This is a genomic window from Methanomassiliicoccus luminyensis B10, from assembly GCF_000308215.1.
In the GTDB taxonomy this organism is placed as follows: Archaea; Thermoplasmatota; Thermoplasmata; order Methanomassiliicoccales; family Methanomassiliicoccaceae; genus Methanomassiliicoccus; species Methanomassiliicoccus luminyensis.
Genome location: NZ_CAJE01000003.1, coordinates 56,710 through 101,706 on the forward strand (window position 1 = coordinate 56,710; position 44,997 = coordinate 101,706).

At 58.3% G+C, this 44,997-nt stretch carries 38 protein-coding genes and 1 pseudogene (1 of these 39 only partly in view); 21 read left to right on the forward strand and 18 right to left on the reverse strand.

Going from position 1 to position 44,997, the window contains the following annotated elements:
* The 3 genes in view from WYS_RS13805 to WYS_RS00515 are tightly spaced (each overlapping or abutting the next) and all read left to right on the forward strand, a layout consistent with a single transcriptional unit that may run on beyond the window.
* Nucleotides 1-326, forward strand: the 3' portion of a protein-coding gene (locus tag WYS_RS13805) for a hydrogenase iron-sulfur subunit (RefSeq protein ID WP_019176201.1). The gene continues 73 nt to the left of window position 1, outside the view; only the last 326 of its 399 coding nucleotides appear in the window; the start codon falls outside the window, past its left edge; the stop codon is at nt 324-326.
* A complete protein-coding gene (locus tag WYS_RS00510; protein WP_019176202.1) occupies nt 323-1,027 on the forward strand; it encodes a methylenetetrahydrofolate reductase C-terminal domain-containing protein in 705 nt (234 codons plus the stop codon). The genes WYS_RS13805 and WYS_RS00510 overlap by 4 nt, the downstream gene beginning before the upstream one ends.
* Nucleotides 1,024-1,941, forward strand: a complete 918-nt coding sequence (locus tag WYS_RS00515; protein WP_019176203.1) for a methylenetetrahydrofolate reductase — start codon at nt 1,024-1,026, stop codon at nt 1,939-1,941. The genes WYS_RS00510 and WYS_RS00515 overlap by 4 nt, the downstream gene beginning before the upstream one ends.
* Nucleotides 1,942-2,871: 930 nt before the next feature.
* On the opposite strand, the gene WYS_RS00525 is transcribed toward WYS_RS00515, so the two are convergent.
* Together WYS_RS00525 and WYS_RS16195 are read right to left on the reverse strand one after the other, a co-directional pair.
* Entirely contained in the window at nt 2,872-4,881 is a 2,010-nt protein-coding gene (locus WYS_RS00525; RefSeq protein WP_019176205.1) for a hypothetical protein, read from the reverse strand.
* A gap of 236 nt (nt 4,882-5,117) precedes the next feature.
* Nucleotides 5,118-5,894, reverse strand: coding sequence for a dihydropteroate synthase (locus WYS_RS16195; RefSeq protein ID WP_019176206.1), 777 nt, complete (start codon nt 5,892-5,894; stop codon nt 5,118-5,120).
* Nucleotides 5,895-6,041: 147 nt separating this feature from the next.
* Between WYS_RS16195 and WYS_RS16200 the strand changes: the two genes are divergently transcribed.
* From WYS_RS16200 to purH, 4 genes are all read left to right on the forward strand, one after another.
* Nucleotides 6,042-6,377, forward strand: coding sequence for a hypothetical protein (locus tag WYS_RS16200; RefSeq protein WP_019176207.1), 336 nt, complete (start codon nt 6,042-6,044; stop codon nt 6,375-6,377).
* A 138-nt stretch (nt 6,378-6,515) separates the two neighbouring features.
* Complete coding sequence (locus WYS_RS15815; protein WP_155897720.1) at nt 6,516-6,692, forward strand: hypothetical protein; 177 nt, start codon at nt 6,516-6,518, stop codon at nt 6,690-6,692.
* A 95-nt stretch (nt 6,693-6,787) separates the two neighbouring features.
* Nucleotides 6,788-7,135 carry a hypothetical protein gene (locus WYS_RS00545; protein ID WP_019176209.1) on the forward strand — a complete coding sequence of 116 codons (348 nt, stop codon included), beginning with the start codon at nt 6,788-6,790 and terminating at the stop codon, nt 7,133-7,135.
* Nucleotides 7,136-7,230: 95 nt separating this feature from the next.
* Nucleotides 7,231-8,808: a bifunctional phosphoribosylaminoimidazolecarboxamide formyltransferase/IMP cyclohydrolase gene (gene purH / locus WYS_RS00550; protein ID WP_019176210.1), complete on the forward strand. Its 1,578-nt coding sequence runs from the start codon at nt 7,231-7,233 to the stop codon at nt 8,806-8,808.
* Between the two features lie 30 nt (nt 8,809-8,838).
* Here the strand turns inward: purH and WYS_RS00555 are convergent, their stop codons facing one another.
* Both WYS_RS00555 and WYS_RS00560 read right to left on the reverse strand, forming a co-directional pair.
* Nucleotides 8,839-9,336 (reverse strand): type II toxin-antitoxin system VapC family toxin, encoded by a 498-nt coding sequence (locus tag WYS_RS00555; RefSeq protein WP_081579748.1) that lies wholly within the window; start codon nt 9,334-9,336, stop codon nt 8,839-8,841.
* A complete protein-coding gene (locus WYS_RS00560; protein ID WP_147654542.1) occupies nt 9,308-9,592 on the reverse strand; it encodes a hypothetical protein in 285 nt (94 codons plus the stop codon). The genes WYS_RS00555 and WYS_RS00560 overlap by 29 nt, the downstream gene beginning before the upstream one ends.
* Before the next feature lie 131 nt (nt 9,593-9,723).
* Here WYS_RS00560 and ppcA point away from each other — a divergent pair, with 131 nt between their 5' ends.
* The gene (ppcA, locus tag WYS_RS00565) at nt 9,724-11,196 is read left to right on the forward strand and encodes a phosphoenolpyruvate carboxylase (RefSeq protein ID WP_019176213.1); all 1,473 of its coding nucleotides are present in this window, start codon (nt 9,724-9,726) and stop codon (nt 11,194-11,196) included.
* Nucleotides 11,197-11,234: 38 nt separating this feature from the next.
* Here ppcA and WYS_RS00570 read toward each other — a convergent pair whose 3' ends face one another.
* On the reverse strand, nt 11,235-12,092 hold the full coding sequence (locus tag WYS_RS00570) for a type IV pilin N-terminal domain-containing protein (RefSeq protein WP_019176214.1): 858 nt from the start codon (nt 12,090-12,092) through the stop codon (nt 11,235-11,237).
* Nucleotides 12,093-12,229: 137 nt separating this feature from the next.
* Between WYS_RS00570 and WYS_RS00575 the strand changes: the two genes are divergently transcribed.
* Both WYS_RS00575 and WYS_RS00580 read left to right on the forward strand, forming a co-directional pair.
* Complete coding sequence (locus WYS_RS00575; RefSeq protein ID WP_019176215.1) at nt 12,230-12,850, forward strand: hypothetical protein; 621 nt, start codon at nt 12,230-12,232, stop codon at nt 12,848-12,850.
* 14 nt (nt 12,851-12,864) lie between these two features.
* On the forward strand, nt 12,865-13,857 hold the full coding sequence (locus WYS_RS00580) for a hypothetical protein (RefSeq protein ID WP_019176216.1): 993 nt from the start codon (nt 12,865-12,867) through the stop codon (nt 13,855-13,857).
* Between the two features lie 97 nt (nt 13,858-13,954).
* On the opposite strand, the gene WYS_RS00585 is transcribed toward WYS_RS00580, so the two are convergent.
* Genes WYS_RS00585 through WYS_RS13810 form a run of 3 tightly spaced genes read right to left on the reverse strand, consistent with a single transcriptional unit; the run spans nt 13,955 to nt 18,035 of the window.
* Nucleotides 13,955-15,325 (reverse strand): type II secretion system F family protein, encoded by a 1,371-nt coding sequence (locus tag WYS_RS00585; RefSeq protein WP_162137666.1) that lies wholly within the window; start codon nt 15,323-15,325, stop codon nt 13,955-13,957.
* A 19-nt stretch (nt 15,326-15,344) separates the two neighbouring features.
* Nucleotides 15,345-16,277 (reverse strand): type II secretion system F family protein, encoded by a 933-nt coding sequence (locus tag WYS_RS00590; protein ID WP_019176218.1) that lies wholly within the window; start codon nt 16,275-16,277, stop codon nt 15,345-15,347.
* Between the two features lie 9 nt (nt 16,278-16,286).
* Nucleotides 16,287-18,035: a type II/IV secretion system ATPase subunit gene (locus WYS_RS13810; protein ID WP_019176219.1), complete on the reverse strand. Its 1,749-nt coding sequence runs from the start codon at nt 18,033-18,035 to the stop codon at nt 16,287-16,289.
* Between the two features lie 241 nt (nt 18,036-18,276).
* Here WYS_RS13810 and WYS_RS00600 point away from each other — a divergent pair, with 241 nt between their 5' ends.
* Nucleotides 18,277-19,344, forward strand: a complete 1,068-nt coding sequence (locus tag WYS_RS00600; protein ID WP_019176220.1) for a substrate-binding domain-containing protein — start codon at nt 18,277-18,279, stop codon at nt 19,342-19,344.
* Between the two features lie 389 nt (nt 19,345-19,733).
* The gene (pstC, locus tag WYS_RS00605) at nt 19,734-22,949 is read left to right on the forward strand and encodes a phosphate ABC transporter permease subunit PstC (protein ID WP_019176221.1); all 3,216 of its coding nucleotides are present in this window, start codon (nt 19,734-19,736) and stop codon (nt 22,947-22,949) included.
* A 163-nt stretch (nt 22,950-23,112) separates the two neighbouring features.
* Here the strand turns inward: pstC and WYS_RS00610 are convergent, their stop codons facing one another.
* From WYS_RS00610 to WYS_RS00620, 3 genes are all read right to left on the reverse strand, one after another.
* Nucleotides 23,113-24,153: a phosphate uptake regulator PhoU gene (locus tag WYS_RS00610; RefSeq protein ID WP_026068665.1), complete on the reverse strand. Its 1,041-nt coding sequence runs from the start codon at nt 24,151-24,153 to the stop codon at nt 23,113-23,115.
* A gap of 124 nt (nt 24,154-24,277) precedes the next feature.
* Nucleotides 24,278-25,075: a phosphate ABC transporter ATP-binding protein PstB gene (pstB, locus tag WYS_RS00615; RefSeq protein WP_019176223.1), complete on the reverse strand. Its 798-nt coding sequence runs from the start codon at nt 25,073-25,075 to the stop codon at nt 24,278-24,280.
* A 164-nt stretch (nt 25,076-25,239) separates the two neighbouring features.
* Complete coding sequence (locus tag WYS_RS00620) at nt 25,240-25,509, reverse strand: hypothetical protein (RefSeq protein ID WP_019176224.1); 270 nt, start codon at nt 25,507-25,509, stop codon at nt 25,240-25,242.
* 207 nt (nt 25,510-25,716) lie between these two features.
* On the opposite strand from WYS_RS00620, the gene WYS_RS00625 reads away from it, so the two are divergent.
* Complete coding sequence (locus tag WYS_RS00625) at nt 25,717-25,926, forward strand: hypothetical protein (protein WP_019176225.1); 210 nt, start codon at nt 25,717-25,719, stop codon at nt 25,924-25,926.
* Between the two features lie 397 nt (nt 25,927-26,323).
* On the opposite strand, the gene WYS_RS00635 is transcribed toward WYS_RS00625, so the two are convergent.
* On the reverse strand, nt 26,324-27,844 hold the full coding sequence (locus tag WYS_RS00635) for an ATP-binding protein (RefSeq protein WP_272898455.1): 1,521 nt from the start codon (nt 27,842-27,844) through the stop codon (nt 26,324-26,326).
* 951 nt (nt 27,845-28,795) lie between these two features.
* Between WYS_RS00635 and WYS_RS00645 the strand changes: the two genes are divergently transcribed.
* Nucleotides 28,796-30,664, forward strand: coding sequence for an ASKHA domain-containing protein (locus WYS_RS00645; RefSeq protein ID WP_019176229.1), 1,869 nt, complete (start codon nt 28,796-28,798; stop codon nt 30,662-30,664).
* A 203-nt stretch (nt 30,665-30,867) separates the two neighbouring features.
* A complete protein-coding gene (locus tag WYS_RS00650) occupies nt 30,868-31,080 on the forward strand; it encodes a hypothetical protein (protein ID WP_019176230.1) in 213 nt (70 codons plus the stop codon).
* Between the two features lie 61 nt (nt 31,081-31,141).
* Here WYS_RS00650 and WYS_RS00655 read toward each other — a convergent pair whose 3' ends face one another.
* Nucleotides 31,142-32,278, reverse strand: a complete 1,137-nt coding sequence (locus tag WYS_RS00655) for a Fic family protein (protein WP_019176231.1) — start codon at nt 32,276-32,278, stop codon at nt 31,142-31,144.
* Between the two features lie 168 nt (nt 32,279-32,446).
* On the opposite strand from WYS_RS00655, the gene WYS_RS00660 reads away from it, so the two are divergent.
* The 5 genes from WYS_RS00660 (at nt 32,447) to WYS_RS00680 (ending at nt 37,056) form a co-directional block, all read left to right on the forward strand.
* Nucleotides 32,447-33,469, forward strand: coding sequence for a hypothetical protein (locus WYS_RS00660; protein WP_019176232.1), 1,023 nt, complete (start codon nt 32,447-32,449; stop codon nt 33,467-33,469).
* Between the two features lie 2 nt (nt 33,470-33,471).
* On the forward strand, nt 33,472-34,221 hold the full coding sequence (locus WYS_RS00665) for an ATP-binding protein (RefSeq protein ID WP_026068668.1): 750 nt from the start codon (nt 33,472-33,474) through the stop codon (nt 34,219-34,221).
* 102 nt (nt 34,222-34,323) lie between these two features.
* The gene (locus WYS_RS00670; RefSeq protein WP_147654543.1) at nt 34,324-35,229 is read left to right on the forward strand and encodes a hypothetical protein; all 906 of its coding nucleotides are present in this window, start codon (nt 34,324-34,326) and stop codon (nt 35,227-35,229) included.
* Nucleotides 35,210-36,133 (forward strand): ABC transporter ATP-binding protein, encoded by a 924-nt coding sequence (locus tag WYS_RS00675; protein WP_019176235.1) that lies wholly within the window; start codon nt 35,210-35,212, stop codon nt 36,131-36,133. Before WYS_RS00670 ends, WYS_RS00675 begins: the two co-directional genes overlap by 20 nt.
* Nucleotides 36,130-37,056 (forward strand): ABC transporter permease, encoded by a 927-nt coding sequence (locus tag WYS_RS00680; protein WP_019176236.1) that lies wholly within the window; start codon nt 36,130-36,132, stop codon nt 37,054-37,056. The genes WYS_RS00675 and WYS_RS00680 overlap by 4 nt, the downstream gene beginning before the upstream one ends.
* 143 nt (nt 37,057-37,199) lie before the next feature.
* Here WYS_RS00680 and acsC read toward each other — a convergent pair whose 3' ends face one another.
* The 5 genes and pseudogenes from acsC to WYS_RS00705 form a co-directional block, all read right to left on the reverse strand.
* Nucleotides 37,200-38,522 carry an acetyl-CoA decarbonylase/synthase complex subunit gamma gene (gene acsC / locus WYS_RS00685; RefSeq protein ID WP_019176237.1) on the reverse strand — a complete coding sequence of 441 codons (1,323 nt, stop codon included), beginning with the start codon at nt 38,520-38,522 and terminating at the stop codon, nt 37,200-37,202.
* The gene (locus tag WYS_RS00690) at nt 38,523-39,473 is read right to left on the reverse strand and encodes an acetyl-CoA decarbonylase/synthase complex subunit delta (protein ID WP_019176238.1); all 951 of its coding nucleotides are present in this window, start codon (nt 39,471-39,473) and stop codon (nt 38,523-38,525) included.
* A gap of 13 nt (nt 39,474-39,486) precedes the next feature.
* A complete protein-coding gene (locus tag WYS_RS16510) occupies nt 39,487-39,942 on the reverse strand; it encodes a hypothetical protein (protein ID WP_336603352.1) in 456 nt (151 codons plus the stop codon).
* Nucleotides 39,943-40,045: 103 nt separating this feature from the next.
* Nucleotides 40,046-43,279: pseudogene (locus tag WYS_RS13815) on the reverse strand (LAGLIDADG family homing endonuclease); the annotation flags it as partial.
* Between the two features lie 108 nt (nt 43,280-43,387).
* Entirely contained in the window at nt 43,388-44,320 is a 933-nt protein-coding gene (locus WYS_RS00705; RefSeq protein WP_019176240.1) for a hypothetical protein, read from the reverse strand.
* Nucleotides 44,321-44,562: 242 nt separating this feature from the next.
* Between WYS_RS00705 and WYS_RS13820 the strand changes: the two genes are divergently transcribed.
* Nucleotides 44,563-44,976: a hypothetical protein gene (locus tag WYS_RS13820; RefSeq protein WP_147654545.1), complete on the forward strand. Its 414-nt coding sequence runs from the start codon at nt 44,563-44,565 to the stop codon at nt 44,974-44,976.
* Nucleotides 44,977-44,997 lie beyond the last annotated feature (21 nt).

Genomic DNA, 44,997 nt, shown 5'->3' on the forward strand with positions numbered 1-44,997 from the left:
CGCCGGAGGTCAAGGTCCTGGAGCTCCCCTGCTCCGGGCGCGTGGACGAGGTCACCATCGTCAGGGCGCTGCGGCTGGGAGCGTCGGCGGTGATGGTGGCGGGGTGCCTGGAGGGAAACTGCCAGCACCACTCCGGCAACTATCAGGCGAGGCGTCGGGTCGATGATGCCCGCTCCATCCTCGCGCAGATCGGGGTAGAGCCGGAGAGGGTGGAGATGCTTCATCTCGCGTCAAACCAGTCCGCCAAGGCCAGGGCGGCGGTGCAGGAGATGGTGGCAAGGGCGAGAAGGCTCGGCCCCATAACGCTCACGGAGGGAAAGCGATGATCATTGCGGAGCAGAAGGACCTGGAGACGATAGCCTCCATGCTCGAAGGGCACAGCGACATCCTGGTGGCGGGCTGCCGCTCCTGCGTGGCCATATGCCTTGCCGGAGGGGAGAGGGAGGTAGCCACTCTGTCGGAGGCGCTGCGGCTGAGGTCGGCGCTGCGGGGCAGCGGGTGGAACATCTCCGAGACCACCCTGGAGAGGGCGTGCGAGAAGGAATGGGCCGGGGACATCGTTCCCCTGGCGGAGGGTAAGGACGCCATCCTGTGCCTCGCCTGCGGCGTCGGCGCCCAGGTGCTGCAGGAGATGTATCCCCAGGTGAGGGTCGTTCCCGGTCTCGACACCTCCAACATGGGAGCTCCCGAGGAGCAGGGCATCTACCTCGAGAAGTGCGGGGGATGCGGCGACTGCGTCCTTCATCTTACCGGAGGGGTGTGCCCCGTGGCACGCTGTTCCAAATCGCTCATGAACGGGCCCTGCGGCGGCTCCCAGGACGGCCGCTGCGAGGTCGACAAGGACACCCCGTGCGGGTGGGACCAGATCTATCAGAGCCTCAAGCGGCTGGGCCGCCTCGACCTGATGGAAGTGAACATCCCGCCCAAGAACTGGCTCCCCTCCCGCTCCGGGGGGCCCAGGAAGATAGTGCGGAAGGCCGCGGTGCTGAGCGACGACGAGAAAGCGATCAAGGAGGGGAGGACATGAAGGCGGGCAGCAATCTTGAGAAGGTGCTCGAGTCCGGAAGGTTCGCCGTCACCGCCGAGATCGGACCACCGAGGTCGGCGAGCGCCGACGCGATAAGGAAGCGGGCGCAGTTGCTCCGCGGCACCGCCGACGCGTTCAACCTTACCGACAACCAGACCGCCATAGTGCGCCTGTCCAGCTTCGCCTCCTCAGTGGCGTGCCTGCAGGAAGGCATCGAGCCGGTGATGCAGATGACCTGCCGCGACCGGAACCGCATCGCCATGCAGTCCGACGCGCTGGGCGCGTCGGCCCTCGGCATACGGAACATCCTGTGCATCTCCGGGGACCACCAGACCTTCGGGAACCAGAGGGAGGCGAAGAACGTATACGACCTCGACTCCGTACAGGAGCTGATGGTCCTGCGGAACATGAGGGACCAGGGCAAGGTGTGGGGAGGCGACGCGCTGGAGGAGCCGCCCAGGCTGTACCTCGGCGCGGCGGCGAACCCCTTCGCCGATCCCTTCGAGTTCCGGGTGGCCCGTCTGGCCAAGAAGGTGGACGCCGGCGCCGACTTCGTGCAGACGCAGGCGGTGTTCGATCTTGACAGGTTCGAGAGCTTCATGGCGCAGGTGCGCGAGAGGGGCCTGGACAAGAAGGTCCACATCCTCGCCGGGGTGATCCCCCTCAAATCGGCGGGAGCGGCCAAGTTCATGAAGGCCAAGGTGTCGGGGATGAGCGTCCCCGACGCGATCATCGAACGCATGAGGTCCGCCTCCGACCCCAAGAAGGAGGGGGTCAGGATATGCGTGGAAACGATCGACCGGCTGAGGGAGATGGAGGGGGTGCACGGCGTTCACGTCATGGCCATCGCATGGGAGGAGATGGTCCCGGCGGTCGTGGAACAGGCCGGCCTGTTCCCCCGGCCGGGGGACTGAGCGATAAATGAAAAATGGAAAGAGCGGGCCGGTCGCGGCCCTTTGTTCCCGAGCCCCCTACCTTAGAAGGGGAATACGGGGAGCCATCCAGAGGCCGCTATGACGGTCCACGCTGCGAAGAATACGACCCCCGTGCTGTAGAAGAACGAATACGGCAATGCCACCATTTTCACCTCCTTTGCAATTCCCCCTCTCCTCCAGGGTATAGTATGAATTTGTACAATTGACTATTTATTATTATCTTAATAGATAAGGAACTCATTTTACATGGGGCCAGTGCGCGGCGCGGACGGTGCGATCGGATGGCCCTGTCCCGGGACGGCGGATATTCGCAGCAAGACAACGGACCGGTGAGGATTTGGATAAAAATGAGGGGGCCCACAAGGGGCCCGCTGGCGTTTGGCAGCGTTCGGTCAGATGGCCCATCCTTAGAAGAAGGGGAGCCATCCAGAGGCCGCAATGGTGGTCCAGGCGGCGAAGAACACCACACCAGTGCTGTAGAAGAACGAGTACGGCAGCGCGAACATTTTTTGTCACCTCCTATAGATTTTATCCCTTTCCTCCAGGGTCGGTTCTATTTCTGTAATGGGGGGTATTTAATACTATCTATAACGATAATATTAGATTTAATAATGTGGTCCATTTACAATTGTTATAAAACGGACGCGAACAAAGATCGCGGGGACAATGGCTTGCGAAAGCTCTCTGGCTGGGACGTTCTGTCCGGTCCGCGGACGCTCCCGCCTGCCGGTCCTCCCACCATGGATTATTTTCGATAGAGGACTATTTAGTTTTTTTGATGGACCCAGTCCCCCGGGCCGCCGCGGACCAAGCGGGGGTCGGCGGGAGGATCGGCAACCAGGGCGCGCAGCATCAAGGGTCGAAAAAGATGAAAAGGGGAAAAGGTTTAGTCGTTCGTTGCGTTCCTGCTCACTGCTCGATCGGCTCCTCGGCCGCCTCAGCGTCCCCCGTTGGTATGTTGGGCACGCCCATGGTCGCGACCACGCCGTAGAGCAGGGCCTGCACGTTGGAGACAGCGTAGCTGCCGTCCGCGTCGTAGAGCATGAACTGCTCAAAGTATGCAAGCTCGCTCGCCAGCTCAAGGTCCACCGAGTAGCACAGGGCGTGAACCGCCAGGGTCTCGGAGTCCTCGCTCATCGCGAGGTCGGACATGACCACGAACTTGTTGTTGCCGTTCATGACAGAGGTCTCGCAGTGGACGTAGTCGTTGTTCAGGATCCCGGTCTCGTCGCAGCAGCAGCAGTGGTACTCCACAATGGTCTGGGCGTGGACCTCGGTGTTCGAGGTGATCATGGTCTCACCGTCGCAGTGGGTGATGACGATGGTCTGCTCCATGCTCAGCTGGTTCGAGAACTTGATCCACGCGTCCTCACCGGCGGTCGGCAGGGGCATGAAGTCCTCGTTGACGAAGCAACCAGTGGTGGTCACGGTCAGCACATCCTGCTTGAGCGGGACGAACAGGGGCTGGACCAGCACTGTGTCGCAGCCGCAGTCATCATCGTTGTTGGAGATGCTGGCGTTGACCATGCCGGTCATGCCCGCGAAGTTGGCGTAGCCGAACGTTCCGCGGTCAGCGCCGCTGATGTACAGCTCCATGCAGAACGTGTAGGTCCAGGACTCGCAGGGCTCCAGCACGGGGTGCTCGGAGACATCGACCACGACGCAGCCGACCCTGACCCACTCGGTCCCGTTGAAGTAGTAGACGGAGTAGGTTAGCTCCAGGCCCTCGGTGGCATATGACCCGATATTGGTCAGGGTTATGGTGCCCTCGATGACGAAGCAGTTGTCGTCGACTATGAGGATGTTATCTATGCCGACCACGGGGGAAGAACCGTTCAGCGGGTCCCCGCCGGTGGTGTTGAGGACATTGACGACATCATCGGCGTCGATGACCATGGTGTAACCGACGTTCTCGACCCAGGAGACAATGTTCGCGGTGCTCGCAATGTCAAGGCAGGCCTCAAGGTCGCCGGTGTATACCTTCACCTGAGCGTTGGCTACGATCTCCTCACAGGTGTCGTTGAGACTGAGCTTGGCCATGTTGTCCAGGATGTAGACGGTGTCCCGGCAGGCGTTCTCGTTGCATACGATGTACTCAACGCAGAACGTGTAGGGGCCCTCGATCCCGTTAAGGAGCCAGGGGCCATCGTAGAGAGTAGCGGTGTAGCTGAATCCCTCAGGCACCACGAAGCAGTCGGCCAGCCAAGCCTCGTCGTTGAGGATGACGTAGCTGATCTCCTCGGGCAGGGTGAACTCGGCGCAGGCCTCGACACCGTAGACCTCGTCGACATGGTCAACGAAGTTGGTTATAGTGACGCACGCCATAGCGCGGTATGCCTCGCAGCCGCAGCCGTCGAAGGCAATGTCGTAGCCGTAGGCGAACTCCGCGCCGGCGGCCAGAACGGGCATGCCCGCGGTGTTGACAACAGCAGAGGCAATGTCCACCCACACGCCATCAGAAAGGCCCTGGATAACGACAGTGATCGCGAGGTCCTCGGTCGGGCAGCTGCCGGTGTTGGTCACAGCAACAGCACCCCTGGCGCCTTCCGTCTGTACGATGACAGGAGCGCACCTGTTCGCCGTTATGTCGAACTGGATCGTCGCGCACTCGCCGGGCTCTATCTCGATGCTCGGGATATCGCAATCGCATTCATCTTCCGGTGCAAGCTCTCCCCCAACGACCTTCTCCAATGTCCAGTCATAGGAGGTGATGTTTTCCCAGTAGCCGACAGCGGTCATAGATGCCGCAATGGTGGTCGGAGAGGCCACAACGGGGGTCTCCCCACCGTTGTCGACGGGGGGATCCTCGTTCTTGGCCTGACCCCCTGATACGGGGTTCTCCGTAGCGATCACCACGAAGGCGCTTATCACTACGACCAGCGCTATCGCTAGGGCTATCACTTTTCCTTTGTTCTTCATATTCGAACCACCCAAAAAAGGGTTTCGGGGTCCTACTTGGAAACCACCGGATTAAATATCTTTCTATAGAAAAGACATAATAATATCTAGTCGGATAACAATCCTAGATCAGAAAAATAAGAAGGTCCCGGCGCATCTGGACAGGGCGGACCTCTACCTGCCATGAAATATTATTTTAACCATATATTCATTGGTATGCCGTTGCACGCCCGGACCGGGCGGGGGCTCGGGAACGGTCAGGCCCGCAGGAAATCGTCGCAGTACAGCTTCTCGTTCATGAGCAGTTCCCCCGCCTTCAGCACGTCCATGAGGTCCTTGTCCTCGGGGTCGAGGATGGCGGCGGTGAGGCCGGAGCCCATGAGCATGGCCAGGAAGGTGCGGTTTATGAGGCTGCGCTGCTTGGTGCAGTTGGAAACGTTGCTGAGGCCGACCACGGTGCGGGGGGCGGGGTCGTTGAGCCCCTGGAACATCTGCACCGCCTGGATGATCTTCTTGGACTGGTCCTGGGCCGCGCCTACCGGGAGCACCAGGGGGTCGAGGTACAGCCGGTCGGGCATGATGTCGTACTCCATCGCCTTGGTCATCATGATCATTGCCATCTCGGCCCGGGCGTCGGCGGAGTTCGGAACGCCCTTCTCGTCCATGCACAGGCAGATTATCTCGGCGTCGTACTCCCTGCACAGGGGGAAGAACCTCTCCATCTTCTTCGCCTCGGCCGTCGTGGAGTTCATGATGACTCTGTTCTTCGCCGCCTTCAGCCCCGCCTCCATGGTCTTCGGCCCCGAGGTGTCCAGGGACAGCGGCACGTCCGCCACTTCCTGGAGCGTGCGAACGAGCCACTCCATGGCCGCGGGGCCGTCCTCGCGCCCCGGCCCGACGTTGACGTCAAGCGCCTGCGCGCCGCACTCGACCTGCTTCACCGCGAGCTCCTGGATGAACTTCGCGTCTCTCCCGTCGATGGCCTTGCCCACCGAGGTGAACAGCCCGTTGATCCTCTCGCTGATGACGTACATGGTCGTGCCTGGAAGTGGGAATCGATGATCGCTAGAAAATGTTTTCCCCATGGCCGGGGCGCCGGGACGCAGTATACGTGTCATGCGCAGCATCATCTCCCCTCGCCCGGATGGCTCGCCGCGGCATAGCGCGCAGGAAGAACGGATATGGCACAACAGCACAACGGCAGGCCTGCAGAGGAGGACGAGATGGACATCGAGTTCGACGATGACGATGTGGAGGACGACGGACCGGTAGTGGCGGTGGGCAACGCCATAGTGGAGGTGTGCTTCGGCGACCCCGAGGATGAGGGCGACGAGGTCGAACGCACCCTGTGCTGGGTGGAAAGCTTCGTCCCCGGGCTGCTCACCCGGCAGGTGGCGGACCTGTTCGTGCATCACGGCAATGTCTGCATGATCATGGATCGGATGACCGTGACCATCCCTCTCAAGACCGTCCGCCTCCTGGTGAGGCAGGCCGGCCTCATCGAGGGAGGGGGCTGAAGCCTTCCCTTTCATGTCCTGACAGGACGCTTTTTTCCTGTCACTACCAATTTTCTATATTCTCAGGATATACAGTTTAAAAAGCCGAATGCGGTTGATGTTAACGGAGCACCGCCTCAGCGCGCGCGGTATGTGCTCATGCAAGGCAACATGCAGTTCGTCAGGATGGTTTGCAGCTATTGCGGTGCCTCCGCCGAGGGCTTCAAGGGCGACCTGGAGATGATCGGCTGGTCCGCCGCGGAGGTCGCGGTCAAGGGCGGCCGCGTCAAGAGGACCGCCTGCCCCGCTCACCGGGATCTCCTGGAGCGGAGGTAGCGGACGCTACCGGGACGTGATGTATGTTCTGTCAGTGCTCCCCGGTGTCAACGGTTATATCCGCTCACTGCGGTGGGCGCGAAGGAAGTGCGATCATGGCGACCGACAAGAGAGACAAGGCGACAGAGGAAGAGCAGATCGAGGTCGAGCTCGAGGATGAGGGCTTCGACAGACCGGAAGGGGACCTGCCGGTGGCGGAGGACGCCATCGTGGAGGTCGCCTTCGGCGATCCCGACGACGAGGATGAGGACATCGACCGCACCCTGTGCTGGGTGGAAAGCTTCGCCCCCGGAGCTTTGAGGAGGGAGGTCGCGGACCTGCTCATGGTGGACGGAAACATACGCATAGTCCTGGACAAGGTGACCGTGGCGGTCCCGATGATGGAGCTGTTCCGCCTCCTGGAGAAGATCGACCTCTTCAAGTCAGAAGAGCAGGCTCCCTGACCTCCTTTCCGCCCTGCGGCGGCCCCCCCCGCCTCATAAGCTTGATATTTCTTGTAGTCATATAGCGATGGCAATCTGTTCTGACAGCTTGCCTCATGAAGATTGGAGGCACCAATTTGGTTAAGATCGAACGTGCGCTCATCAGCGTCTCTAACAAGGACGGCATCGTTGACTTCGCTCGTGGGTTAAAGGCCCACGGCGTCGAGATAATCTCCACTGGCGGCACCGCCGCTTTGCTGGACAAGAGCGGTATCAAGACGGTCAATATCTCCGACGTCACGGGGTTCCCGGAGATGCTGGACGGACGCGTGAAGACGCTGCACCCCAACATCCACGCCGGTCTGCTGGCGAGAAGGGACCTGCCGGAGCACATGGAACAGCTGGGGAAGATGGGCATCAAGAAGATCGATATGGTGGTAGTGAACCTGTATCCCTTCAGGCAGACGGTGCTCAAGCCCAACGTATCTCTGGAAGAGATCATCGAGAACATCGACATCGGCGGACCGTCCATGATCAGGGCGGCGTCCAAGAACTACGGATCGGTCGCGGTGGTCACCGACCCGGCCAGCTACAAGCCGGTACTGGACGAGATGAACGCTTCCGGAGGATCCGTGGGAGGGGAGACGCTGAAGCGCCTGATGCTGGAGGCGTTCCGCTCCACCGCGGCGTACGACAGCATGATCGCGCAGTACCTCGGGGGGGTGTTCCCCACCGAGCAGTTCCCTCACTACCTTACCCTTGGCATGGAGAAGGTGCAGGACCTGCGGTACGGGGAGAACCCCTCCCAGGCGGCGGCGTTCTACGCCGACCCGTTCACTGCCGGCGTGGCAGTGTCCAAGATGGACAAGCTGCATGGCAAGGAGATATCGTTCAACAACGTGCTGGACGTCGAATCCGCGCTCTCCCTGCTGCGCGAGTTCGAGGACCGCGCCTGCGCCGTGGTGATCAAGCACACCAACCCCTGCGGCATCGCCTGCGATGACAACATCTATGACGCCTTCATCACCGCGTACAACGTGGACCCGCTGGCGGCCTTCGGGTGCGTCATCGGGCTGAACCGGGAGTGCGACGTTCGGACCGCGGAAGAGATCTCCAAGCACTTCGTGGAGATGGTCATGGCGCCGTCCTTCGAGCCGGCCGCGCTGGACATCATGATGAAGAAGAAGAACATCCGCCTGCTGAGGACCAACCAGCCGATAACGCTGGCCGACGCTCCCAAGATCAAGATGAAGTACATCAAAGGCGGCATGCTGGTGCAGACGGCCGACAACTCCCAGGTCACCAGGGAGAACCTCAGGGTGGTGACCAAGAGACAGCCCACCGAGGAGGAGATCAAGGCCATGCTGTTCGCCAACCGCGTGGTCAAGCACATCTGGTCCAACACCGTCATCCTCGCCAAGGGCGAGAGGGTGGTGGGGATAGGCGCCGGTCAGATGTCCCGGGTGGACTCGTCGTTCATCGCCGGTCACAAGGCCGGGGAGAACGCCAAGGGCTCGGTGATGGCATCGGACGCCTTCTTCCCCTTCCGCGACGGGGTGGACGAGGCCGCCAAGGCAGGGGCGACGGCGATCATCCAGCCCGGCGGGTCCATACGTGACGAGGAGGTCATCCAGGCCGCCAACGAGCACGACATGGCCATGGTGTTCTCCGGGGCCCGGGTGTTCCGGCACTGAAACCGCTTCAGCGGGGCTTCGGCCCCTTTCTCACTTTTCTGTCTCTATGCCCACCAGCTCCCACGGCTTCATGGTCCGGACCCCCTTGATGCGGGAGAACTTGCTCTCGTTCGAGCATACTATCGACCCGGGGAGGCAGCGCCCCACCGCCAGCACGACGCAGTCCACCACCGAGAGGTTGTCGTCCCTCTTGCCGAGCTTGTCCCCCTGGCCCATATGGAAGTAGTTGGTGTCGCGGTAGATCTCCATGGCGGCCATGGCGTGCTCCTTGTCGATGCTCTGCGCGCGCATGTTCGCCGAGCCGAGGAGCGTGTCCATCACCTTCCTGGCCCGCTTGGGGTCCTTGGTGAGGTCCAGCACGACATAGTAGATCTCGATGAGCACCGGGGACGGGAGGATGCCCAGGAAGTCGCCTCGGTCAACGCCGCGGAGTATCGCCACCGAGCTGCGGCTCCGGACGTCCTTGGAGCGCAGGAAGGCGTCGATGATGACGTTGGTGTCAATGACCACGGTCTGACGAGCGGACATCCCTGACCCTCTTCCTCAGCTCCTCGGGGTCGTCACAGCAATCTTCCAGGCAGCCTACCAGCGATGAGCACTCAGTGCATGTGTCGTCGCGGCCCTCCTTGCCATGGGCTTCCTCTGGCCGCTCCAGCTTCCTCTCCAGCTCGTCCAGGCGCGTCTCTATCCTGCCCAGGCGCTCGGAGAGGTCCCTCAGGGCCGCTATGATCTCCTTGTCCGGTCCGTCCCGCATCGCTCCTACATGGACGTCATGCGCCATCAAGGCTTTGCCGTTCGCCCTCCCTTTCTGCCCCCCACGGCGCGCAGGAGCGGCTCTGTCGAAGAAATGGAACGAAAAACGGAGAAATATCCTGTTCGGCCATCGAAAGATATATCTCTGACTGCTCATTAGTGATGAACGTGAACCGGAAGATACCGCGGTGCATGAGCACCCAGCACCCCGACAATGTAAATCCGCCCTTCTTCGCCGAGTCCCCCGAGATGGGGGGCGAGGACGAGATCCAGGAGGCTTACTACGTGTTCTCCCACCTCGACTGCGAGGAGCAGATGTGGGACTTCGAGGGCAAGGAGGTCGACAGCTACGTCATCAAGAAGCTGCTGTCGAAGTACGAGTGGTATTTCCGGGAGAAGCAGCTGGGCAAGGACGTCTTCCTTACCTTGAGGGTCCCGAACCCCACGGTGGAGAAGGACGAAGCCAAGATATTGCTGGAGACGCTGGAGTCCATCCCCCGCTCCTATGACACCGCCCACCTGTTCTACAAGAACAACATCCCGCCGATCTTCGAGGTCATATTGCCGATGACCTCCTCGGCGAAGTCGCTGAACCGGGTGTACCACTACTACAAGGACTTCGTGGTGGGCAAGCAGCACGAGTCCTTCAGCCAGGGCGACATCACCCTGGCCGAGTGGATCGGCACCTTCGAGCCGGAGAAGGTGAACGTGATCCCCTTGTTCGAGGATCTCGAGCACATGCTGAACGCTCACAACATCACCAGGGAGTACCTCGCCGACAAGGACGTGGACTATCAGCGGGTGTTCCTGGCGCGCTCGGACCCTGCCATGAACTACGGGCAGGTCGGGGCCATCCTCATGAACAAAGTGGCGCTGTTCAACCTGCAGGAGCTGGAGCAGGAGCTGGGCATCCCCATCTATCCGATCATCGGCGTGGGCTCCGCCCCGTTCCGGGGAAACCTCAAGCCCGACAACGTGGAGAGCATGATGGAAGAGTACCCCTCGGTGCAGACCTTCACCACTCAATCCGCGTTCAAGTACGACTACTCCCACGATCTTGTGAGGGACGGCATACGAAAGCTCAACGAGGGCACCAGGAGCAAAGTGCCCCCCATCGATGAGGAGCGCTGCCGCGAGATCATCCGGAAGTGCGCCGGCTCGTACAAGGAGAGCCTTATGAAGATGGCGCCGCTCATCAATGATGTCTCCAACTTCATTCCCCGCCGGAGGAAGAGGAAGCTGCACATCGGGCTGTTCGGGTACTCCCGCAGCCTGGAAGGGGTGAAGCTGCCCCGCGCCATCGGCCTGTGCTGCTCCTTCTACTCCATTGGCATACCGCCGGAGGTCCTGGGGCTCGACACCCTCAGCGACAGGGACATCGACTACGTTCGGGACGTCTCGCCCCATTTCGACACCAACATGCGCGATGCCCTGCGGTTCCTGAACCCGGACTCGCTGAGGCTGCTGCCGGAGAAGGTGAAGAAGGCGGTGGACCGCCTAGGCCTCGACTACGAGATCGACGAATCGCACCGCCGTACCACCGCGTACATCCTGGAGAACGTGCACAACAGCACCGGCAAGGGTCTGGAGGAGAGCATCCTGCAAGCTGCCAATGCGCGTGGGTTCCTGGGGTGAGCGGACGGATTAGACCGCACCGGCGATGCCCGGTGCGGTCAGAGATAATACAGCGGGAAGTAGCCCTTCCCCACCATCCCGTAATTGTCCGTCACCGTAAGGTTCACCGCGTATGTCGCGTCCTTATTGAAGGGAAGGTAGAAGTTGCACACCGGGCCCGTCAGGTAAGTGACCACTGTTCTGGTGTTAGGGTCGGAATCGGTCAGGTTCGTGCTCGTCACGGTCCAGTTCCAGCTGACGATATAGGCTCCGCCGTAGGCGACGGAACTCCGGCCGTTCAGGACGATGTAATACTCTTGGTTCCCTGTTGATTTATTAAGCCAGTTTGACAGTGAGGGCGCCGTCAGCACCGCGGAGGGAGGAGCAAAGGTCTTGGAGAATCCGTTCGACCAGGCCGTGGTAATATCTATCTTGACATAACCGCTCGTCAGGAGCGAGACGCCGGGAATGTAGAAGGCCAGGGGATCCTCGACGTCGAGATGGATGATGATCTCATCCCGCGGCGCGAGGTTGAGCGTGCTTTGGGCTGAATGTTTCTCGTTCTCGAGCGATCCGGAGGATGGGTTCACTCGCAACACTTCGTAATTCCGTATCATGTGGTCATTGATGGATATGCGAGTTATCTCCGTTCGCTCGTTGTGAAGACTAGCTATGGTGAAGTTCAAAGATTTCCATTTTTTATCATCATAGTCGGTGCCGCTGATTGGCACTATGGATGTGACTTGGATATTCTCCTGTGACTTCTTCTGATCGTCCAGCTTCTGGGCCTGCGCGGACTGCTGGTATTGGCTAATGAATACCGCCAGGGAGCTGGCCGCTATCACCACGATCAGGACGAGCATCATCGCGCCTACAATCTCGGACACGCCCGAGCGGTCCTTCTTCAACAGCCGCATCCGGCGTTCTCAATATCGGGCCGGACATAAAAGAATGGAAGAGGAACCATTGTGCGGCCGTACTCACACATAGACAAATGATTTCTCAATAATCTATTTTCATTAAAGTTAAGAAAGGTGCCTATCTGGATATCACCGTGGGCGTTGCCGTAGAAGTACCTGGATTAAATCAATTCATCGATGAGGTCCCAGATGGGACCATCATCTCCATAGAGGGAGGGGTCGACCATCCCAAGGCCGTCCTTGCCTATATGATCATCAGGACCGCCCTCGGGCAGGGACGGGAGCTTATCTATGTCGGCCCCCCGGGGGTCGCCGGCCTCCTGGAGCAGCTGCCCGTGTGGGGCGACCTTTCTGGCAGGTTGGCCCATCGGTTCGAAGGGCTGGACCTTGCGCCGTTGTGCGCGTGCCTTCCCTCGAAACCGCTGGTGATCATCGATTCCCTTTCATATTTGGTTCATGAAAAGGACATCGCCGAGGTCAGGACCGTTCTGGAGAGCATCCGCCTGGGAGCACGATCCAGCGGGGCCATCATCGTACAGCTCCTGGAGAGCGAGCTCCTTTCCAAGGAGCTTCTGGCTTTGGTTGGATTTCACTCTGACGGCATCATTCAGTTCATCGTCCGGGACGTGCCGGATGGCGTCACCAGGTTCATGCGGATCGAGAAGTGGATGAGCGGCTCCTCCTTTGAACGCAACATCTACTACAACTACACGGAAGGGAACATCAATGTGGACCTCAGATACCGTGTGGTCTGACCGAGGGTGCGTCGATGGAAAAGAATGGCTATGAGAGGTATGGTCTCAGCGGGAACCCATTCCGTGACCTCTCCAGCGAGAACCTTGAGGACGTGGCCATATACCACGTGATGCAGGGCATCGATGCGGACCTGCGGACCATCGCTGACGAGACCATGGAAAAGGAGAACAAGGCCGTGGTCGCCTTAATGGGAGGACTGGGGGCCGGAAAGACCGAGCGCCTGCTCATGCTGAAAAAAGATGCACTATCCAAGAACGCGTTCTTTGCTATCGGGGGCGTCACTATGGAAACACAGCTGATGGTGCGCGGCGTCCTGGAATCCATGATGGAGAACGCCAAGCGGCAGGGCGGCTCCAAGCTCTTCGCGCCAAAGTGGTACAAGGCCCTTCAGAAGATAAACAAGAACATCCTGAAGGAATACGACCCTGAGAGCGCCGGCCACGCCATCGCCGAGGCCCTCAACGAGAACGCGCCCTCCTTCCTGCTCATCAACGATTTGCACCGCCTTCCCGAGACGGAGGACATGGACCGCTTTTTGCAGACTCTGTACGTCATCACCAATGAGATACGGCCGGGCGTGCTCATCGTGCTGAGCGGTGACGACAAGTACTTCCGCGGCGTGATGGCTTCACACCCCACCCTCAATGAGCGCATCAACAGGAAACTGACGATACCGCCCTTAAGCAACCAGGAGGCCAGCCTGATGCTGGCCAAGAGACTGTTGGCCAAGAGGCTGGTCGACGACCTCGACGTGCTGTATCCATTCACCTCGGAAGCCGTCGCCGTCATCAACGCCGCGGCGGGAGGGAACCCCCGGTTGCTGCTCAAGCTGGCCGACAACCTGCTGGACAATGCGGTCAAGGCCCGCGTCGTGCAGGTCGATGAGGATTCTGCGAAGCTCATTCTCGATTCCTCGGAGTTCGACGTGCGGCCTGATGAAGCGGAGTGCGAGGGCGCTCCGAGCGATGTGGTCCTTTCAACGAATTTACCAACCACGAAGGTATGATGGGCCCTGGGCTGCGAACGGCATTAGCTCGGACGGGCTCGGTCTTGCAGTGGATGCATTCCTGGACAGGCTTGCCGGGTCGATCCGTAACGAGCCATCAGATGACGAGCATCATGAAGAAGAGCATCGTAATCAGGGCCATCACCAGACCATGCATGAGCCCATATTGTACCTTGCCCGTGGTGAACAGGCCGATCAGGGCCCCGTTACCCAAGGATAGGATGAGAGTCAGGTCGAAGAACCGGTGCTTCATGGTCTCGATCGACATTTTGCTCACTGAGCCGCTGCTGTCGCCGATTCCGAAGCTCGTGTCCCCGAGCGCGGGGTACAGCCCTATGAGCTGATAGACGATTATCATCAGAACCCCGAACGCAATGTATATCGTAGTTGCTTGGCTCATCAGGCTCTGCGTCCGCTCAGTGCTGATTTTGATAAGGTCATCCATGTCTTTCGCGGCGCGGTGAACTACCAGCGAGATCTCGCCGCCCACCTTGGCCGATTCTCCCACTAATGAAGCATAGCGCTTGACGAGTTTGCTGTCGATCGGCTTGACCATTACCATGATCATCTCCTCGAACGGTCTCCCCATCTCGATCCCTTTGGCCGCGATCTTCAGGTGCTTGCTGAGTATGGAGGTGTCCGTCTTCGAAAGTTCGATGACCGCCTTAGACGGGTCTATACCGCCTCGCATGGAATCGGCAATCTCGAAAAGGAACTGGGAGAATGCCCGTTCATAGCGGGCGATGGTCCTCTTTTCGATCTGCGCGTAGATGGCGTACGGGAGCAGGCCGATGAAAAGGGCGGCGACCATCGTGTATTCGAGGGCGAACGAGGTCACATTTGGATCACTGAGAACGAACAAGCTCATGATGAGGACGAATAGGATTGCCGCGATGCCGGGAATGACCATCAAGAACAGTCTTTTTGGGATCGGGTGTTTGGCAAGGAATTTGCGGAACGTGAACTTCCTCGTCACCTTGAGATAGAGGATGACCAGAGCGAAGCCTAGCGTCCCGATCCCGAGCGCTCCCAGAATCCATACGGCGATCTCCTGGATCCCCGGCCCCGGCTCAACATATTCAGTATCTACCAGGAAGCTAAAGGTCTTTTCAATGTGGTTCCCTGCCTTATCGTAGAGGCTTATGCTTACATTGCTCTGCTTCTTGTCCTCCAATTCAAAGATCTCAGTTACCTGGTACGATATGCCATCACTTCTGACATCAGTGTAGTCGAAATCGGTGACATCAATCCCGTTCACGGTAAGGATGACACTTTTCGTGTCAATGCCACTTGGAGAATAGTAAGATATCTCGATCATCGGCGTTTGGTTGGTAATGGTAGTATTCTCCCCGGGACTTACGAACATCACCTCTATCGAAGAATCGTTGGTCTCATCACCCCTTGCCGGAGAAGGTATGGTGATGGCGGATACACCTACCAAGGCGAATGCGATGAGGACGGCCAGCACCTTTTTTACGTTCATGTTATCATTCCGTCCTCGAATAGGTCGCGGATACCAGGATACCAATCACAATTATAGCCATCGGCAACAGCCCGAAGGTCAGACCGAGCAACAGCATGTCCGATGTGAGTCCCATCACATTGATGCCCAAAGCATCTACCAGGAACGCGCCGACACCTATGAGCAGTATGCCTAGGAGAACCAACGTCACGTAAATCTCCGAGTATGTCGCCAGTTGCTCGATGTACGCCTTCTGCGAGAACCTCTTCGACTTCATGACGTCGTCCGCTTTGTTCCTAAGATAGCCGTCTAGGTCGCCGCCCTGATGTATCATGTTCGCAAGATCCCAGATCGTTTCTCGGAACACATTGGACGGAGAGTCCCTGGCAGTCTCGGAAAGGGCAGTGATTATGTCCTTGCCCTCGATATCGATCTTATATACGGCCCTCTTGAACTCCCCGGAGACCTCTACGCTCTCCTCCCGCTTTGCTATCTTCCTTACGATCTCTACTGGTGAGAGGCCGGTGGAAGCGAGGATGGACAGCTCGCTCAGCGTGAACGGGAGCTCCTGCTCTATCTTACTAGCTTTATTGGATATACGCGATGTCACGGCCAGTGGGAAGACCATGAGCGTCCCCGCCCCGCTGACAGCGGTAAGTGCGAGCGTGAAAACGAACCATGTCTCGGAATCGATCATCATGGCGAAGATGAAGAAGTATGGAAAGAAGGAAGCGGTCGCCACGATCAGGGCGGTTATATAGTTGCGGGCCAGGTACATGCCAGGGGTCAGGTTCATATCGGCCTGGCGCAGCCTGGCTGCCAGTTTGGCTGTTTTATCGTTGTCCGGCTCCAACCTCTTTCCTAATGTCCGGTAGCACAAGGCATTGTACTTGTCCGCGAAGCTCTTTTTATCCGTCTTGACAACCTTCTCCTTCTTTGTTCTCAAGGCGAGGGCCATAACATCGCCTCAAGCGCCGTCGAGCTCCATGATCGCGGCCGCGGGGTTCACATAGTAATCGTTGATGGCCTTGCTGACCTGCTCGTAGTTGCTAATCCCCTTTTTGTCCATCAGCTTCAAGTATTGCTCCTTCCGCTTCATGTCCTCCAGCAATGCGTCGGCAGTCTTGCCGCTCGCGCGTGCGATGGTCTCGAGAAGAAAACTGCGGCCGCTGAAGACCATCTTGTCCGACTTAGGGTCCCAGACAAAGACGTCATGGGTGAGGAGGTTCTTGGTGTCCTTTTCCACATCCAGGATTTCTACGATCGACTTTATCCGCCTCATGCGCCGGTTGCCGACCACGACCTGGCCTTGGAAGGCCACACAATCCAGGCTCTGGAACAGCACCCTGGGGATGTTCATCGGCTCGTTCTCCACACGGTGCAGCAGCTCGTCGATGGTGCCGGCATGGATGGTGCTCATGGAAGCATGGCCCACCGAAATGGCCTGGAAGAGCGTGAACGCCTCTTTGCCACGGACCTCGCCTACAATGACATATTCTGGCCTTTGCCTCAGTCCTGCTACTAGCAGGTCGAATAGGGTGACATCTCCCGGTCTGCCGCCACCGCCGCCGCCCACGCCTGAAACACTCGTTCCGGAAGCCCCGGCACCATACCCCTGGCGGGACACGGATTGGATCCAGTTGGGGTGGTCGATGTGGATTTCCGGGGTGTCCTCGATGGAGACGATCTTGTCCTCGGGGCGGATGAACATGCATATGGCGTTCAGCAGTGTGGTCTTTCCACTGGCGGTGCCCCCGGAGACCAGCAGGGACTTCTTGCTCTCAATAATCGTCCAGAAATATGCCATTTGCAGGTGCGACACCGAGGAGAAGCGGATGAGATCGATGGGCGAGATGGGGTCCTTGGAGAACTTTCGGATGGTGAAGGTGGAACCCTTCTTGGTGACCTCGGAGCCCAGGGTCAGGTTTATCCTGCTACCGTCCAGAAGAGTGGCGTCGAGGATTGGCGCGTAGATGGAAACATGCTTGCCCGAGATCTGGGCCAGCTTGATGACATACCTATTGAGCTCGACATCGCTCTCGTAGGCCACGTTGGTCTTCATGGAGCCGAAGATGCGGTGGAAGATATAGATGGGGATGTGCGGCCCGTTGCAGCTAATATCCTCGATGAAGGGGTCCTTCAGCACCGGATCGCTGCGACCCAGGCCTAGCAGTTCTCTTTCCAGGTAGTATAGCAGTACAGGCTTCCGTCTCTCTTCGATGTCCACGTCGTAGAGGTCGATGATGTCCTCGTACCTCGTCTTGAGGTACTCCCTCAGCACCTTCGACTCGGTGAAGATCTCACCCTCAATCACCGGGACCTCCTCGTTGTCCATGGTGGCCTCGAGCTTCGACCTCAGCAGAGCGATGGTCCCCTTCTCCCCGTCCTTGAGCCTGGGCTCCTTGACTATGTAATTGAACTCACCCTCGGCCTTATTGAAGATAATATTGACAAACGCGAAGGGAGGGGCGATAGGGTACGTAATGTTGATATCGTACTTCTTCTTGTCCCGCACCTTTCGCATGTATGCCATGACCTCTTGGATGAGATCGTTCTCCGAGAGCTCCGGCTTTTGCAGGTACCTCTCGTCAAGCTCAGAGGCCTTCTTTATTAGAAGCTCCCTATCCCTTACTTCTAGGGGCAGCCTCCCCTGCGAATCCTCGGATCTGCGTTTTGAACTTCTAGACTTAACGGCGATCGAAAGGTTCTCCAGCATAGCCTGTCGATTCGATGAGGGAGCATTATTAAAGGATTAGCTATAGAGAAAATAGATATCCATTACCCTATATATTATTTTAAAATGAAATTAAACACCAGCGCATAATTGTCCTATTTTTTTCATTTGAACAATGCCTAAGAGCGACCTATCTCCTCGATGCTTTTCGGGCTCGGATGGGGCCCTAATCCCCCGATGAGGTTCTCATCAGGGTCTTCACGGGAAGAAATGGAGTGAGAATATGATAAAGAACAAATCTATGAGGAAGATGAGGAGCGACCTGAAGGCCGTCTCCCCGGTCATCGCCACCATTCTGCTGGTGCTCGTGGCGGTCGCTTCCGCCGTCGCCTTCTGGGCGATCATGCAAAGCTGGCAGGACGATCAGTCCGAAAAGCTCGGGACCGTAGACATCGGTGACGACACCCTTACTGGAAAGATTAAGGTTGCCGGAAGCACCACTGTCTATCCGATGATGGATCTCGCGGCTAAGAACTTCATGAACATAAACCCGCAGGTTAAGATTACCGTTCAGGGCGGCGGGTCCGGCGCTGGCGTCACCGGTGTCACCACTGGGACTGCTGACATCGGCATGATTTCCAAGGCCTGGACCGACGGTGAAACCTATCCCTCTATCGTGGCCACCACCATCGCCCACGATGGCGTTGTCATCATCATCTCCGACAAGGCTGCGGAGAAGCACGGGATCACCGATGCGATGTTGGAGGCAATGGAGACCGCGGACATCATGGGAGTCTATGGTGTGGCTTATAAGACTTCCGACGACAAGACCCTCGTTGAGGCAACCACCACTTCGATTGACACCTGGGGTGAGCTCGTTGTTGCTCTTGGTGGCACCTACACTGGTGAGGATGCTGACGCCCCCATTAATACCTACCAGAGGTCTGAGGAGTCCGGCACCGAGGAAGGCTTCGTCCAGAAGGTTATGGGCGCTTCTGACAAGCAGCTCCCCAAATTCTGTGAGGCTGAGGGCAAGGACGGCAACCCAGGCATGATCCAGGCGGTCAGCGCTGACGAGGACGGTATAGGTTTCACCTCCTATGGGATGGCTGCTTCTAACAGTGGTCTGATGTCCTTCTGGCTCAACGGCGTGGAGTGCACCCCTGAGAGCGTGGAAGCGGAGCTTGCCGACAAGAATGATCCTGAGGGCTATGATGGCTCCAGGCCCCTGGTCGTCCTGACCAATGGTGCCCCCAGTGGCATCGTCAAGACCTTCATCGACTACATCCTCGATGAGACCAACAACGTGGCCATCTGTTCCGCCGAAGGCTACATCTCTCTGTACGCTTAAGCAGACAGAGAGGCAAGTTCCAAACCCTTTTCTCAATTTTTTTACATATATATCCCAATGAGGTCCCTGGGGCTTCCAAGTTGATTCTATTGCATTATGGTCTACATACTTCCTTTTAAATCCACGGCCTATGAGTAGTCCATGTAATAATAGCTAAATAGTCGAACAATCGGCAAACATCTCGTATCATCAGATGTATGATTGTGTGCTCGGCGTTGATGCCCTCTCTTAGCGTGGCGACCTCTGTAGAGCGCTCCATGTGCAATAGGGAACATAACCCCGCGTCGGGCAGAATGGGTGTCTCTTGATGGTTCCTGTAAATAATCTATTGACGTTATATATAAACAATTGGCAGGTATTAACTATCTTATGTTTGTGCGTAATCCTGAATGGCCATCTCGGAAAAAAAGATAATGGGGCTTATTCTCCCACTTCATCTCCTGACCATTATTCTTCTATCAATATATGTGAATTCCTTGGGCCTGGTGTTCATCCTGCCCGTGATTGTGGTCTGCGAGGCAATCATTCTCATCTATGCAAGGGACAACGCCAAATTGTTCTTATTCATGTGGCAACTGCCATTTTTCATAGTACTGCTCCTAGCCCTGCTGGTTGAACCCAACAGGCTTCTCAATATTGACAAGGTTCCTTCGCTGGCGCCCCTCCTCTTCATGGGGGCCCTGGCTCTCATGGAGGCAATAATGGCGGCAATCTGCTTCCTTGGGGAGAGGGCCATCAAGCCCATCCTCTTCGGGTCTACCGCGACCATGATAGCGGCCGTCTTTCTCATCGTCGCCCTCATAGGCAGCGAGGGGATGATGGGCATGATGGAGAACGATCCGATAGAGATGCTGACCTCCACCAGTTGGTCAGCTCACTATGACCCTGACACCGAAGGTCATCTCTACATCCCCATGGTGATCCTGCAATACGATTTCGACGTGAGCACGAACAACAGCGTCGTGCACGTCCAGCCTGGTGTAGATGCCATACTATCTCTTATCATAATTAACAAAGGCGCCCTAGGGGATCGGTACAGCATCAGCGTGGTCGCAGGCCCCGAGGTCGAATGCCGACTTTCCCAGGACATCGTAACGGTCAACGGCAGCAGCGCGTCGGAGGTCCCGCTGATCTTGTGCTCACACACGCAGGGTTCATTTGATGTCGAAGTACAAGTGGATGGCGATAACGGCGGGAAGAGGGGCGTAGATATTAGACTGGAAGCATCGAATGCAGGCATAGAACTTGATCATGAGGGCGAGAAGACCATCAAAACCGGCCCCGAAGGGTCAACGGGCTCTTTTCCGTTCAGCGTAACCAACACCGGCACTGAGGGATGCAACATCACCTTCGTAGTGACGGCGTCGGACCATTTCCGCCCATCCATAAGGGGTACATCTAGTTGGAATTACTCGCTGAGTGAAGGCTATTCCTACCTGGGGGCAGGGGAGGTTGGTAACTACTCCCTCATACCTCGCTTCCTGAAGTTGGAGGGTGGTATATATAATGTCAGGGTCGACATCACCATTAATGGTACGGATGTTCAAGAGATTTACAATCTGGTCTTCGACTATCAGTCAGTTAGGTATGCCTGGTCGCTGAACGATTGGACCCTGCCGCTCCACCCCGGCACGGTCATGGAATGGACTGTCGTGGTGGGAGCGGACAATCGTGCGCCCTACACCATGTTGACCTCCATTCCGGAAGGATGCTCTGTGACGGCGACCGTCAACGGGACCGAGATCCCGCTCACGACCGAGTGGAATCGGATAAAGCTTGACAACAATGGCACCGCCATGGTCACCCTGCTCGTGTCCGCGTCCGAGGAGTTAACAGGAGATTCGGAACTGACCATGGGGTTCAGAACGACCGGGAGCACGCAATCCTTCGGGATGGCGGGATTCCTGGCGGGAACGGCTATAACGGTTGCGTTCGCTCTTCTCTTCGCCGTGCCATTAGCCCTGGGAAGTGCGATCTTCTTGGTGGAGTACGCACCGGGTCGGCTTCGAAAAGTGATAAAACCGATTATGGAAATCCTGGCAGGTATCCCGTCGGTCGTCTACGGCCTATGGGGAGGATTGACACTAGGACCAATGTTATCGACCAACCTCTATCCGTTCGTCAGTTCGACCCTGGGTTCCGTCATTCCATTTTTTCATTCCGAAAGTTCGTACATGTCCCCATCGATATTCACCGCCTCGATCGTGTTGTCCATAATGATCTTCCCGATAATAATGACCCTTTCATACGATGCGATGTACGCAGTGCCATCGGACCTTAAGGACGCCTCGCTGGCGACCGGAGCGACTAAGTGGCAGACCATACGAAGGGTGGTGATGGTGAAGGCCAGATCGGGCGTGATCGCCTCGGTGGTGCTGGGCATGGGCAGAGCCATAGGGGAAACTATGGCCGTGCTCATGATAATGGGATGCACGTCCAGGATCCCGGGCAGCATCTTCGACAGCGTCGGCACCATGACCTCGGCGATTGCCTCGCAGTTCGGGGAGACATACGCATACGATACATCCAGGCATGGCCTCTTCGCTATCGCCCTGATACTCTTCCTTATTGTCTTCGTCCTCAATCTGGTGGTCCTCAGTGTCACTAGGGAGCACGGTAGCCGCCGGACGAACTTCCTGTTCAAGCGGTTCAAAGGGGTTAAAAAGGTCATCGCTGCAAAGTTGGCTAAAAGGGGAAGATATGTGGACATCAGAAGCATGTTCAAACCGAGTGAACGAAACGCTCGGTTCGACAAATATGCTAAATGGTGCCTGTACGCCTGTGCCGCCATCCTCATGGTGATTGTAGCGTACATCATGGGGGATGTGATCATCAGGGGAGGCAGCTCACTCAGGCTCTCGTACTTGTTGGAGGCGGAGTTTGGGTCGGGCACAGAGGGAGGAGGCTTCCTGAATGCCATCACCGGTTCTCTTGCCTTAGTGGCGATAGCCATAGGATTGTCAGCCCCAATAGCGGTACTCGCGGCCATTTACTCGAACGAGTATGCCAACAAGAACGGTCTCATCATTCGGATGACCTCCTTTGCCACGAGCACTCTTGCCAGTACACCCTCCATCATCTACGGAGGGTTCGGTTTCATGCTGTTCGTGCTGTACTTGGGCTTGGGGTTCTCCCTCATCGCAGGTGGACTTACGCTGGCGCTCATGGCCATGCCCCTCATATTCATGAGCGCTACCGAGGGCCTCAAATCGGTCCCGGGCACCTTCCGAGAGGCATCATATGCCCTGGGGGTCTCCAAGTGGGCCACGATAAAGAACGTTATACTGCCGGTCTCGTTCTCATCGATATCGAGCGGGGTGATTATCGCTATCGGCAGGACGATAGGCGAAACGGCAGCCATCATCCTCACTGCTGGCTATGCTGCGATGCTTACCGACAGCTTGTTCATGTCGGCGGCATCGCTGCCGAACATGATCTACAAATATTTCAATTACTCTTTCTTGCATCCAGAAGTCGGTGAAAAGCTCTACGCGGCGGCCTTCGTACTGATCATGATTATCATAGTACTGAATCTGGCGGCCAGGCTGATAGCCTCCAGGTCACAGAAGCATATGGGAATCGATCTCGGGAACAAATCGTGGTGATCTGCAGAACGATTGATGACAAAGAGATGGAGAAAGGCTACTGACGAGGCTCAGCCGATTGACCATGAACCGCTTTTATGAAAGACGAGGTTCGGCCCTGCGTTATAAGATATAAAGAAAGGAAGGTGGCCGCAAGCCCGTTGCAAAGGATTTGATGGAATGATCAAGCAGTCGGTGTGGCCGTCTTCGCCATCGTCGTGTTGTACTCCATCACGAAGTAGTGATTTATGGCCGCCTCGCCGATGTCGGACGCGTACGCCCTCGTCCGCTCGATGCTGTCCACGATGTATGCCAGGGGCACGATGTTCGTCGCCTCCCCCCTCATCGACAGCACTTCGCGGCTGAGGTTCTCGATGTTATGTGACAAAAGCTCGGCGCGGTTCACCACTTCATTGGCGGTGTCGAACTTGTTCTGGTAGAACGACGAGACCGCGTCGTCCATGAGCTTGATGACCTCCGAGTCCATGGCCATGATCTTGGGCGTGAGTTCCTCCTTCTCGTCGATCTTGGCCGCGTTCGCGGCGATGCGCCCGGCATGGTCGGCAACCCTCTCCAGCGTCCTGGCCACCAGCAGGTAGCCCTGCGCCTCGATGGTGGAAACGCCCATCTTGTCGGCGAAGAACACGTCCCTGATGATCTGGTTGTACTGCTTGGAGATCATCCAGTACAGCTTGTCGACCTCCTGATCGCGGGACTGCACGTCCTCGGCCATGTCCTTGTTCCTGGTGCTCAGGATGCCGATGGCGTCCTGGTGCATGTCCCGGGCGATCATGTACATGCGCTTGATGCCCTTGACCATGGAGAAGTCGCTCGAGTCGAGAAGGTCCCTAAGCACCATGATGTTGGACGACTCCTCGATCAGCTGGGGCCCGATGACGCTGTGCGTGAGGTCCCTTATGTCCTGGCGCACGTTCTTGGGCGAGTTGCCGTTGGTGCGGAACTCGATGAGGTTGTACCCGGCGAGGTAGGCGCCGATGAACTTCCTGAAAAGCTGCTCGTTGTCGTTGGAGTCGACCATGATCACCTTCTTGGTCTGCTCCCTCTCGCTCTTCTTGAGCTTGGGGTTGATGAGCATGGTGCCGTCCGGCAGGGGGACCAGGACCACACTGTCCCCGTTCCTCAATTGAACACTGGTCACCCATTTCTTGGGGAGGGAGACGACGTAGGTCGATTTCCCGGTCACCTGAACTTTCCTAGTTTCCACAAGGGACTCATTTAGGACTGCGGATATAAAGTGTGTCAAATTAGAGAATGGAGAACTATATGTCCTCCGCATTCTACATGCTCGACAATAGTTCAAGCATCCAGCATGAACGTGTTCGGCCTTGTTATCCGAAAGCCCCGGACACGTACTTCTCGGTGCTCTCGTTCTGGGGGTTCTCGAACACCTGCTTGGTCGGCCCGTACTCCATCAGTTTCCCCAGGTACATGTAGCCGGTCCGGTCCGACACCCTGGCGGCCTGCTGCATGTTGTGCGTCACGATAACGATGGTGTACTCCTCGCGGAGCTGCCTCAGGAGATCCTCGATCTTGAACGTGGCGATGGGGTCCAGGGCCGAGCACGGCTCGTCGAACAATATGACCTCCGGCCGCATCGCCAGCGCGCGGGCGATGCACAGCCTCTGCTGCTGCCCCCCGGAGAGGCTTGCGGCCGGCCCGTCCAGCCGGTCCTCCACCTCGCCCCACAGGGCGGCGCTCTTCAGGGACGATTCCACGATCTTGTCCAGCGTCGGCGGGTTCCTGATGCCCGCGCACCTGCACCCGTATGCCACGTTCTCGTAGATGGAGAAGGGGAAGGGATTAGGCCTCTGGAACACCATGCCCACCTTCCTGCGGAGGTCGATGAGGTCGGTGGAGGGGTCGTTGATGTTCTCCTCGTCAAGAAGTACGGTGCCCTTCACCCGGCAGCCCTGGATCTGGTCGTTCATGCGGTTAAGGCAGCGGAGGAGGGTGGACTTGCCGCATCCGGACGGGCCGATGAGCGCGGTAATGCTCTCCGGCGGGACGTCCATGGTCACCCCGTACAGCGCCTGCTTCTCCCCATACCAGAGGTCCAGGTCCTTGATGGATATGGCCGAGCCCGTGATGTCACCTTCCTCGGGCGTTCCCACACTTTCTCCGTTCATAACGGCTGGCGAAATAGAATATATTCCTGAAAGGAGACCACATAGTTCTACATGATGACCGGTGCATTTCCACTGGAGAGAAAGGCCGTTCGTAGAAATGACGCTGGTCGGCGGGCGCGTGGGGAGTTCGCCGCCCTTGCGGAGGTTTCGGAAAGGCTGTCGCCTCAATAAGTGGGCTGCAACTGGATGTCCATGTTCTTCAGCCGCAGCCGGATGGGGCGCAGGATCTCGTTCTTGGTGAGGTCGTGGGGCTTCAGCCGCACCTTTATGACGTCCTTGGACTCCACCACGATCAATTGGTGGCCCCAGTACCGGAGGAGATCCACCAAGTTCGACAGCTCTTCCCGCTTGGGGAGAGTGAACCCCTCAGTGGTTATGTGGAGGACGCCCAGATTCTCCCCGGTCTTGACGATATTGTATTCCGTGACGAACATCGTCAGGAATTATTTTAGCATCAACCTTATTAATCTTTTTTATATCGATAGTGGAGGATTGATGTCTCGTCTGGATGTCATCCAGCGCTCCGCTCTCTCATGGACATATTGCACATCCAGCAGTGTCCGTGGGGGCGTCGCGGTTCCATAGGAACGCCGGAGCGGCGGCGCATGCAATAGGGCCACATCGCTCTCAATTGTAATGGCATGAACCAACTTGAAGCCTCTGTAATAGAGAAAAAGCTCCTGTTAGATGGGGTCCGTTTCACTATGCGTGATGAATTGGCAGCAATAGCTGCCAAGATAGACAAGGATCTAACCACAAGCTTGTCTCAAAGGTTTTTCAGGGGAATGTTCTATGTCTCCAGTCCCGATGAGATAGCCACAGGGGTCCGTGACTACTCACTCATGAAATGATAGCGGAGGGGTTGCAGATGAGAGGCTCAGACCCCTGGTATTTCGCGCTGGACTTGTCGCTCAGTAGATGGGGCCTCGGAAAGATGCGTCGTTGGTCCACCTTTGGAGTATTCGCACCAGATCGATATCGGACGGATCGCATCCTACCTGTCGCATTACCCGGGATGTTCAAGGCCGTGGTAGATGAGTAGTTCATATGGCACTTTCTTGGATCAGGCATGTAGCACCTTGAATATGAAGAATATGCGCCTAGTGGAAAATCTACCCTAATTCAGTTCAGATATTTCATATTTTGAATGCGAGCCCAGTTAATAAAATAAAATAATAAAAAATAATTGTTGTTTTTATAAAACAAGAAGATTATAAAAAAGCATCGTGAGATTATCGGAAGATTTTTTCAAGTCCTTTTCGGATTCATTATGTATTTAACAGATCTTCCCTTGCCTTCCCGGATTAAAATTCCATGTCCCGCCAATCCTTTTAGGTCCCGATTAGCTGTATCATATGCAACATTGAATTTTTTAACTAACCATCCGCTTGCCACCGATCCTGAGGTCAATACCTCTTTTAAGGCAGCAAGTTGTCTCTCATTCAACGTCGCCTCTATTGCCGGGGTCACAAGAAGTCGGCTCTCAGGCACGCGTATCTGGTCGATGTTCTCTCCAGGGCCTCGAAGAGTAACTTGAAAATAACCATCCTCTATGCTTATCGCGGGGTTATTCAATCCATGTTGAAACATCAGTTCACGCATTCTCATGAAGCCACTGCCTCTTTCCTCAATCTTCTGGAAATGGGACAGGCACTGGGCAATAAGAGGATTCCGTGAGCATGGTCGATAATTGCCACTCCGTAGCTTTGCTAGTGTTATCGGCGATGGAGGAAGACCGGGGCTAGATATTACCACCCTATCTGAAAAAACCTCCAATATTATTTTCCTACCTCGATCTTCATATTGTCTGTGGGCTACTGCATTTACCAGAGCCTCTCTCAATGCCTCTTTCGGGTATTCGTCGATCCTCACTCGGTTCAGTCCCATAACCCTCATCGGATGTCGGGTATTGCGATCCACAAAAGACATTGCCTTTTCAATCATCTCTGGCAAAGGCCCCCATATATCCTCTTGATCTCTGGGCTCTCTGTCTTGGACCGTAGAGCGGTAAGCATCTGCCATTATTCGAACCTGAGGAAATGCCGTTGAGGGATTACGCGCCAACATCAGTACGCCGGTAGCAGTGGCATAGTGCCCGCCATCGCTAAAGTTGCGATAGATCAAGCCACGAACTATGGCCTCTTTGACAAGATCGTCGGCCTGTAGAGGTTCCCCACTCTCCTTTGTTGATTCAAACAATCTTCGTGCTATGCCGTGATCCAAGTCATCCCAGGAAAGGCTGGTCAGAGTTTGCGACTCAAACGTTGAGGTCGCTTCGATGGTTTGTTCCGCAATGATGTCCTCATCGCTCGTTGACAATATGTCATACTTTTCATCAAGTAGCCCGACGAGGGCAGCACGAACCTCTTTCTGGAGTTCAACGATGTTCCCAAAGCGCTTATATTTCAAACCGTCATCCGTAATTTCCTTTAGAAAAGCCTCTGTAGCTTCATCTCTTTTAAATCGGCTATCCCCTTTAATAAAAACGAGACAGGATGCTCCAGCATCCTTTGCATGACGATACTCAGCATGGGTCACGGAGATATCGCCAAGTTCTTTGATTTTATTCCCGTATTCACTTCCTACTATCAACAGGTAAATTGGACAACTGTGGATTGTTTTTAAGCATCCATCGATCGCTCTTTCCGGAGAGGCGGGTTGTAGCTCATACAGTACTGGCGATATTTGAGAAGCTAAGAATTGATCAGAGATTATGAGGTTGTTGATGATTAGGCGCTCATCCTCCAATTCCTTTTGAGCCGAACTCACGAACGCACGAAATTTCCCGCTAGTCAAATGGTATTCACATCCACGAAAACGTTCATATTATTTTTATTTGAGTGATATGAACTGGTTATGCATTCACATGAATAATAATTATCGGTCTGTGGGCTGGCCTACCAGGGCTTAACTCCGAGTCCGAAGAGTTGACAGAGGAACAGTCGTCGCAGGTCAACTGTTGGAGCGCTCCCGCCTGATGAACTGAGGATGGGCCGCGCCCCACCTGACGTCTTATCCGATGATGTTCAAGGCCGTGTTGGGAATGTATCTTGGTAGCCGTTTCTCGGATCTAGTGTGCTGGCTTCGAAGGTGAAGGACAAATATCCGATGAGGGAGGAGTTCTACCTTCACTCCTTGCTCAGTGAGATTCCAAGAACGAATGGTCACATAGTGAAGGATGAGTGGTTAAGAGGCGGCAGGCACATCATAAGGTGTAAAAAAAGAGAGCAGAGATGTGGTATGGCCAACATCAAGCTGACGTTGGACAAGGCGGCAGACTGTATGTCGGAAAGTTGCATAACTACGAGAACGAGCGAGCGCTCAAGGAATCCAGGTTCATGTCGCCGCCGTTCGGAAGCAAGGCCTTAATGGTGCGCCCCATCCGCAAGTGCGGTCGATTCAACAGGAAGTGTCGGACGTGGGCAGCTACCGCCCGGGGCAATCAACTGGGAGACGAAGCGATGAAACATGCAGAGATCGACTATCGCAGGCTCGCGATTCTGCGGCAGCGGCAGCCTAGTGCTCCCTCCGGCAAGCCGAGGCGAATATGATTATCGTCGGCCAAGGCTCCTCTGATGCTGAAGCGGACATCGCGGAGAAGACGTTTCACAGCATGTCATGATTGTAGCACTATGGGCCGGATTTGGACCTGGCGGAGAATGGGTGGGCGCGGCCGGGACCGGCGGAAGAAATATAGCTTGAATAGGGTCTTTTCTCCGCGTGAAGCGCAGGGTCTCGTTCTTCCCCGGCAGCACCTCCGTCGAGGTCGATGACGGAGCGACAGTGCTCGACGCCGCGGTGGCTGCGGGCGTGCCGGTGAACAGCGTGTGCGGGGGCAAGGGGACCTGCGGCAAGTGCGTGGTCATCGTGGACGGGCCCACCGCGATGACGGGAAAGGGGAACCTGTCCGATGAGGAGGTCGGGCTGGGCTACCGGCTGGCCTGCCTCACCGAGGTGAAGGGCGACCTGACGGTGTTCGTGCCGGAGGGCTCCCAGGTCCGTGAGCAGCAGATCATGACCACGTACCGGAAGGAAGAGGCCGGCAAGCTGTCCCCCCTCGCGGAGCGCAGGATGGCGGACATGCCGGCGCCGAGCCTCGACGACAGCACCGCCGACCTGGAGCGGTTCCTGAACGCCCTGGGGGTGCCGGACCTGGAGGTGCCCCTGCCCCTCCTCAAGCGGCTGCCCAGGACGCTCCGGGACAGCGGATGGCGCGTGAGCGCGCTCATCGGGCGCACTGACCGCGGCCGGAGGCTCATGGACGTTCGCAGCGCCGCTCAAAGTCCCAAGGAGTACGGCATCGCCGTGGACATCGGAACGACCACGGTCGTAGCCGAGCTGGTGGACCTTTCCACCGGGGACCCCGTCGCGCAGTCCTCCGATTACAACCGGCAGATCGTCGCGGGCGAGGACGTGCTGTCCCGCATAGCCTTCGCCGAGGAGAAGGGCGCCGGCCGCCTGACCGAGCTCGTCCTCGATACCATCAACGGCCTCGTCGGGCAGCTGTGCGAGGAAAGGGACGAGAAGCGTAGATATCACTCCGGCATCTGCGGCGACGACATCGTAGCCGTGAGCGTGGGCGGCAACACCGTCATGACGCACCTGTTCCTGGGCCTCGATCCCAAGAACATCCGGTACGAGCCGTACATCCCCACCGCCGGCATCCCACCGATCACGAGGGCGCAGGAGGTCGGGCTGAGGGTGCACCCCGAGGCCCCGGTGTATTGCGTTCCCGGCCGAGCCTCCTATGTCGGCGGGGACATCACCGCCGACGTGCTGCTGTCCGGTCTCCACGCCAAGGACGAGCTGGCAATGCTCATCGACGTCGGCACCAACGGGGAAGTGGTCTTGGGCGACCGGGATTGGATGGTGTGCTGCTCCACCTCCGCCGGACCGGCCTTCGAGGGCGGGGAGGTCTCCTGCGGCATGAGGGCCATGACCGGGGCGATCGACTCGGTGTCCATCAAGGATTACGACATCGACATCACCACTATCCGCAAGACCCCCCCGGCCGGCATATGCGGCTCCGGCCTCATCGACCTCATAGCGCAGATGTTCCTGGCCGGCTTCGTGGACAAGAAGGGCCGCATCGCCGCATCCGGTTCGGAGCGGGTACGCTCGTCCGGCCGGGGGATGGAGTTCGTGGTCCATCCCGGGCAGGGGGGGAAGAAGGACATCTTCGTCACCGACGACGATATCTCCAATGTCATCAGGACCAAGGCGGCCATCTACGCCGGCTGCTCGGTGCTGCTGCAGAGCGTGGGCAAGAGCTTTGACGACGTCGAGCGCCTGTATATCGCCGGCGGGTTCGGCAACTACATCAACGTCCCCAACGCCCAGGCCATCGGGCTGCTCCCGGACGTGCCGAAGGAGAAGTTCGAGTTCCTCGGCAACGCCTCGCTGGGCGGGGCGGAGCTGTGCCTGCTGTCCGAGGACAGGAGGGCGGAGGCCCGCTCCATCTATGATCGGATGACGTACCTGGACCTGTCCTCGTCATCGGCCTTCTTCGACCAGTACTCCTCCGCGCTGTTCCTGCCGCACACCGACCTGGAGCGGTTCCCCCGGGTCAGGGAGCGGATGAGGGCGTGAGGCATTGGCTGAGTTAATGTCGTTGTAGTCCGCACCGACTTAAGGTGACCCAGTCTCCAGTCCCCGGAGACAATGCCGAAGCTGTCGCAGGACACTTGCGAAGGAGGGTCAGAGGAACGTCGGCAGGCGGCGATTAAGAGGATTGGGGCCCGGGACGTGAAGGTCGTCGAGCTCATCGGGGTTGGGAAGATCCCCATAGGGTCTTGGAGAGCGTGGACGAGGGATTGGAGGAATCGTTCAAATGCGGTGCCCCTCTGCCGAAGAAAGTGGTGTTAGAAGTCGAGTACGGGCTGACGTTCCTTGACGTGATATGTGAGGCATCATCTGACGGGTCCCCCACCATACACGGAACTCACTACGCTGGCAACGAGGATGCCGGCCCTCTTCGTGCAGCGAGGGCCGAGGGGTCGAAGTGATCAAACACTCTTTTTATCAAGTGATGGGCCGGATCTTCAGAGCACGCAGCATACCGTCTTGTCATTGCATTTTCCTGCCCTTCAGCAACCCCTTGAACTCCGCTAGCGGGTCTTTGATGCGGTACCTCAAAGACCGGGTCTTGCCAAAGGATTCCAGGGCGCCCCGCTCTACCAGTTCGGAGAGGCGTTTGCGTATCGTCTGCTCACTTGTAGTGCCTATCCAATCCCTCGCTTGGGCCACGGAGAAGGTGTCCTTGTGCGCTCGCGCCTTGATCAATATCCTCCGGGATTGTTCATCGATGTCTGCTCCCAAGAGGTCCTTCTTGGACAGTGTCGAGTAAGCCTCCTCGTAGCCCTTAAGCACAGCGATGGAGACGAAGTCGTTCAGTTCTTTGTAGGAGCCGCTTTCATCCGCATAGCCCAGCAGATCGTAGTACAGCTCTTGGTCTTCGACCATCATTCTATCTATTTTGCACAGATGGGAGTTCTTTAGCGCTCTGTCTTGCAGATATAGATGGAAAAGGCATCGTCCGGTCCTTCCATTCCCATCTTCGAAGGGATGGATGCTCTCAAACTCATGGAACATGACCGTGGCCGCGGCGATCGGTTCGTACGCCAATGCTTTTTCCTTCGTCCATTCCAGGAGGGAGGACATTTCGGCCCGTATGTGCTCTGGAGGGGCAGGGATGAAATGCTCTTCCCCCGTCGTAGTGTCGCCTACGATGGCAAACTTATTGCGATAGGCCCCTATCTTCGAATTGTTCCCTGTGCCTTCTAAAAGGTATCTGTTCAGAGAACATATCGAATCATGGGTCCAAGGCAATCCATATGGCTCGGGATCGAACAGATGGACCAAGTAGTTGATGATCTCTTGAACGGGTCCGGGCGCACGCTCTTGGATATGGCCGGACAGAGTGGCCAAAGTTACTCTCCTGACCTCTCCTTCGGAAAGAGGGTTCCCTTCCAGTTTGGTAGACCAATGGATGTTCGATGCATAGGCACTGGTGACCAGGTCAAAATAATCATCCGCGCTAAGGAAGAACCGCTCGAACTCCTGGTCCATTTCCCTGATCTTCCGGACCCGTGAGATGAATTCGGGAGTGACCATGATCTCGGGATCGAAGGGATCTTTGTGCCTGTGCCTTACTGGATATCCCTTAGGCTTGAATGTTGCAAGATAGTGATATTCATTTATCATAATATTTCATCATATTTCAAGTCACTATATTAACTTTGTTGCTATTATGATATTTATTTATTGTAATCTTTGTCCACTTTGCCTGAGCACGGCCCCCATATGATCCGAGATGATGGCGGTGTCCGTAGAATCGGCAACCTTTATTACGACCGAGTCTCTTGAGCGCTCGTGGACTGGAACTGCGCACCCAGCTGCATCGGCTCGTTACCGCACACCGACCCCGTGAAGGCGGTCGACCTCGTCCTGGAAAAGCTCAAGACCATGCCTTTCTGGCCCCAGTTGCCCTGCCGGGGCTTCCGGGAGAACATGTACAACCAGTTCGCCTGCTACCTGCCTGGCACCAGGGTGGATGAGGAAAAGAAGAAGCTCACCGTGGACCTGGACAGCTACGACCCGGAGGACATATACACCCGGATAGTGACGGAGGACGTCGCTTCCTTCGCCCTCCCCAAGGAGAGCTTCGCCGGGTTCCACGAACTGATGTCCCGCGAGCTGCCGGCGACGACGAAGGCGCTGAAGGGGCAGGTCACCGGACCCATCTCCCTGGGCCTCCAGGTGGTCGACCGGAACGCCAAATCCATCATCTACGACGAGGCGTACTTCGAGATCGTGCGCAAGAACCTCAACCTCATGGCGAGGTGGCAGGAGGGAGAGCTGAGGAAGAAGTTCCCCCAGACCGCCATCTTCCTGGACGAGCCGTACCTCAGCCTCATCGGCACCCCCTTCGCCAGCGTGCCCCCCGCCGACGTGGTCAGCTACATCAACGACACGCTCTCCGGACTGGAAGGGGCCAAAGGCATCCACTGCTGCGCCAACACCGATTGGCCTTTGGTGATGAGCACCGACGCGGACCTGCTGTCCTTCGATGCCTATGACTACGGCCACACCATGGTCCTGTACCCCGAGGAGGTGGAGCGCTTCCTGAAGAGGGGGGGCTGCCTGTCCTGGGGCGCCATCCCGAACAACGAGGAGACCGTGGCCGGAGAGACCGTCCCCTCGCTCGTGGAGAGGCTGGAGAAGCTGTTCCGCTCCCTCGGGGACAAGGGTGTCGACCGTGAGCTGATATTGAAGAACTCCATCCTGACGCCGCAGTGCGGCCTGGGCGGTCTGGACGAGGCGACCAGCGGCAAGGTCATGGACCTGCTGAACGGCGTGTCCGAGGCGCTGAGGTCCAAGTACTCCCTGGAGTGAGCATGGCGTTCGTGGCGGCGGTGGCCGGCAAGGGAGGCGTGGGCAAATCCACCATCTCCGCCATATTGGTCCGCGCTTTGGCGGAGAGGTCCGGGAAAGTGGTCCTGGCCGTCGACGCCGATCCTAACTCCAATCTCGGCGAGAAGCTGGGCGTGAAGGCGGAGAGGACCATCGGCGATCTGCGCGAGGACCTGCTGAAGAGGGCCGAGGAGATCTCCGCCGGCGGATCGAAGCAGGACGCCGTGCTGTACCAGCTCCGCCTGGCCATGGTGGAGGGGAAGGACTTCGACCTGGTGACCATGGGGAGGCAGGAAGGAAGGGGCTGCTACTGCTACATCAACAACCTGCTGCGGACCTTCCTCGACGACGTCATGGATCGATATCCGTACGTCATCATCGACAACGAGGCGGGGATGGAGCACCTGTCCAGGCGCACCTGCCAGAAGATGGACGTTCTCATCGTGGTCTCCGACGCCACTGCCGTGGGGCTGAGAACGGCGGAGCGCATCCTCGATCTCGCCAGGGCCATGGAGATCGACGTGAGGTCGTCAGTTCTTCTCATCAACCGATCGTCCGGGGAGCTGCCGGAGCCATCGAAGGAGCTGGTACCGTCCGGCTTCGACAGGACGGTGGTGCTGCCGTTCGACCGAGCCATCGAGGAGCTCGCCATCTCCGGCGCGCCCCTGGCCTCGCTGCCCCAGGACAGCGCGCTGTTCATCGCGGTGAGGGAGTTCGCCGACGGCCTCCGCTGATCTCCGGTTTGTGGTATTTCTTCGATTCTCTGTATTGAAAGCAAATTATAAATGGTCACACTCCCTCGATGGTCCGGGAAGTAGAGGCCTGGTGGGAAGTTCGTGAAGTTAAAAAAGAAATATCTGGCAGCCCTGGTGGCGTTGCTGCTGGTCATGACCGCGGTGGTGTCGTCGATCATCGTCAGCTCCGTGCAGGGCTCCCGCATAGCCTATGTGGCGGTGAGCGCGGACAAGGAGAGCTATTCCCTGGGGGAGAACGTCACGTTCAAGCTCCGCCCCCTCAGCCAGGGAGTGGACTTCACCATCGGCGGCGGTGCTGGCGACCCCAACTACGGCTCTTACTTTGGCGAGGTGGTGTCCATCGTCCGCATCCCCGATGACATGGACCCCTACTCCATCATCGACGACCCCGACGTGCTGAACGACATGTACTCTTGGAGGAACCACAACAGCGTCAACCTCCCCATACCTCAGTTCAGCTCGTCGGGGGAATCCCTTTCGATGTCGTGGAACGGGACCGTCTGGGCATATGACAGCAACTATGCGGGCCATGTCTGGGGGCAGGCCACCGCCGGCTATTACCTGCTGTACCCGGGCAATAATTACTACTATTCGTACGATCGGACCGTCAAGTTCTTCCTCGACCACAGCTCCCTCTTCTACTATGGTGGGCTGGACGTGGACTATAATTTCACGACCGAGGGGCAGCGCACCAACCTCATCATGAACCTGACTCTGCCCAGCAGCTCCTCTCCCGTGGAGGGCTATCTCTCTGCTTTCATGCCAACCGGCGGCCCCGTGAACGCGTCGTCATTTTTCAACCAAACCCTGGACCTGCGCCCCGGCGAGACCACTACGATCAGTATCGCCCTCCCCTCGGCGTACCGCAGCTCCCTCACTCTGGACGCGATCCTGACGACCGGTTCTGGTAGGTTCATCTTCGGATTCTACACTTCGCTATATCATGATGGCCAGGGGGAGGTGACATATGTCCTCCACCAGTACTGAGACCGTGCTCTCCGGCCGGGAGCTGTCCAAGACCTATGGCAACATGTTCACCCGAGGGAACATCCACGCTCTTGACAAAGCGTCCTTCGAGGTCCGCCGGGGAGAGATCTGCGGCCTGGTGGGGCCGAACGGGGCGGGCAAGAGCACCATGCTCAAGCTCATCATGGGCATCGAACCCAAGTCGGGCGGCTCCATTGACATGAACGGCCTGGACCCGCGGACCGCCCTCGGGTACGTGCCGGAAAGGCCCACCTTCCTGGAGGACCTCTCGGCCTACTACAATGTCCTATACATCGCCCGGCTCAACAACGTCCCCGATCCGGAAGGGACCAGCAGGAAGCTCATCGACGAGTTCGGGCTGAAGGGCCGCGGCGATGATCCCGTGTCCTCGTACTCCAAGGGGATGAAGCAGCGCCTGGCCATCGCGCGGGCGGTGGTGCACCAGCCCACCGTGCTGCTCATGGACGAACCCTTCTCCGGCCTGGATCCGGGGATGATGATCGAGCTCCGCGGACTGCTGAAGGGCCTGAAGTCGAAGGGCATGGCCATGCTGCTGTCCTCCCACGAGCTCAACGAGATCAACCAGCTGTGCGATTCCATACTGTTCATCAAATCAGGCAGGATCCTCAAGAAGGAAGGCTTCGGTCCCTCGGAGGAGCGGATGACCATGCAGCTCGTATTGGCCTCCCCGAACGCCGGAGTGGTGGACGCCCTGGCGCGGTGGGGGCAGGGGACGGTATCCCCGGACGGAATGATAATTACCAAGGAAGTGGCGAGGGACGAGGTCCCCGACATCGTGGCCGCGGCGGTGAACGCCGGCGGCCGCGTCATGGAGTACCGCACCGCCCAGAGGAAGGCGGAGGACATGTACGCCGAGATCTATCTGCAGGAGGCCAAGGCATGAGCGAGTTCAGCACCCATCTGCGCAAGGACGCGAAGCTGCTGACCACCGACTCGCTGTTCGTGGTCCTCCTGGTACTGCTGGCCATAATATCGTTCATCATCGCCCTCACCACCTCGACCTCCTATGTTTGGAGCCAGACTCGCGGGAGCAGCGTGATCACGCAGGCGATAATGGAGGAGAACCAGAAGACGGCGCTGATAAGCTACTGGATCTCCATCGGCACCATACTCATGGCATTGTTCTCGGCCGTCGCTGCCATGGCCATGAGCGTGGAGAAGGACAGCGGGATGAGCAAGTACATCCTGACGTTCAAGGTGCGCAAGCCCCTGTTCTATCTGAGCAAGCTCCTGGTGCTGACGGTGCTGGTGCTGGCGGCCATGGGCATATCCCTGGCTGCCTACCTCATCGTGTTCTCGTTCATGGACGTGCCCATGCTGGACATCGGCAGCCTGGCCGCTTCGATGCTGTTCCCCATGCTGGGCATGCTGGTCTTCGCCTCCCTGGGGCTGGCGCTCTCGACCCTTACCAGCAAGAAGGGGGCCGTGATCGCCCTGGCGGTGGTGCTGTTCCTGGCCATGACCTCCATATCCTCGGTCTCCATGTCCCTGGGCGTCAACGCCGCGCTGGACGTCAATCCGGAGGCGGGGCCGAACAATTACACCGCATACATGCCATGGGGGTACAAGCTGCTCATCTACGGCAACCCGGTGATACTGGCGCAGGGGACCAGCTATGCGTTGGGCGTCGATACGGGCTCCTCGTACTCCCTCATATTGTTCGATACCGCGGGAGGGGTGGCGCTGGGCCTCGGCTTCTTCGTCGCCTTCGTCGTCCTGGGCATGCTGTCGTTCTCCCGGGAGCGCACCGAGCGCGGGTTGATCTACAGCATGCGGGACAGGTTCTCGAGGCTCAAAAGGACCTGAGGGGGCCGAGCAAGTCGGAGACGCCTGTTCGTCGCAGCAAATCCAGCAGACCTATGCATTGCGTTCGGCACCATGGAAGCTGAGCGGTCCGGCAGGGCCTGTTCACGTCAGGTCCGCTGCGGCCCCCGAACGACGGTCCCGCATCACAGGGACTTGAGCAGCTTGGGGATGCCGGAGGATTCCTTCGGCCCCACTACCACCTTCATTCCGGTGGCCTCCCCCAGCTTCCCGGACATGCGGGACACCATCCCCGGGATGATCAGGATGCCCCTCTTGTTCCGGTCCCTCGCCCCGGTCTCCGCGAGCGCCTCCGCCACAGTATCGGTGGTGAGCTTGCCGGCCGAGAACGCCGTCAGCACCGACAGCCCCTCGGTATCCACCACCAGCAGCCACGCGGGCACCTTGCTCTTCTCGATGTCCGCGGCCACGGTGAAGTAGGTCAGGGAGAAGTTGGTGGTGAATATTATCGGCGCGTTCTCCCTGGGATCGCCGATGGGATAGAGCCCCGCCTTGACCTGGATGGGCACCTGCGGATCGGTGTAGATGTTCTGCCGCAGCACGAACAGGGGGATGGCGTGCGCCGGGTCGAGGTCGTCCAGCAGCACCACGCCGCCGTACTTCATCGTGGACACCAGCGCCCTGAGCAGCGCTTTCCGGTCGCCGGTGGCATTGGTGACTATCGGATATCCGAGCCCGCGGAAGGTCTTCTTCACCGCGTTCTTGCGCACGATGGTGTTCTTCTCCAGAAGCTGCTGCAGGCTTTCCGGCTCCAGGTCGAGCATCATGTCCTCGACCCCGGCGGCCTTGGCCTTCTCCACCAGGGAAGCGAGCATATTCAGGTCCTTGTCCCTGATCGCCAGGGGGCACTTCGCCTCCTTGGCCACGGAGGCCATGGCGTCGAGGCTCGATGACGAGGCAGCATACAGCAGCGGCTTCCTCTCCTTCACCGCGGCAACGGCGGCCTTCATGGCGTCCGGCGAATCGGACATCAGCACCAGCGGCAGGTCGGTGGAGGACGCGACCCCCTTCACGGCGGAAGCGAACTTGAAAGCATCCCCGGAATCGTTCCTCACCCCCACCATGTCCATGCGGAGCACCTGCCCGACCCTCTCGAACTTCAGCGCGGCCACGCGCCCGAGCTTCTTGGCGATCTCTTCCCCGGACGCCGCGTCGGATATGACCACGGCGTAGCGGGTGGGGTGGAAGAACTTCTTCTCGTGGCGGTACAGCTCGGTCTCCTCGCCCAGCTCGACCTTGTTCTCTCCTGCCCCGATGGTGATGAGCCGGATGGGCGGCGCGGAGGAGGCTTCCAGCTTGGCCTTGGCCTCATCGGACACGTAGGGGCAGTCAGCCAGCTTCACCTTCTGGTTGGCGAGCTGCATGGCGAACGCCAGGCACGTGGGGAAGCCGCACTTCCCGCAGTTGGTCTTCGGCAGGAACTTGAAGATCTCGATGGCGGTCGGCATTCACTTCCCTCCCCTGAGGTCGGTGATGGCGTCCTGAAGTATCGCCGCGGCCTTAGGGCTTCTCACGACGAGAATATCCGCCCCGGAGACCAGTGCCGCGAGGCCGGTGGTCGCTTCCCACCACGTCCCCCGCTCCTCGGCGTCGCCCCACTTCGCGTCCTCCTCCGTCGCTTCCCTCGCTTCCCACGAGGAGGTAATGTCGCACAGCATGGGCATCTGCAGCATGCGGTCGCCCATCAGCGCGGCGATGCGGATGCGCTCGTTGACGGAATAGGAGTACTCCAACCCCATCCCCAGGCCGGCCATCAAGGGGTCCATGACCACGTTGTCGAGCTTTACCCCGAAGTCCGTGAGCAGGATGTTCATCTGCTTCGCCAGGTTTATGTCGAGGTTCGAGAAGGCCACGATGCCATGGCGGTTGGCCATGGCCGCGGCGGAGATGCTCTTGTAGGCGTTCTCCTCGGCGTTGCCGAGCAGCAGCCGTTCCTTGGGGGCGGCATTGCTCACCGCTTCCATGGTCTTGGCGTCCTTCTCCTCGCTGCCGCAGCCGTACACGATGACCGGAACGCTCACGGCGGAGAGCACCTTCTTTACCGTTTCCGCCGCCTCCTCCGGCGAGGCGTTCTTCCCCTCGGGGTTGGTGGACTGCAGCTTCAGGCAGACGATGTCGGCGTGGAACTCCTCGACCCACTTCTTGGCCCAGGCCGCCGGATCGCCAATCGCGCCGCCGAACGGCTTAACCGCGAGGTCTATGAGGCCGTCAGCAGTGTCGACGACCTCGCCGGCGATGAGCTGCCGGTGCCCCAATCCCTCGTACGACAGGAAGGGCATGCCCGCCTCGCCGCCAATGGTCAGGGGGCTTCTGCTCCCGCCCTCGGAGGACGATGCTCCCAGAGTCTCGACGCCTACCTTTCCTGACCACTTTTCCTTGGGGACCGGTACTTCGACCATGAACTGACCACTCTCACGACAGCAGCGGCGGCAGCTTCAGAGCCGGATGGTCCACTTTGGCCATCCACTCGGTCAGGCCGTCGGCCTCGGTGGTGACCGTCTCGTCGGCGATCTTGTCCAGGAAGTCTGGCTGCCCCAGCTCCTCAGCCCGTGCCTGTAGTGATTCACGCATCGACTCCTTAAGCTCTTTGGGCATCCAAGCGATGCGCAGGAACCCGCCGTCAGCAGGGATGAACTTCTTGCTCGTTAAATATTTTCTGCCTATGCCGATAAATCCGGGCGTCTGCTTCCCCCCGCCCACCGAGCCGGCCAGGGAGGAGAACTTCATGCCTATCGGGGTCATCCCCGGATATTCGCGATTGACAACTACCACGCCCTGCATGTCCGCGGTCATTCCCACGATGACCTCGAAGCAGCCGCACGAGGTCATGGGATCGTCCATCATGGTGTAGATGTTGACCTTTTCGATCTTGTGGTGCGAGGCCTCGAAGACCGCTTCGTTGGCGCCCTTCTCGTCCCTTGACGGCGTCCAAGCACTCGCCTTTTACTACCGGCTGGTTCGGCCCGTTGGGGTCGATCTCCTTGGCCGCCTTGGCGTCGAGCCAGTTGATGGCCCCGCACAGACCAAGGCGCTCTGGAGCAATGATGCAGACGTGATCAGGCGCGAAGGACTGACAGTTCTTTACCACGATGCCATTGATAGTGTAATTGTGAGTCTCGTCAACGCTGAAGTTGAAGAGCCGGTCCGTTTCGCAGGGGATGCGCTCGACGGAGCGGATCTTCTGGAATCTGACGTCTGAATTAGCCCAAGCCCGAAGGGCTACGTAATCCTGATCGTCGCTGGGCACCCTATCATTAATGGCGTCCAGGACCATCAGGAGCTTTCCCTTGCTCGGCCGGCAGAGTCCTTTCTTCCACGCCATTAAGGATTTGTAGTCCACCGGAAGATAACTTGTGAAAATGCCATAGCGATTGAGCAAGTCGACCAGCATTGGCCCACAAGCCATGGTTACGGTGTCAGATCGGACAACATGGTTTGGGTCGCTTCGTCGCGCTATTGCATTGAGCTTTTCCCTCTTTTCAGGATGACTGGACCCGATTAACTCCCTGAATAGGATTGCATCGCCATCACTACTGCACATCACCTGATAGCCACGTTTCCCCCTACAGATCCTTGTCGCAATCCCGAACCTCCTCAATAGTAGGTGAATGTGACGTGCCTCTAAGCGGGAACGGGTAGCGAATCCGAAGCGTTTGCTGGCTAAAACAACATGCCCATCGCCATCGAAAAGGCCGCTCAGGAACGCTGCTACGAGCTCATCAGGAAGTTTTGAGATGATGTATCCTTTCCACTTATGCTGCCTCTTTTGAAGCCCAATACCCAGGCCGTTCAATAACCGGCCGAACAGTGTGTTATGGACATAGGAAACAATCAGCGGTTTGAACGGATCGATCCTCAGTGTCTGGGACCGACAGGTACTGGGCTGGAAGGGGTTCTCACGAGGTGGACGGCCGAAAAGCCCCTCTATAATCGTTGCGAACCGTTGAGTAAGGGCAAACTCTGAATTCGTGAATTGAACGGTCACACCGCTACGCCCGTTCTCTCCATGCCAAAAGACGCAACCGTCGGAAGCGATTAGCCCCGCTGCATACATGATGTCCGCATCGAGCTTCGTCCGGCTCAGCATCGCGTTGCTCTGGAACACCCATATTCGTTCTTTAATTGCATCCCAGTTCAAACCGATTGCAGGAACCAGTCTCTTGAGCTCACCAATCGTCAGTCGCTGGTGAGTGGGTTGATTCCGATAGAAGACATAGTATAGTCTTTGGAAGGGGATTCCACTCTTCTCTGCGGCCTCCTTGAGCCCCATCCTGGAGCCCAACCAGGACATCAGTTCAACATAGAATTCGTCATCCGAGACGCGATAGTCGTCCGGCAGGTAGTCGATAATCGACAGCGATCCTGTAGGTTCCTCCACGTGATGAGGCATCGCGTCCACGACGACGTCTCTTTCTCGGAGATCACCTGCCCTGACCCATTTCAGCCCTTCGATTGAATCGACCAGCACCTTGTGATTGGCGGTCAGGGTCAGGTCGTTCCAATTGCCCAAGGTAATCTTCACCAGCTCCTTTGGCGGAGGGTTGATGAAGAGTTCCCCTGTGGGGCGGGCGATCATGTGGTTCGTTGCGAAGGTCAACACCGGTTGCGGCCCATAGTCAGCAATATTCTCGATCAGTCTCTCCATGGGCAGGAACGAGCCGTCTCCCAGCATGACATCCTCGCCCGCGGGTACACAGAGGCTGCACGAGTAAAAGTCCTCCACGCTTTCGTCGGTCAGACCGGCCATGCGGGAGTCGCGCTGCGCATACGCCTCGTGCGCGGCAGGCAGCCGCTTGTTAATCTCGTTCTGGTCCGTGATGATGGTGACCTGCACCCTGCTCACGATGTTGCCGAACTCCTCCTTGAGCTTGGCGATGAGGATGTCCCCGAGGTGCTTGAGCCGAAGCCCCTGAGCGACCGAACTCTTGCTCATGCGGACCCAGATGATGTTCCTCTGGCCGGTGTGCCACAACCCCTCGGCGTAGTTGGCGAACAGGTGGATGCGGCGTTCCAGCACCGACTCGAAGTCCTCCTGCATCTTCTTGCCGTATACGTCCACGACGATCGCCAGGGGGGTGGAGCTGCCCTCAGGCATCTCGTCCACGTCCTTCCCGATGACGGCGATCTTGCCGTCCTCGATCTCGTCCTCCGCCTTCTGCCGGAGGAGTTCGAACGCCACCGTCTTGGACGCACCCCCCGCTTCGAGGTAGGTGTCCGGCCTGCGGACCGTCTCGCCCTCGAAGGCCGGGCCGTACGCCACCGGGATGTCGACCGCCGCGAGCTTGACGCGTATGTCGCGAGCTTCCAGCGCGGTCTGCACCATGGCGTCGAGGTCCCTCACCGGGACCAGCTTGTCCGGGATGCCCTCCACATTCTGGTCGGTGATGACCGGCGCCCCGTTCAGAAGTGCTGCCAATCCCGACGCCGCCAGCACCGGGTCCAGCGGACCGAACGCCAGCACGAACACCTTCGGGCGCTTTGCCAGGTACGCCGCCAGGTTCTCCCGGTCGCCCCTTGATATGGCGCCGAAGGACAGGGCCGCGCGGATGGCGAAGTTGAGGGCGTGCACGATCTGCGTCCCCACGCCCACCGGGTACAGCATCACTCCCAGCCCCATCTGGACGCCTTCCGTCCTGAGCTGCTCGATAACGTCCCCCGAAGCGATGATGAGGATGCCCTTGGACTGCAGGTCCCGGATGATCCCCACGAGCTTCCGGGGGTCCGAGGCCTTCCCCGCCAGCACGGCGGCCCCCGGTATGGTGTCGTCCACTAACGGCACCCCCAGCTCCCTGATGACCTTGTCGGGGATGAACCCGGTGAAGGGGGTCCTCTCGTACGGCCGGGGGTTGTCGACGTATTTGAGCACCTCGACGATCTCGGCCGCGATCATGCAAGCCTCGCCGGCGATCAAAGCGTTGGCGGCGGTGGGCTCGGTCCCGATCCTGGTCCTGTAGTCCGAAAGGACGTCCGCCAGCTGGCCGGTCCTCTTGGCCTCCCTCCCGTCCCAGCCATATATGGCCGGGAGCTCGTAGGCCGTTTCCGGATACTCCACCGCCCGGTCCTCTCCGTATTTGGCCAGCGCCTCCCTCAGCGCTCCGTCGGCCAGGCCCAGAACGGTCTGGGCGCCCTCGATGGCCAGGGCGAAAACGTCCTCGTTGGGGATCCTGTGGTCCGAGTTGGCGGTGGGTTGGTGTTCCGGTTGCAAGGGACTCCTCCCGTCAGGGCCTCAGGCCCCTATGACGCTTGGAATATAATGTCCGCGGCGCTATTTCTAGGCTGGGCTTTTGCTCGGGGTGGCGAGAAGCGTGCCGGCTCACAGCCCGATGGGCTCCATGCTCTCCACCCAGTACCGGCCCTTCTGCTGCGACAGCACCCCCTCCAGGGCGGTGCGCAGGTCCGGCAGGGGGAGGTCGCACTTGCTGACGTCGACCACGATGTCCAATGTCATGGACTCGTAGTACACCAGGACCTCGGTGTACAATGAGACGACGTTCGCGCCGTGCTTGGCCAGCATATCCACCACGCGGTTGATGGCCCCCGGCTTGTCGGGGATGACGAAGGACGCGGACGCCAGCTTGGCGGCGGGGTCCATCACGGTCACGGAAAGGACGTAGGAGTCGTGGTCGCCCACCAGCATGAGGGGCTGTCCGTCCTTCACGTCCTTGAGCTCGGCGAGGAACTCCGCCGGGAGCTCGAACTCGTCGTTCTGGATGACCGTCGGCGCCTTCTGCTTGCGCTTGACCTGCTTGGTCTTGACGACCTTCGAGCCTACCGCGGCGCCCTTGCTGTAGCGGTCGGAGATGCGGGACACGCTCATCTCCAGGGTGTCCACCTTGTCCAGGCTGGACGGCCTCTGCTTCTTCTGGGCCTCGAACTCCGACCTAAGCTCCTCCGGCTCTCCGTAGTAGGAAAGGTCGGCCAGCATGCGCCAGGTCATGGCCACGCCGGGGATGGTGCTGAGCGATACGGAGTTCAGGATGTCCACGTTGCGGTCCGCCAGGAACTTCGACGCCTGGGCGCACGCGCCGGGACGGTCGATCATGTGGATGGTCAGCTGGCACAGCTGCCGGTAGTTCTCCGGGCCGAACGTCGACAGGACGATCTCGTACGAGGAGGCGCCGCCGTAGTCGTAGCGGAACATGGTGCTGAAGACCTGGCTTCCGTTGACGAGCCCGAGGGGGTCCCCCAGCTCCTTGTCGATCTTGATCTTCTTGCCCTGCAACCTGCCGAACTGCCAGAGTCTCATAATCTAGCCCAGGACGGCGAATAGGCTCCGGCATGATAAAGATTGCTCGGCGGCACCGCTTGCGCGTAAGGGGAAAATATCGGCCTGCCCGATCGATGCTGGGCCAAGACCGGCGCAGGTCCCGTTGATCGCCCGGACCGTCCGGAACGACCCCTTGGAAAAGTAATCCTTTAATAGCCACGCGCTCCAAGACGTTAGTCCACGGCCCCCCGGCGTATGCCAGGGAGCAAGAGGTGGATCTGATGGCAAGGCGAAGGAGACCCGTTCTGATAACGGTATTGGGGGTGCTGCTGTTCATCATCGGCATCCTGCAGATCGTGGGAGGTCTGGGCGCGACGTTCCTGGGCGGCGGCACCGCCGTTTCCGCCGCGGGGGTCCTCGGCGTGGTGGTCGGCCTGGTCAACCTGGCGCTGGCCTGGGGCGCGCTGAAGGGCTGGGGCTGGGTATGGACCCTGACCATCGTATGGATGGTCATCAACATCATCGTGGCCCTGCTCGGCCTGGTCGGGGTGGCCGTCGGCGTCGGCACCGGCGTCGGAGTGATCGGAGGCATACTCCTCCCGATCCTGGTCATTCTGTACATGAACGCCCAGGGGGTCCGCTCCTGGTTCGGCAAGAACAAGAGGATGGGACTGCCCAAGGCCCGGCGGGCCTAAACCCTTTCATATTTCCCCGCA

What these genes read in the sequence shown, in the direction of transcription:
- WYS_RS00515 (WP_019176203.1), top strand. Translation starts at nt 1,024, where the DNA reads ATGAAGGCGGGCAGCAATCTTGAGAAGGTGCTCGAGTCCGGAAGGTTC.
- WYS_RS00655 (WP_019176231.1), bottom strand. Translation starts at nt 32,278, where the DNA reads ATGATAAATGAATATCACTATCTTGCAACATTCAAGCCTAAGGGATAT.
- WYS_RS00665 (WP_026068668.1), top strand. Translation starts at nt 33,472, where the DNA reads ATGGCGTTCGTGGCGGCGGTGGCCGGCAAGGGAGGCGTGGGCAAATCC.
- WYS_RS00555 (WP_081579748.1), bottom strand. Translation starts at nt 9,336, where the DNA reads ATGTCCGCTCGTCAGACCGTGGTCATTGACACCAACGTCATCATCGAC.
- WYS_RS00510 (WP_019176202.1), top strand. Translation starts at nt 323, where the DNA reads ATGATCATTGCGGAGCAGAAGGACCTGGAGACGATAGCCTCCATGCTC.
- WYS_RS00620 (WP_019176224.1), bottom strand. Translation starts at nt 25,509, where the DNA reads ATGTTCGTCACGGAATACAATATCGTCAAGACCGGGGAGAATCTGGGC.
- acsC (WP_019176237.1), bottom strand. Translation starts at nt 38,522, where the DNA reads ATGCCGACCGCCATCGAGATCTTCAAGTTCCTGCCGAAGACCAACTGC.
- WYS_RS00580 (WP_019176216.1), top strand. Translation starts at nt 12,865, where the DNA reads ATGGAAAAGAATGGCTATGAGAGGTATGGTCTCAGCGGGAACCCATTC.
- WYS_RS00590 (WP_019176218.1), bottom strand. Translation starts at nt 16,277, where the DNA reads ATGGCCCTCGCCTTGAGAACAAAGAAGGAGAAGGTTGTCAAGACGGAT.
- WYS_RS00570 (WP_019176214.1), bottom strand. Translation starts at nt 12,092, where the DNA reads ATGCGGCTGTTGAAGAAGGACCGCTCGGGCGTGTCCGAGATTGTAGGC.
- WYS_RS00525 (WP_019176205.1), bottom strand. Translation starts at nt 4,881, where the DNA reads ATGAAGAACAAAGGAAAAGTGATAGCCCTAGCGATAGCGCTGGTCGTA.
- WYS_RS00625 (WP_019176225.1), top strand. Translation starts at nt 25,717, where the DNA reads ATGAACCAACTTGAAGCCTCTGTAATAGAGAAAAAGCTCCTGTTAGAT.
- WYS_RS00675 (WP_019176235.1), top strand. Translation starts at nt 35,210, where the DNA reads ATGTCCTCCACCAGTACTGAGACCGTGCTCTCCGGCCGGGAGCTGTCC.
- ppcA (WP_019176213.1), top strand. Translation starts at nt 9,724, where the DNA reads ATGAACGTGAACCGGAAGATACCGCGGTGCATGAGCACCCAGCACCCC.
- WYS_RS00680 (WP_019176236.1), top strand. Translation starts at nt 36,130, where the DNA reads ATGAGCGAGTTCAGCACCCATCTGCGCAAGGACGCGAAGCTGCTGACC.
- WYS_RS16195 (WP_019176206.1), bottom strand. Translation starts at nt 5,894, where the DNA reads ATGTACGTCATCAGCGAGAGGATCAACGGGCTGTTCACCTCGGTGGGC.
- WYS_RS00545 (WP_019176209.1), top strand. Translation starts at nt 6,788, where the DNA reads ATGGCGACCGACAAGAGAGACAAGGCGACAGAGGAAGAGCAGATCGAG.
- pstB (WP_019176223.1), bottom strand. Translation starts at nt 25,075, where the DNA reads ATGAACGGAGAAAGTGTGGGAACGCCCGAGGAAGGTGACATCACGGGC.
- WYS_RS13810 (WP_019176219.1), bottom strand. Translation starts at nt 18,035, where the DNA reads ATGCTGGAGAACCTTTCGATCGCCGTTAAGTCTAGAAGTTCAAAACGC.
- WYS_RS00705 (WP_019176240.1), bottom strand. Translation starts at nt 44,320, where the DNA reads ATGAGACTCTGGCAGTTCGGCAGGTTGCAGGGCAAGAAGATCAAGATC.
- purH (WP_019176210.1), top strand. Translation starts at nt 7,231, where the DNA reads ATGAAGATTGGAGGCACCAATTTGGTTAAGATCGAACGTGCGCTCATC.
- WYS_RS00600 (WP_019176220.1), top strand. Translation starts at nt 18,277, where the DNA reads ATGATAAAGAACAAATCTATGAGGAAGATGAGGAGCGACCTGAAGGCC.
- WYS_RS16200 (WP_019176207.1), top strand. Translation starts at nt 6,042, where the DNA reads ATGGCACAACAGCACAACGGCAGGCCTGCAGAGGAGGACGAGATGGAC.
- pstC (WP_019176221.1), top strand. Translation starts at nt 19,734, where the DNA reads ATGGCCATCTCGGAAAAAAAGATAATGGGGCTTATTCTCCCACTTCAT.
- WYS_RS00690 (WP_019176238.1), bottom strand. Translation starts at nt 39,473, where the DNA reads ATGGTCGAAGTACCGGTCCCCAAGGAAAAGTGGTCAGGAAAGGTAGGC.
- WYS_RS15815 (WP_155897720.1), top strand. Translation starts at nt 6,516, where the DNA reads ATGCAAGGCAACATGCAGTTCGTCAGGATGGTTTGCAGCTATTGCGGT.
- WYS_RS13820 (WP_147654545.1), top strand. Translation starts at nt 44,563, where the DNA reads ATGGCAAGGCGAAGGAGACCCGTTCTGATAACGGTATTGGGGGTGCTG.